The sequence below is a fragment of the Streptomyces sp. NK15101 genome, assembly GCF_020400725.1.
Taxonomy (GTDB): Bacteria; Actinomycetota; Actinomycetes; order Streptomycetales; family Streptomycetaceae; genus Streptomyces.
Genome location: NZ_JAINVG010000022.1, coordinates 1 through 57671, shown reverse-complemented (window position 1 = coordinate 57671; position 57671 = coordinate 1). Strand labels below are relative to the sequence as shown.

Sequence of the window (57671 nt, the reverse complement as noted above, 5' to 3'; positions counted from 1 at the left end):
CGGCGGCGAACCCGGCGGCGATCTCCCGCACCAGGTCCTCGGGAAGGCCGCCGTAGCGGTCGTCCCCGGGTGCCGGCACCGGGCCGAAGAGCTCCGCGAAGAAGAAGCCGTACCGGTCGCGGAAGCACGACCAGCGCTCCAGGTCCTTGCGGGCGGGCGCACCCTCCGGCCGGCCCGTGGCCACGGCGGCCAGGGCGAGGTCCTCGTGGCGGGCGAGCACGGAGGCGAGCTCCGGGTCGTACTCCCGCGCCCAGGCGAGCAGCTGCCCGTACAGCTCCCGGGGGGTGAGCGAGGCGATGAACTCGCGGCTCAGCGAGTGCAGCCTGGGCAGGTCGAGCAGCGGCCCCGAGGGGCGCATGCCGTCGAGCCGGACGTCGGCGGCGAGGGCCTCGGCGGTGGGCACGTCCATCAGCCGGACGTTGGCGAGACCCCGCAGATAGTGCTGGACCGCGGCGGGCGGATAGCCGGCGGACAGGTAGTAGTCCACCGACGCCTCGGGGTCCTTGCGCTTGCTGAGCTTGCGGCGCGAGGGCCCCTCCGCCTTCATGAGCGGGGCGAGGTGCGCGTACGAGGGCGGCTCGAAGCCGAGCGCCGTGTGCAGCTGCAGGTGGACCGGGGTCGAGGAGAGCCACTCCTCGCCGCGCACCACCAGCGTCACCCGCATCAGACGGTCGTCCACGACGTGTGCGAAGTGGTAGGTGGGAAGCGGTAGTTCCCCTTCGGAGGACTTCAGGAGGACGATGTCGTTGCCGTTGTCCTGCATGGTGACGGAGCCCCGGATGCGGTCCGAGAACCGGACCCGGCCGGGGAACTCGTACGGGCAGCGGAACCGCACCACGTACGGCTCGCCGGCCGCGAGCCGCCGCGCCGCCTCCTCCGGCGCCAGCGTCCGGCACGGCGCCCACCGCCCGTAATAGCCCAGCGGCGAGCGGCCCGCGCGCTGCTCCTCCGCGCTCCGGGCCAGCAGCTCCTTGCCGCAGAAGCAGGGGTAGGCGCGGTCGCGGCGCAGGAGCTCCCGCACATGGCTGAGGTAGACGTCCCGGCGCTCCGACTGGAGGTACGGCCCCCACGCCCCGTCCCCGGCGGCACCCCCCTCGTCCGGGGCGAGCCCGAAGGCGCCGAGCAGCCGGGAGAACTCCTCGGCGGCGCCCGCCACCTGCCGGGACCGGTCGGTGTCCTCGACGCGCAGCACGTGCACCCCGCCCGACTGGTGGGCGAGCGCCCGGGCCACGGCCGCCGTGTAGAGGCCGCCGATGTGCAGGTGTCCGGTGGGGCTCGGGGCGAAGCGCGTGACCTCGGCGCCGTCCGGCAGGGCGCGCGGCCCGAACCGCCGCTCCCAGTCGGCCGGTTCCGGGAGATCGGGCGGGAACATCGCGTTGATGACGGACAGGTCGAGCACGGTGGACTCCCTCCTGGAGAGCAGAGCCAGGGTTCCTGGAGAGATCCACCGTAGGCCGGTGACCGGCCGATCCGAGAGGAGCGGCGGCCGGAGGCTGCGGAACCCCGAACCCTCTTCGGCGCCGTGGGCTGCGGGAGGGACGCCCGGTCAGTAGCGTCCCGAGGACCGTTCCGTACGACGACCACAAGGGGGTGTGATGGGCGGCACGCGCGCGGTGGGCCTGCTCGCACTCGGCTCCTTCGCCATGGGGACCGACGCCTACGCGATGGCCGGACTGCTCCCGGACATGGGCGCCGACCTGGACGTCTCCGTCTCCCTGGCGGGCCAGTCCGTCACCGCCTTCACCCTCTGCTACGCACTGGCCGCGCCGCTCCTCTCGGCCGTCCTCGCCCGCTGGGGCACCCGCACGGTCCTCGTCCTCGCACTCGTCGTCTTCGTCCTCGCCAACACCGGGACGGCGCTCGCCGGTTCGTACGCCGCGCTCCTCGGCAGCCGTGCCCTCGCCGGAGCCGGAGCCGGCCTCTTCACCCCCGCGGCGGCCACCGCGGCCGTCGCGCTCGTCCCGCCCGAGCGGCGCGGGCGCGCCCTCGGCCTGGTCCTCGGCGGGATGAGCGCGGGCACCGTGCTCGGCGTGCCGCTCGGGCTGCTCGTCGCGGCCGGCTCCGGCTGGCGGGCCGCCCTGTGGCTGATCACCATCCTCGGCCTGGCCGCGCTGCTCGGCACCGCGACGGCGCTGCCGCCCGTGCGGGGAGCCGCCGCGCCCTCGCTGCGGGCCCGGATCGGCGCCCTCGCCCGGCCCCGGGTCGCCGTGGTCGTCGCCGTCACCTTCACCCAGACCGTGGCCAGCCTCGGGCTCTACACCTACCTCGAACCGGTGCTGCGCCGCGTCGCCGACGCGGACAGCGCGGTGCCGTACCTCTGGGTCTGGAGCCTCGGCGGGGTCTGCGGCAGCCTCCTCGCCGGAACCCTCGTCGACCGTGCGGGACGGCCCGCCCGCCTCGCCGTCGTGCTCCTCGGCGTCCTCGGCGCCGCCCTGGCGCTGCTGCCGTGGACCGGCGCCGTGCCCGGTCTCGTCCTGCTGCCCCTGCTCGTCTGGGGTGCGGTCGGCTGGGCCTTCGTCGTCCCGCAGCAGCACCGCCTGCTCGACGGGACGGCTTCCGGGGCCGCCGCCGTCGGCCTCAACAGCTCCGCCACCTACCTCGGCGGCGCCGTCGGCTCCGCGCTCGGCGGCCTCGCCCTCGCCCACGGACTCGACGCCGGCCGGCTTCCGTTCCTGGCCGCCGCGGCGGCGCTCGCGGGAGTCCTCTTCCACCTCGCGGTGGCCCGGCGCGTCACCGGCCCACTCCTCCAGGACCACGCCCACGGGACCGGACCGCACGTCCCGGACCACGCCCACGGGGCCGGAGCCGCGGACGCGACCGCGGACGGGGCCCCCGAAAGGAACGCCTCATGAAATTCGGCGTCAATCTGCCCAACTACGGCCCCGAAGCCACCCCCGACGCCCTCGCCGACTGGGCGCTGCGGGTCGAGGCGATGGGCTACCACTACGCCATGGTCTCCGACCACGTGGCGCTCACCCCGGACGTCCAGCACCTCTTCCCCGCCCCGTTCTACGACCCCTTCGCGACCCTCGCCTGGCTCGCCGGCGTCACCAGGACCGTGGGACTCGGCACGACGGTGACGATCCTCCCGTACCGGCATCCCGTGCACACCGCCCGCGTCGCCGCCAACATCGACCGGTTCAGCAACGGCCGGCTGGTGTTCGGCGCGGCGGCCGGCTGGGCCGCGCGGGAGTTCGCGGTCCTCGACGTCCCGTACCGCAGGCGCGGCGCCATCAGCGACGAGTACCTCGCCGCGATCAAGGCCTGCTGGGCCGACGAGGTCGCCTCCTTCGACGGCGCCCACGTCTCCTTCCGCGAGGTCCACACCGGGCCGCTGCCCGTGCAGCGACCCGGCCCGCCCGTCTGGGTCGGCGGCCACAGCTACGGAGCGCTGCGCCGGGCCGTCCGACTCGGCGACGCCTGGCACCCCACCTCCGTCTCCGGCGACTGGCTCCTCGGCGTGGGACTGCCCACGCTCCGCCAGGTCGCCGAGGAGCAGGAACTGCCGGTGCCCGGCCTCTGTCCCCGGATCAAGCTGCGGGTCACGTCCTGTCCGCTCGGCCCGGGCCGGCTGCTCGGCGAGGGCACCCGGGCGCAGATCGCCGACGACCTCGGACTCCTCCAGGACCTGGGCGCCCGGGCCGTCGTCCTCGACCCCACCTACCCGGGCGACCGGCGGGAACCGGGCCGCACGGCCCGGGACCTGGACGTCCTGGAGGCACTGGTCAAGGAGGTCATCGACGTGGACGCCGGCTGCGTACGATGACGAGACGCCGGCGGAGAGAGGGGGAGGGGTGCGGGACGTGGCCGATCTGGACCTGCGGAAGCTGCGCGTGCTCAGGGAGCTCAGCGAGCGCGGCACCGTCAGCGCCGCCGCCCAGGCCCTCCACCTCACCCCGCAGGCCGTCTCGCAGCAGATCAGCGCCCTGGGACGGGAGTTGGGCGTTCCGCTCACCGAACCGTCCGGGCGCCGGCTGCGCCTCACCGGCGCGGCGCGGATCGTGCTCCGGCACGCCGACGCCGTCTTCACCCAGGTCGAGCAGATGCGCGCGGAGCTCGCCGCGCACGGCAGCGGCGAGCGCGGCGAGGTCGCGGTGGCCGGTTTCTCCACCACCCTCTCGGCGCTGATCCTGCCCGCCGTGGCCCGGCTGCGGGAGAGCCGGCCGCTCCTGCGGACCTCGCTCGCCGAGGTCGACCCGCCGGAGAGCTTCTCCATGCTGCACCGCGGGGAGACGGACGTCGTCATCTCCGCGGACACCGCGCACCGCCCCGGAGCCGCGGGCGAGGACGGGCGCTTCGACGCGCGGTTCCACCGGGTCGCGCTCTGCGAGGACCCCTTCGACATCGCCCTGCCGGAGGGCCACCGGCTCCTCGGCAGCCCCCGGCTGCTCCTCGCCGACCTCGCCGAGGAGACCTGGATCTTCGCGACGACGGGCATGTGCCACGACATCGGCGTCGCCGCCTGCACCGCCGCCGGGTTCACCCCGCAGGCCTCCCACGCCATCGGCGACTGGGACGCCACGCTGGCGGCGGTGCGGCTCGGCCTCGGGGTCGCGCTCGTCCCGCGGATGGCCAAGCCGGCGCCGCGGCCCGAGGTGACGATCCGCGCGTTCAGCGAACAGGCCCCGTCCCGCACGGTCTTCGCGGCCGTACGTGAGGGCAGCCAGACCTCCCCGGAGATCGCCGCCGTCCTGGACGCGCTCCGCACGGTGGCCCGGGCCGCCGTCGCCGCCTGACCAGGCGGAACGCCATTCTCCACGGCTCGTGGAAGGTACCGTCCACGAGCCGTTGCTGGACCCGTCCGGCCGCCGCTGCGAGGCTCTTTCCCGTACCGCGGACCACTTCGCGCGCCCCTCCTCCGACTTCTCTCCTCCTGGATCGGGAACACCCATGTCCAAAGCCACGTACACGCGGCTGGCCGCGCTGAGCCTCATCTGGGGCTCCGTCTTCCTGTGGATCAAGATCGCCGGATACGGCTTCTCGCCCGTGCAGATGGTGCTGATCCGGCTCGCCCTCGGCGCCGTCGTCATCCTCGCCATCGGGTACGCGAAGGGGCTCCGGCTGCCCAAGGAGCCCGCCACCTGGGGGCACCTGACGGTCGCCGCGCTCCTCGGCAACGCCGTCCCCTGGACCCTCTACGCCGAGGGCGAGATCGCCGGCTCCAGCAGCGTCGCCGCCGTGGTCAACGGCAGCGCGCCGATCTGGACCCTTGCGGCCGCCCTGCTCCTCGGCCAGGAGAAGCGGGTCTCCGGGTTCAAGGCGGGCGGTGTGCTGCTCGGCCTCGGAGGCACCGCGCTCATCGCCTCGCCCTGGAACGCGGCCTCGGCGGGCACCGGTTGGAGCATCCTCTGCTTCGTCCTCGGCTCGGTCAGCTTCGGCGCCAGCTTCGCGTACATGGGCAAGTTCCTCGTGGGCAGGGGCATTCCGCCGCTGATGCTGGCGGGCGGGCAGCTCGGCGCGGCGACCGTGCTGCTCCTCGCCGCCTTCCCGTTCCTCGGCCTCCAGACCGTGACCTGGCGCGCCGACTCGGTGATCTCGGTCCTCGTCCTCGGCGTGGTCTGCACCGGCTTCGCCGCGCTGCTCAACTTCGAGCTGATCATCAAGGACGGGCCCACGGTGGCCTCCACCGTCACCTATCTGATGACCGCGGTGGCCGTGGTGCTCGGTGCCGTCGTGCTGCGCGAACCGCTCGGCTGGACCGTGTGGCTCGGCGCGGTGGCGGTGCTCGCCGCCACCGGCCTCCTGCGGCGCAAGCCGAAGCCGGCGGCCGAACCGGCTCCCGGGGCCGCACCCGTACCGGCGCCGGCGGCGGCCGACTAGCCGGGCACCGTCGAAATTCGGCACCGCAAGGCGATACCCGGCCGTTCTCGGCGGCCGGGTGGGCGTCATTCTCCCGGAACCCAGACCGGCCGGAATCCCAGGAAAGACCGGGCCGTCGTCCGCAACATTGTGTTCATTCAATGGGCGGGCGGTGGATGGTAGCGTCGCAAGTGGAAACATCCGGCCTTTATGGGGGAGTCGCACGTGGCTTTTGTGGTCGAACTCGTTTTCCGTGCCGATGAGACGGACCGGCTGAGTTTCGGAGAGGCTCACCGGGCCTACTGGAAAAGAATGGCCGAGCGCGGCATCCTGCTCGGCGGCGGTCCCTGGCGGGACGGCACCGGGGAGTTCCTGGTCTGCGAGGCCCCCGACCGCCGCACGCTCTTACGGGTGCTGTACGCCGACCCGTACGCGCAGGCGCAGGTCATCGGCGAGCTGCGGGTCCGGGAATGGAACGCCGTCATGGGCCACGTGGTGCTGGCCGGCCTCGAACGGTCCACCGGAGGCGCCGGGACCCACGAGCGAATACGCGGGGGCGTGCCGGCACCCGTCGCGCCGCTCGCCCCGCCGAGCGCCCGTGAGGAGCTGACCGCCCACGAGCGGCGCATCGCCACGATGATGCTCGACGGCCTGACCAACAAGCAGATCGCCGAGTCCTTCACGGTCTCCACCCGGGCCGTGGAGCTGCACATCACCCGGATCTACCGGAAGCTCGACATCCGCAGGCGCGCCCAACTGGCCGCTGCCATCGACCGGTTCGAAGCCGCGCTGGCCTGCTGATCCGTCCGTCCCACCAGCAGACGAAAGGGAGTCACCATGCCGCTGGTCGAGATAACCGTTCCCGAGGGCACCCTCACCGAGGCCGCCGCGGAGGTCCTGCAGCGGCAGGTCGCCGACTCCGTGCTGACGGCCATGGAGCTGCCCCGCACCGAATTCTTCGCCGCCGCCACCTGGGTGTACGTCCGCGAGGCCGCCAAGGGGCTGGCGACCACCGGCGCCGGCCGGCCGCCGGGCGTCCTGGTCGTCGTCACGCCCCTGGAGGGCTTCCTCACCCCCGAGCGGAACGAGGCGCTGTCCGTCGAGGTCACCCGGCACGTGCACGGGGCGACGGGACCCGACACCGTCGTCTGGCTCGTCGTGAACGAGATCCCGGAGGGGAACTGGGCCGTGAACGGCGGACTGACCCGCCGCGCGAAGATCGACGAACTCGTCGCCGAGGCGGCCCGGGCGAGCTGAATTCCGTATTCCTGTCGGCGGCGCCGCACCGTATTCACGGTGCGGCGCCGTTCGCATTTCCGGCGCCCGTGAAGGGGTGCGGATTCCCGTATCGATGTGCGGGCCGCCCCGCCCGTACGGTGATGTCAATGGCACCGGCGGATGGGAGAGACTCGTTCATGGCTCTGCAATCGGCGCCGCGGCTCGGTGTGGTGGTTCCGTCCGGAAACGCCGCCGCCGAACCCGAGATCGGCAGCCTCGTAAGCCCAGAATTCAATGTCCACACCTCGCGATTCCCGGTACTTCCCGGAAAGGACCTGCGCGGCCGGCTCGAGAAGTACAACGACGTGCTCCCCGAAGTCCTGCGGAATTTCGGCGGACTGCGTCTCGACGCGGCCGTCGTCTCCTGCACCGGCTCGCACTACCTCCTCACCCCGGAAGGCGACCGCGCCCTCTGCGCGGAACTCTCCGAGCGCGCCGGAGCACCCGTACGGTCCGCGGCCCTGGCCATCCTCGACACCGCGCGGGCCGTGGGCGCCGAGCGGCTCGTGCTCGTCTCGCCGTACGAGCCCTGGCTCACCGAACTCTCGCACGCCTACTGGGAGTCGGCCGGGCTCACGGTCGACCGGATCGTCAAGATCCGGGCCGGCGCGCGCTTCTCGCCGTACGACGTGACCACCGACGAACTCGTCGCCCAGGTCCGGGAGGCCGAACTCCCCGACGACGCGACCCTGTTGTTCACCGGCACCGGCATGTTCACCTTCGACGCGCTCGCCGAGCTCGGCCGGGACAGCGGGCGCACCCTGCTCACCTCCAACCTGGCGAGCGCCTGGTGGGCCCGCGACACCCTCGGCCTCCCGGCCGACGGTCCCGACGCCCACCCGCTGCTGCGCCGGCTGGCCGAGAAGACCGGCAGCCGTGCCGCTGCCCCCGGGACCGCCGCCGTGGCCGTGCCGTGAGCGGCCGCGGAGCGCCCCGGCGGCCCGTCGCCGTCGTCGGCGCCGGGCCGGTGGGACTGACCGCCGCGCTCGTCCTGGCCCGCGCCGGGATCCCGGTGACCGTCCTGGAGGCCGGCAGCGGACTGGCCACCGAGTCCCGCGCCTCCACCTTCCACCCCGCCACCCTCGACCTCCTCGACGAGCTCGGCGTCGCGGACGCCCTGCGCGTGCAGGGGCGCACCGTCGACCGCGTCCAGTGGCGCGACCTGGACGGCGGCGTGCACGCCGAGCTGGACTACGCCCTGCTCGCCGGCCACACCCGCCACCCCTACCGGCTCCACGTCGAACAGGCCCGGCTCACCCCCCTGCTGCTCGACGCGCTGACCGCCACCGGCCTCGCCGACGTACGGTTCGGTGCCACCGTCACCGGAGCCGGCGAGACCGGCGACGGGGTGCGGCTGCGCACCGAGGACGCGGCGGGGCGGGCCACCGACAGCCGCCACCCGTACGTCCTGGCGGCCGACGGCAGCCGGAGCCGGCTGCGCGAGCTCGTCGGGCTGCCCGGCACGGCCGTGGAGTACCCCGACTACGCGCTGCGCGTGGTCACCGCCTCCCCGCTCGACGAACTGGTCCCCGGGCTCGCCCCGCTGACCTACGTCCGTGACCCGCGGGCCTCGTTCAGCGCGCTCGGGATGCCCGACCACTGGCGGCTCATCTTCCGCGTCCGGCGCGGCACGCCCCGCGACGAGGTGCTCGCGCCGGAGGCCGTGCGGGCCCGGGTCGAGCGGGCCCTGCCGGGCGCCGCCGGACGGGCCGTACGGATCGACGAGGCGCACACCTACCGGCTCGCCCGGTTCCTGCTGCCGCGCTACCGGGCCGGCCGGGTGCTGTTCGCCGGGGACGCGGCCCACCTCACGTCCACCGCCGGCGGCCTGAACATGAACTGCGGGATCCACGACGCCGTGGACACCGGCCGGGCCCTGGCCGCGGTCCTGCACGAGGGCACCGGGGACGAGGCACCCCTCGACACGGCCCTCGGCCACCGACGCTCCGTCGTCGAGACGGCCGTCATCCCGCGCAGCGAGGCCCGCACGGCCGGCCTGGAGAGCCCGGCCGAACTCCGCGCCCGGATCGCCGACCTGAGGAACACCGCGGCGGATCCCCGCGCCGCCACCGACTACCTGCTCAAGGCATCACTTCTCGACGTCGCACCACGACCCCTGAAAGGTGACGCACATGCGGATCTGGTTTCACAAGCACACCGTTGAGGGACGCCTGCCGCTGCTCGACCAGTGGTACCGCGAGCACCTCGACGCGATCGCCGCGCCCGGCACCACCGTCGACATCAAGACCCTGCCGGCCGACACGTACCCCGACCGCACCCCCTTCGGCCTCGTCGGCCACCACTCCGCCCAGGTGCTCTTCAGCCGGCACTTCTCCGAGTCCGCGCTGGTCGCGGAGCGGGAGGGCTACGACGCCTGGGTGATCGCCGCCGGCCAGGACCCCGGCCTGCGCGACGCCCGCCACCTCGCCTCCATCCCGACCCTCGGCTACGGCGAGACGGCCTTCTTCCTCTCGGCGCTCACCGGCCAGCGCTTCGGCGTCCTCGGCTTCATGCCGCCGCTGGAGGAGCCCATCAGGGCCAACATCCGCCAGTACCGCCTGGAGTCCTCGCTCAGCTCGTACGAGGTCGTGCCCGGCGGCTGGGACTCCGTGCACCGCTCCCTGGAGGGCGACTTCGACGAGTTCGTCGAGGTGTACTCGGCGGCCGCCGAGCGCGCCGCCCGGGCCGGCGCCGAGGTCATCATCCCCGCCGAGGGCATCCCCAACGAGATCCTCTGGCACCTCGGCATCCACGAGCTCCACGGCCTGCCCGTGATCGATCCCGCGGGCCTCGCCGTGAAGCTCGCGGAGACCCTCGTCCAGCTGGGCGAGCTGAAGCTCTTCCAGCGCAGCGGCCACGGCTACTGGTTCAGCCGTCCCGACGAGCCCGTCAGCAAGCACCTGGAGCAGGTCTTCCTGGGCTCGGCGCTCTAGGAGATGCCGTGTCCTCGGGAGACGCCGTGCCCTGGAGAGACGCCGTGTCCGGCGCCCCGCGCGCCCCGCGCGCCGGGCACCCCGCCCCGCGCCCGTACCCCCACCGTCATGCACCGCACGCCACGCCTTCGAGGGAGTCACGCCCATGACGTACGACGCCTACGGCCGCAACACCGCGGCCACCGACCCCACCGCCCCCTACTACCGCCCGCGCCGTCTCCGCCGCACCCCCGCGCTGCGCCGCTTCGCCGCCGAGACCCGCGTCGGCCCCGCCAACCTCGTCCAGCCCCTCTTCCTCCGCGAGGGCCTCACCGAGCCGCGTGAGATCCCCTCCATGCCGGGCGTCTTCCAGCACACCCGCGACTCCCTCCGCAAGGCCGCCGCCGAGGCCGTCGCCAACGGGGTCGGCGGACTGATCCTCTTCGGCATCCCCGAGCACAAGGACCCCACCGGCACCGGCGCCGTCGACCCGGACGGCATCCTCCAGGTCGCCCTGCGCGACGTCGTCGCCGAGGTCGGCGACTCCACCGTCGTCATCGGCGACATCAACCTCGACGAGTACACCGACCACGGCCACACCGGCGTCCTCGACGCGAACGGCGACGTCGACAACGACGCCAGCATCGAGCTGTACGCGCGGGCCGCCGTCGTCCAGGCCGACGCCGGCGCCCAGATCGTCGCCCCCAGCGGCATGATGGACGGCCAGGTCCGCCGCATCCGCGAGGCCCTCGACCAGGCCGGACACCAGTCCGTCGCCATCCTCGGCTACTCCGCCAAGTACGCCTCGCACTTCTACGGCCCCTTCCGCGACGCCGTCGAGTCCACCCTGCGCGGCGACCGCAAGGGCTACCAGCAGTACCCCGGCAACATCCGCGAATCCCTCCTGGAGGTCTCGCTCGACGTCGCCGAGGGCGCCGACCTCGTGATGGTCAAGCCCGCCCTCGCCTACCTCGACATCGTCCGGCTCATCGCCGACCACGTGCAGGTGCCCGTCTCCGCCTACCAGGTCTCCGGCGAGTACTCCATGGTCGAGGCGGCCGCGGCCAAGGGCTGGATCGACCGCGACCAGGTCGTCCGGGAGAGCCTCGCCTCCATCCACCGCGCCGGCGCCACCCAGATCATCACCTACTGGGCCTCCGAGTTCGCCCAGAGCCTGGACCGGTGACCCGGTGACCTCGTCCTCCTCCATGCTGGTCCTCGGCATCAGCCACGCCAGCGCCCCGCTCGACCTCCTGGAGAGACTCGCCGGCACCGACCGGCCCGCCGAGGAACTCGTCTCCGACGTGACCTCCGTCGACGGCATCGACGCCGCCGTCGTCGTCTCCACCTGCAACCGCCTGGAGATCTACGCCGAGACCCGCGGCGGCACCCCCGACCCCGGCGAACTGGGCGACCTCGGCGAGCTGTTCGCCCAGCACACCGGCGTCGACCCCGCCGAGATCGCCCCGCACCTCTACAGCCACCACGCCGACGGAGCCGTACGCCACCTCTTCGCCGTGGCCTCCGGACTCGAATCGGTCGTGGTCGGCGAGGACCAGATCCTCGGCCAGGTGAAACTGGGCCTCGAACGGTCCCAGCGGCTCGACCGGACCGGCCGGGTCCTCGCCAAGGCCGTCCAGACAGCCCTGCGGGTCGGCAAGCGGGCCCGCAACGAGACCGGGCTCAACGAGGCCGGCCGCTCGCTCGCCACCGCCGGACTCGGCTTCTTCGAGCGCCGCGTCGGCTCCCTGCACGGCAAGACCGCCCTCGTCATCGGCGCCGGCGCCTTCGCCGGCGTCGTCGTCGCCGCACTGCGCCGCTCCGGCCTCGACCGGGTCCACGTCGCCAACCGCACCCCGGAGAAGGCCCAGCGGCTCGCCGAGACCACCGGGGGAGCGGGCTACGACCTGGCCGACGTGCCCCGGCTGCTCACCGAGGTGGACGTCGTCGTCGGCGCCACCGCCGCCACCGGCCACCTCGTCACCACCCGGCACGTCGAGGAGGCGCTCGCCGCCCGGGACGGCCGCGAGCTGTTCCTGCTCGACCTGTCGCTGCCGCACAACATCGCGCCCACGGCGGCCGGACTGCCCGGCGTCACCTTCGTCGACCTGCGCCGGATCGCGGAGGAGGGCCAGGAGGACGAGATCTCCGCCGCCAGCGTCCAGGCCGCGCACGAGCTGATCGACGCCGAGGTCGAGCAGTTCCGCACGGGCCTGCGGCTCGCCGGCGCCAAGCCCGTCCTCACCGCCCTGCGCACCGCCGCCACCGAGGCCGCCGAGGCCGAACTCGACCGGCTCGTCCGCCGCCTCGACGGGCTCGACGGCGCGGCCCGGCAGGAGATCGGCCGCAGCGTCCGCCGCATCGTCGACAAGGCCCTCCACCAGCCCACCGTCCTGGTGCGCGAGCTGGCGGCCGACCCGGACGGCGCCCGGCACATCGCCGCCTTCACCCGCCTCTTCGCCGCGGCGGAAACCACCGACGGCGACCCCGACACCACGAACGAGAAGAAGATCGAGGCCATCGCATGAGTGACATCTCGGCCCTCTGGGAAGCCGAATCCATCGCCGTCATCGGGGCCAGCGAGCGCCCCGGCGCCCTGGGCCGCAAGCCGCTCGACTACCTCCTCCGGTACGGCTACAAGGGCCGCATCCTGCCGGTCAACCCGCGCTCCCCGGAGATCCTCGGCGTCCCCGCGTACCCCAGCGTCAAGGACGCCCCGGGCCCCGTCGACCTGGCCCTGATCATGGTCTCCGCCGAGCGGGTCCCCGGCGCCGTCGACGACTGCGTCGCCGCCGGCGTCAAGCTCGCCGTCATCGCCTCCTCCGGCTTCGCCGAGACCGGCGAGGAGGGCGCCCGCCTCCAGGCGGAGGTCGTCGCCAGGGCCCGCGCCGGAGGCCTGCGGATCATCGGACCCAACTGCATCGGCGCCGTCGGATACGAGAACCGCGTCCTCGCCACCTTCAGCCCGCTCTTCGGCGCCGAGTCCGTGCCCTTCGAGCCCGGCACCCTCGCCTTCGTCAGCCAGAGCGGCGCCCTCGGCTTCGGCGCCGCCAGCCTCGCCCTGGAGCGGGGCCTGCGCCCCGGCTGGGTGGTCAGCACCGGCAACGACGCCGACGTCACCGCCCTCGAGGTCCTCCGCGAACTGGCCGCCGTCCCCGAGGTCACCGGCCTCCTCGGCTACCTGGAGGACACCCCGGACATCGGGACCCTGCGCGAACTGGCCGGCTCCGGCAAGCCCGTCGCCCTCCTCAAGTCCGGCCGCACCGAGGCCGGCGGCCGCGCCGCCGCCTCGCACACCGGCGCCCTCGCCACCGACGACCGGGTCCTGGACGCCGCCCTGCGCGGCCTCGGCATCGTCCGCGTCGAGGACATCGACGAACTCCTCGACGTGGCCCGGGTCTTCGAGTCCGAGCGGCGCCCCGCCGGAAACCGCGTCGCCGTCGTCACCACCTCCGGCGGCTCCGGCATCCTCGCCGCCGACGCCGTCGAGGCCCACGGCCTGGAGCTCAGCGCCCTGGAGCCGCGCAGCAAGGAGGCGCTCGCCGAGATCGTCCCCGCCTTCGGGGCCATCGACAACCCGGTCGACATCACGGCCACCGTCCTCAGCGACCCGTCGCTGTTCGACCGTTCCCTCGACGTCCTGATCGCCGACGACACCGTCGACATCATCGTCGCCGCCTTCTGCGTGATGGCCGGACCCGACGTCGAGAAGGCCGTCAACGCCCTCTCCCGCGCCGCCGCGAAGGGCGGCAAACCCATCCTCGTCGCCCGCACCGGCGCCGACTTCCTCGCCCCCGACGCCCCGCGCGACCTGCGCGAGGCCGGCCTGCCCGAGTACCCGACGCCGGCCCGCGCCCTGCGCGCCGCCGCCGCCCTCTGGGAGGTCAGCCGCCCCCGCACCCTCCCGGACGCACCCCGCCCCGGGGCCGTCCCCGGACCCGGCGCGGAGGCCACGGAGCCCGAGCTCAAGCGGCTCCTCGCCGAGGCGGGGATCTCCGTGCCGAAGGGCCGGATCGCGGTGGACGCCGAGGACGCGGCGCGGGCCGTGACCGAGGCCGGCGGCACGGCGGTGCTCAAGGCCGTGGTGCCGGGACTGCTCCACAAGACGGAGGCCGGAGGCGTCGAGATCGGCGTCACCGCCGAGACCGCGCCCGAGGCGTACGGGCGGCTCGCCGCGCTCGGCGGCCAGGTCCTCGTCGAGGAACTCGTGGACGAGGGAGTCGAGTTGATCGTGGGCGTCCACACCACCGACCTGGGCCCGGTGCTCACCGCCGGCCTCGGCGGAATCTTCACCGAGGTCCTCGACGACGTCGGCCACCGGCTCCTGCCGCTGGCACCGGGCGAGGGCGCAGAACTCCTCGCCGGGCTGCGCGGCGCGAAGGTACTCGCCGGCGCGCGGGGCCGGGCCGCCGTGGACGTCGAAGCCGCCGCCGAACTCCTCCACCGGGTCGGCGAACTGGTCCAGGACTGGCCGGCCGGCTTCGCCCTCGACCTCAACCCCGTACGGGTCCTCGCGAAGGGCGCGGTCGTCCTGGACGCGGCGCTCAGCTTCGACGCTCCCGAGGAGACGGCCCGATGAGCACGGGAGAGACGAACAGCAAGGCCCTCTTCGAGCGCGCCCGCAAGGTCACCCCCGGCGGCGTCAACTCGCCGGTCCGCGCCTTCGGTGCCGTCGGCGGCACCCCGCGCTTCATCGCCTCCGCCCAGGGCCCGTACCTCACCGACAGCGACGGCAACGAGTACGTCGACCTCATCTGCTCCTGGGGCCCGATGATCCTCGGCCACCGCCACCCGGCCGTCGTCGAGGCGGTCGCCCGGGCCCTGGAGCGGGGCACCTCCTTCGGGGCCCCGTCCACCGGAGAGGTCGAACTCGCCGAGGAGATCGTCGACCGGGTCGCGCCCGTGGAGCAGGTGCGCCTGGTCAGCTCCGGCACCGAGGCGACGATGTCGGCGATCCGCCTGGCGCGCGGCTTCACCGGCCGCAGCAAGATCGTGAAGTTCGCCGGCTGCTACCACGGCCACGTCGACGCGCTCCTCGCCTCCGCCGGCTCCGGCCTCGCGACCTTCGCGCTGCCCGACACCCCGGGCGTCACCGGCGCCCAGGCGAGCGACACGATCGTCCTGCCGTACAACGACCTGACGGCGGTCGAGAAGGTCTTCGCCGAGACCGGCGACGAGATCGCCGCCGTCATCACCGAGGCGGCCCCCGGCAACATGGGCGCCGTCCCGCCGCTGCCCGGCTTCAACGCCGGCCTCAAGGAGATCACCGCCCGCCACGGCGCGCTGTTCGTCTCCGACGAGGTCATGACGGGCTTCCGGGCCAGCCGCTCCGGCTGGTACGGCCGGGACGGCGTCGCCCCCGACCTGCTGACCTTCGGCAAGGTCATGGGCGGCGGCTTCCCCGCGGCGGCCTTCGGCGGACGCGCGGACGTCATGGCCCACCTCGCCCCGGCCGGCCCCGTCTACCAGGCGGGCACCCTCTCCGGGAACCCGGTCGCCACCGCCGCCGGCCTCGCCACCCTGCGGCACAGCACCCCCGAGGTGTACGAGCGGCTCGACCGGGTCTCGGCCACGATCGGAGCCGAGGTCTCCGCCGCCCTCACCAAGGAGGGCGTGGCGCACCGGCTGCAGTACTCCGGCACCATGTTCTCCGTCTTCTTCGGCGAGGACGAGGTGGTGGACTTCGACGGGGTCCGCGCCACCGAGGCGTACCGCTACACCCCGTTCTTCCACGAGCTGCTGCGGCGGGGCGTCTATCTGCCGCCCTCGCCGTTCGAGGCCTGGTTCGTCTCGGCCTCGCACGACGACCGGGCCGTGAGCCGGGTGGTCGAGGCGCTGCCGGCCGCCGCGGCGGCAGCGGCGGCGGCGAAACGCTGAGGACGGAGCCGTACGAAGGGAAGAGCCCCCGTGATCCACGGGGGCTCTTCCCTCACCGGCCGGGCGCCTCAGGCGGCGAGGTCGATCCTCACCTCGACGTTCCCCCGGACCGCCTTCGAGTACGGGCAGCGTCCGTGGGCGGCCTCGGCGAGCCGCCGCGCCTCGGCGGCGTCCAGCCCGGGCAGTTCGACGGTGAGGACCACCGACAGGTGGAAGCCGCCCTCCTCCTTGTGCAGCGCCACCTCGGCGGTGACCGTGTCGTCCGCCAGCGCGGTCCTGGACTCGCGCGCGGAGACCCGCAGCGCACTGTGGAAGCAGGCGGCGTAGCCGGCGGCGAAGAGCTGCTCGGGGTTGGTCGCGGTGCCGGAACCGCCGACGGCCTTGGGGCTCGACAACGGCAGGTCGAGGAGCCCGTCGGAGGAGCGCACGGCGCCGTTGCGCCCGTCTCCGGTGGAAGCGACCTCGGCGGTGTAGACGACGGCCATGCGTCATTCCTTTCGAAAGCGGAGAAGGGGAATTCCTCCCAGTTTCCGGCCCCGCCGAATTCCCGGCGCTACGGATCTCCGCAGTCCTTTCCGAAGCTCCGGCGAATAGCGTGAATCCATCACCGGCCCATGAATTCAAGGGAGTTGGCCATGGCAGGACCGCTGACCGGAGTCCGCGTACTGGAATTCGCGGGCTCGGCGCCCACCGCTTTCGTCGGCACCGTCCTGTCCGGTCTCGGCGCCGATGTCGTACGGGTCGACAGGGCGCCCGGGACCGTCGGGGACGTGCGCCCTCCGGAGAACCCGCTCTCCCGCGGCCGCCGTTCCGTCGCCCTCGACCTCAAGAGCCCCGAGGGGATCGAGCGGGCGCTCGCGCTCGCCGAGCACGCCGACATCCTCGTCGAGGGCTTCCGCCCCGGCGTCGCCGACCGCCTCGGCATCGGCCCCGAGGCCGTCCACGCCCGCAACCCGCGGCTGGTGTACGGGCGGCTCAGCGGCTGGGGCGGCGAGGGCGAGTGGGCCGGACGCGCCGCCCACGACCTCGCGGTGCTCGCCCTGACCGGCGCCCTGGACACCGACCCGGCGACCGGGGCGCCTGTCCCGCCCCCGACCGCGTACCTCTCCAGCTTCGCCGGCGGCGCCAACGCCCATGTGCACGGGCTGCTCGCCGCACTCCACGAGCGGGAGCGCTCCGGCCGGGGCCAGGTCGTCGACACGGCCCTCGCGGACGGCGCCGCCCTGATCGCCACCCTGATCCACCAGTGGCGCGCGGTCCCCGGCAACCACACCGTCACCGACGCCCCGCACTACTCCTTCTACGCGGCCGCCGACGGCCTGCACCTCGCCGTCGCCGCCATCGAACCCCGGCTCTACCAGAACCTCCTGGAGCAGCTGGGCCTCACCGAGGAGGCCGCCCTGCCCGACCGGGTCGACGCGGCCGCCTGGCCGGAGCTGCGCGCCCTGATCGCCGCCCGCTTCGCGACCAGGGACCGTGCGCACTGGGTGAAGCTCTTCGACGCCGTGGACGCGGGCGTGGCTCCCGTCCTGACCGCGGAGGAAGCCGCGCAGCACCACCAACTGGCCGCGCGCGGAGCGTTCGTGGAGGTCGGCGACACCGTCCAGCCCGCCCCCGCCTCCCGCTTCGACCGCACCCCGGCGGACGCCCCGGGCCGCGCCCCGCTCCCCGGCGAGCACACGGACGAGGTCCTCGCGGAGTGGTCTCAGGTCTCCAGGTGACGCAGGCCTCCAGGCGACACAGGCTCCAGGCGGCACAGGCCTTCAGGTAACTCAGGCCTTCAGGTGCCTCACGCCTCCAGATAGCGCAGCACGGCCAGGACCCGCCGGCTGTAGCCGTCGGTGCGGTGGAGCTCCAGCTTGTCGAAGACGGCGTTGAGGTACTTCTCGACCGCGCTCAGCGAGAGATGCAGCTGCCGGGCGATCGCCGCGTTCGTGTAGCCCTGGGCCAGCACCTCCAGGACCTCCCGCTCGCGCGGGGTGAGCCGGGCCAGCGGATCGGCGTGGGTGCTGCGGACGACCAGCTGGTGCACGACCTGCGGGTCGATCGCCGCCCCGCCCGCGTGGATCCGTTCCAGCGCGTCGAGGAACTCCTCGACCTGCGCCACCCGGTCCTTGAGGAGGTAGCCGACCCGTTCCGCGCCGGCGGCGAGCAGCCGGGCCGCGTAGCTGCGCTCGACGTACTGAGAGAGCACGAGCACCCCCGTCTCCGGCAGCCGCTCACGGATCTCCACGGCGGCCCGCAGACCCTCGTCGGTGTGGGTCGGCGGCATCCGGATGTCGGCGACCACGACGTCCGGGCGCCGCGCCTCGACCTCGGCGACGAGGGTCTCCGCGTCGCCGAACGCGGCGAGCACCTCGTGGCCCTCCTCGACGAGCAGCCGCACCAGGCCCTCCCGCAGCAGGGTCGAGTCCTCGGCCAGGATCACGCGCACGGCAGCTCCGCGACAAGAGTGGTGGGTCCCCCGAGGGGGCTGTCGACGCGCAGGGTCCCGTCGAGCGCGGCGACCCGGCTGCGCAGCCCGGTGAGCCCGCTGCCCGCCGGGTCCGCGCCGCCCCGGCCGTCGTCCTCGACCCGCACGGTGAGCAGCGAGCCGACACGCGTGACGCGCACGGAGACGGCGGAGGCGGCGGAATGCTTGGCGGCGTTGGTGACGGCCTCCGACACCACGAAGTACGCGGCGGTCTCCACCGGCCGGGGCAGCGGCGCGTCCCCCGCCTCGAACCGGACGCGCAGCGGGATCGCGCAGCGCTGGGCCACCCCGCCGAGCGCCTCTTCGAGCCCCAGGCTGTCCAGGCCGGCCGGATACACCCGCCAGGCCACGTCCCGCAGCTCGGCCAGGACGTCCTGGGCCTCCCGGTGCGCCTGCCGCAGCAGGGCGTCCGCCTGCTCCGGGTCGCGTCCCCGGCCCCGGCGCGCCCGGCCGATCAGCATGGCCAGGGCCACGAGCCGCTGCTGGACGCCGTCGTGGAGGTCGCGCTCGATCCGCCGGCGCTCGGTGTCCACGGCCTGGACCACGGCGGCCCGGCTGAGGGCGAGTTCGTCGATGCGCCGCCGCAGCAGTTCCTGCTCCGAGGGCCCGAAGCACGCGCGCGCGAGGCGGGCGTCGAGCGCGGTCAGCGCGTACAGGCCCTGGACGTCGAGGAAGAGCAGGACGCCGCCGAGCAGCAGCTGGCCGAGGAGCTCCGTCCCGTCGAGCGAGCCCCGGACCACGCCCCGGACGAGCAGGACGGCCAGGACCTCGCCGAAGACGAGGAGCCCGAGGACGATCCCGGTCACCAGGCCGGCCCCCACCCGGGCGGCGAGGTAGCGGAGCAGCCGGCGGTCGGGGACCTCGTACGCGCCGGGGAACCGGTCGCCGAAGAAGACCGAGCGGCGGCTCCGCTCCAGGCCGGCGAGCCGCCGGGCCCCGGCCATCAGCACGGGCCGCGCGCGGGGCCACAGCAGCAGGGGTCCGAGGAGGAGACCGGGGACCAGGAAGAGAAGGGGGGTGAGGCAGCCGAGCAGCACACCGACGAAACGCCGGCCCGCCGAAGCCTCCCCCTCGCCCCCTCGCATGATCCCCGAGCCTACTTCGTCCGGTACGGGTTCCCCCTGGCCGCTCACGAGGTGCGGCGGTGCCGGGCGGCGCGGCCGCGCCCCCGGAGCCGTACGGCGAGGAACGCGGCCAGGACCACCAGGACCAGCACCAGGACGGCCTTGGACAGCACACCCACGTACCCCTCGACGAGGTCCCAGCGGTCCCCGAGCCAGTAACCGGCCATCACGAGGACGCTGTTCCAGACGAGGCTGCCGAGCGTCGTGAGGGTGAGGAACAGGTGCATCGGCATCCGCTCGACCCCGGCGGGGACGGAGACGAGACTGCGGAAGACCGGCACCATCCGGCCCAGGAACACCGCCTTGGTGCCGTGCCGGGCGAACCACCGCTCGGTCCGCTCCAGATCGGAGACCTTCACCAGCGGCAGCCGGGCCCAGAGTGCGTGCATCCGCCGCTGACCGAACAGCGCCCCGATCCAGTAGAGGGCCACGGCCCCCACCACCGAACCCAGCGTCGTCCAGAACAGCGCCGATGCGAGGCTGAGCACCCCCTGCCCGGCGGCGAAGCCGGTCAGCGGCAGGATCACCTCGCTGGGCAGCGGCGGGAAGAGGTTCTCCAGGGCGATGGCGAGCCCGGCGCCGGGCCCGCCCATGGTGTCGACGAGCCCGGCGGCCCATCCGGCGAATCCGCCGGCGGGCTCCCCGGCCAGGGCCGGGGGAAGGGGCGGGTGAGGGGCGGGCGAGGTGATCGGCACGGCGGATCTCCAGGACGGCGAGCAGGTTCCCGAGGCCCTCCGCCCCGGCACCGTCCACGCTAGAAATCCCACCTCACCCCCGGTACGGGGCTTCCCACCCGGCCCCCCTGCGGAAAACCGCAGGGGCGGACCGGGCTCCGGCGTGGGACGGGGGCTCTCCCCGGACGGCCTACCCTTGGATCCATGACGAGCAGCAGCGACCGGAGCACCGCAGTGAGCGTTGACGGCACCAAGACCTACGAGATCCGCACCTACGGGTGCCAGATGAACGTCCACGACTCCGAGCGGCTCTCCGGTCTGCTGGAGGAGGCGGGTTACGTCCGGGCCCCGAAGGGCGCGGACGGCGACGCCGACGTCGTCGTCTTCAACACCTGCGCGGTCCGCGAGAACGCCGACAACAAGCTGTACGGCAACCTCGGCCGGCTCGCCCCGATGAAGACCGCGCGCCCCGGCATGCAGATCGCCGTCGGCGGCTGTCTCGCCCAGAAGGACCGCGACACCATCGTCAAGAAGGCCCCCTGGGTCGACGTGGTCTTCGGCACGCACAACATCGGCAAGCTGCCGGTCCTCCTGGAGCGCGCCCGCGTCCAGGAGGAGGCGCAGATCGAGATCGCCGAGTCGCTGGAGGCCTTCCCCTCCACGCTGCCGACCCGCCGCGAGTCCGCGTACGCCGCCTGGGTCTCGATCTCCGTCGGCTGCAACAACACCTGCACCTTCTGCATCGTCCCGGCCCTGCGCGGCAAGGAGGAGGACCGCCGGCCCGGCGACATCCTCGCCGAGATCGAGGCGCTGGTCGCCGAGGGCGTCTCCGAGATCACCCTGCTCGGCCAGAACGTCAACGCGTACGGCTCCGACCTGGGCGACCGCGAGGCCTTCAGCAAGCTGCTGCGCGCCTGCGGGCAGATCGAGGGCCTGGAGCGGGTCCGCTTCACCTCCCCCCACCCCCGCGACTTCACGGACGACGTCATCGCGGCCATGGCCGAGACCCCGAACGTCATGCCGCAGCTGCACATGCCGCTCCAGTCCGGCTCGGACACGATCCTCAGGGCGATGCGCCGCTCCTACCGGCAGGAGCGTTTCCTCGGCATCCTCGAGAAGGTCCGCGCGGCCATTCCGCACGCGGCCATCTCCACCGACATCATCGTGGGCTTCCCCGGCGAGACCGAGGAGGACTTCGAGCAGACCATGCACACCGTCCGCGAGGCCCGCTTCGCGAACGCCTTCACCTTCCAGTACTCCAAGCGCCCCGGCACCCCGGCGGCGACCATGGAGGGCCAGATCCCGAAGGAGGTCGTGCAGGCGCGCTACGAACGTCTGGTCGCCCTCCAGGAGGAGATCTCCTGGGAGGAGAACAAGAAGCAGGTCGGCCGCACCCTCGAGGTCATGGTCGCGGAGGGCGAGGGCCGCAAGGACGGCGAGACCCACCGCCTCTCCGGCCGCGCCCCCGACAACCGGCTCGTCCACTTCACCAAGCCGGCGGAGGAGGTCCGCCCCGGTGACGTGGTGACGGTCGAGGTCACCTACGCGGCCCCGCATCACCTGCTCGCCGAGGGCGAGGTCTCCTCGGTCCGCCGCACGCGCGCGGGCGACGCCTGGGAGAAGCGCACGGCGGCCGCGGCGGCGAAGCCGGCGGGGGTGCTGCTCGGTCTCCCGAAGATCGGCGCCCCTGCCCCCCTCCCGCCCCTGGACGCCCCGGCCTGCGGCAGCCACTGACACCCACGGGCCGCGCCCCCGCCCGCGCGGGCCGCGTTTCCGCCCGTGTGGGCAGTCGTCCCGCTGGGCGGGACGGGTGGGCACACGGGACGGCGCCCTTCAGCGGGGCCTCCGCGTTCCGCGCCTGAACCCGCACCACGAGTGCGCCGCACAGCCGGTGCGGGTCAGGGCGCGGGAGCCTGGGCCCGGCAAGGGGGGCCGTTCCGTTGTGCCCACCCTCCCCCAAGCTCTCGGCTCCGCTCGAGCAGGGGGGACCCCTTGCCCCGGCGGAACGACCGCCCACAACGGGGGTGGGCACCGTCCCGGTGGAGCGACTGCTCACAACGGGGGTGGGCACCGTCCCGGCGGAACGGCTGCCCGCAGCGGCGGGCGGGGTGGGCGTCGCCCCGGAGCAGTAGGCTGCGGATCATGCTTGTCGCCGCAGCCGTCTGCCCCAGCCCCCCACTCCTCGTCCCCGACGTAGCCACCGGCGCCGCCCCCGAGCTGGACGCCGCGCGCGCGGCGTGCGCGGACGCCGTCGGGCTCCTCGCCGCCGCCCGCCCCGACCGGCTGTACGTCGTCGGGCCCGCCGACGAGGGCGCGCACGGCGGCTACCCGGCCGGCGCGACGGGCTCCTTCGCCGGTTTCGGCGTCGACCTCTCCGTGCGGCTCGGCGCGGAGCCGGCCCGGCGGGAGGGCGAAGGCCGCCCCCTGCCCCCCTCCCTCTCCGTCGGTGCCTGGCTCCTGGCCCGCGCCGGCTGGGCCGACGCGCCGGTCGAGGGCCTGGGCGTGGCCGACTCGACGACGGCGGACGTCTGCGCCGGGACCGGCCGGGAGCTCGCCGCCTCCGCCGGGCGCGTCGCCCTCCTCGTCCTGGGGGACGGCAGCGCCTGCCGGACCGTGAAGGCCCCCGGCTACCTGGACGAGCGGGCCGCCGGTTTCGACGCGGAGGCCGCCCGGGCGCTGGGGACGGCCGACGCGGCGGCGCTGCTCGCGCTGGACGCCGGGCTCGCGTCCGAGCTGAAGGCGGCCGGCCGTGCCCCCTGGCAGGTCCTGGCGGGCGCCGCCGAGGGCGCCGGGCTCGACGGCCGGCTGCTCTTCGAGGACGCCCCGTACGGCGTGGGGTACTTCGTCGCGGCCTGGTCCTGAGGGCCGGCGGGGACAGCGGGAACGAGAACGGCGGACGGCCGCGGAGCGTGATGCTCCGCGGCCGTCCGCCGTGCGGAGGGACTGCCGGACGACGTGGTCGTCAGGCGGCCGGCGGCGGCGTCGCGTCACCGCTCCTGGGCGTGCCGTCGTCCTTGTGACCCATGCGGTCGATGGCGCCCTTCGCCTTGTCCGTGCCGGAGTGGATCTTGTCGCTGTACTTGCCCTTGGTCTTCTCGTCGACCAGCTTCGCGGCCTTGTCCAGGCCGTGGTCGATCTTCTCGCCGTGCTGCTGCGCGAGGTCGGCCACCTTGTCCTTGGCCGGGGCGAGCTTGGCCTTCAGCGAATTCATGAGACCCATGGGGCACCTTCCCTCCGCGGGCCTCGGGGGCCCGTGTTCCGTGTCGTGCGTTCCGTGTCCTGCTGCTTCTGACGAAAGAGTGCAAAACCGCCCATATCCACTCCATAGAGTACTCGGACGGAGGGGATGCCGTAGTGGCGGCGGCCGGGCCCGTCGCGCGACCCGTTCGGGGCCGGGTGGGAGGTTTGCGAGACTGGGACGGTGAGAAGCGCAGCTCCCGCCCCGCGGGTCATCGCCGTCGTCGGCCCCACAGCGGCCGGAAAGTCCGATCTGGGTGTATTCCTGGCCCAGCAGCTCGGCGGCGAGGTCGTCAACGCCGACTCGATGCAGCTCTACCGGGGGATGGACATCGGGACCGCCAAGCTGACGCCGGAGGAGCGCGGCGGCATCCCGCACCACCTCCTCGACATCTGGGACGTGACCGAGGCCGCCAGCGTCGCCGAGTACCAGCGCCTCGCGCGCGCCGAGATCGACCGGCTGCTCGCCGCCGGCCGGACCCCGGTCCTCGTCGGCGGTTCCGGGCTGTACGTACGGGGGGCCGTCGACGCCCTCGAGTTCCCCGGCACCGACCCGGCCGTCCGGGCCCGGCTGGAGGCCGAACTCGAGGAGCGGGGCTCCGGCGTCCTGCACGCCCGGCTCGCCGCGGCGGACCCCGAGGCGGCCCGCGCGATCCTGCCCAGCAACGGACGCCGCATCGTCCGGGCCCTGGAGGTGATCGAGATCACCGGCAAGCCCTTCACCGCCAACCTGCCGGGTCCCGACTCCGTCTACGACACCGTCCAGATCGGCGTCGACGTGGCCCGCCCCGAGCTCGACGAGCGCATCGCCACGCGCGTGGACCGCATGTGGGAGGCCGGTCTCGTCGACGAGGTGCGCGCCCTGGAGGCGCGGGGGCTGCGCGAGGGGCGCACGGCGGCCCGCGCCCTGGGCTACCAGCAGGTCCTCGCGGCGCTCGCGGGGGAGTGCACCGAGGAGGAGGCGCGCGCGGAGACCGTGCGGGCCACGAAGCGCTTCGCGCGCCGCCAGGACTCGTGGTTCCGCCGCGACCCGCGCGTGCACTGGCTCAGCGGAGCCGCCGAACACCGCGGGGAACTCCCGCGGGAGGCGCTGTCGTTGGTCGAACGAGCGGTTACAGCCTGATCACGTGATGGCATCGGGACGCACTGCCCGTCATTTCGGCGGTCATGAGCGTGCCATCATCGAGCATCGATCGACCAAGTGGAGTCCGAGTGGGAGGGCGCGTGGCGATGGAGGCCGGCCCTCGCGACAGAGAACAGCACGAGGCGGCCCTGGGTGACCCGACGGCGGATCCGTCGGTCGACACACCGGGCCATCCGACGGACGACGCCCCCGTCGGGACGCCGGGGCTGACCCCGGACGGACCCGACGACGCCATGGGCACCGCCGTCGAGGTCGACGCAGACGAGGTCGAGGTCGAGCTGCGCCCCCAGCGCCGGCTGCGGATCTGGCAGCTCGCCCCGATCGTGGGCCTGGCCGCCGTCGGCTCCCTGATGTTCGCCTTCCCGCTCGCCTTCGGTTCGGGCGACGGCGGCGCCGTCGTCGCCATGCTCGGACTGCTGATCAGCTCCTGCGCGGCGGGCTGGGGCATGATGGCCGCCCGCAAGGTCGGCCACACCTGGCCGGGACTTCCGCAGCGGGGCTCGGGCGAGCGCCCGGACTGGCGCGTCCTCGCCCTGTACGTGTCGACGATCGCGGCCCTGGTCGCCCTCGCCGTCTGGCGCGTGGCCCGTCTGCGCTGAGGTCCCCCCCGGAAGCGCGAGCCCGTGCGGAGCGGCTGTTCCGGTACGCGGTCCGGCCCGGGCCCGTACGGGACGGGGTCCGGGTCTGACGGGAGCCGGGCGCGCCCGCACCGGCGGGACCGCCCCGTGGACGGGCGCGCCGCCCGTCGGCCCCGCCCCGTACAGTTGATCGCGTGACCAGCACGCAGACCTCGCCGATCCCCTTCCTCAAGGGCCACGGCACCGAGAACGACTTCGTGATCGTCCCCGACGCGGAGAACGCCGTCGACCTGCCCCCCGCCGTCGTGGCGCGCCTCTGCGACCGGCGGGCCGGCATCGGGGGCGACGGGCTGCTGCACGTCGTGCGCAGCGCCGCCCACCCCGACGCGCGCCACCTGGCCGACGAGGCCGAGTGGTTCATGGACTACCGCAACGCCGACGGCTCCGTCGCCGAGATGTGCGGCAACGGCGTCCGGGTCTTCGCCCGCTACCTGGAGCACGCGGGACACGTCACCGCGGGCGAGGTCGCGGTCGCCACCCGGGGCGGCGTCAAGCACGTCCACCTGGACAAGGACGGCTCCGTCACCGTCGCCATGGGCCGCGCGGTGCTCCCCGAGGCCGGGGTCACCGTCACCGTCGACGGCCGCAGCTGGCCCGCGCGCAACGTGAACATGGGCAACCCGCACGCGGTCGCCTTCGTCGAGGACCTCGCCCACGCGGGGACCCTGTACGACGAGCCGCCGTACGAACCCGCCGCGGTCTACCCGGACGGGGTGAACATCGAGTTCGTCGTCGACCGCGGCCCCCGTCACGTCGCCATGCGGGTCCATGAGCGCGGCGCTTCCGAGACCCGCTCCTGCGGCACCGGCGCCTGCGCCGTCGCCGTCGCCACCGCCCGCCGGGACGGCGTCGACCCCGCCGACAGCGGCACCCCCGTCACGTACACCGTCGACGTGCTCGGCGGCACCCTCGTCATCACCGAGCACCCCGACGGCCGGATCGACATGACGGGCCCCGCGGTCATCGTCGCCGAGGGCACCGTCGACCCGGCGTGGCTGGTCTCGACGACGTGATCGCGCGCCACGGAATCGAAACCGTCAACGACTGATTTGTCGCTCGAATGGGTGATCCGTTTCACGCTGAGCGAGAGCGTGACTGCACCCCGTGGTGGGGTCGGTAGCATCAAGCACCGGCCCCCCGGGCACGCCTGGCCCGCCCACCGCCGGTCAATGTTGCCGGAGGTGCCCCATGAGCGCAGAGGCCACCAACCCCGAGGCCGCCCCCACCGACGTGGCCGTCCGCAGACGCGGACGGGCCCGGATCGACCTGCGCCGCCTCGGCCGCGCCGCCCTGCTGAACGCCACCGCGGGACCGGCGCCCCGTGACCGGCTGCCCGACGCCATCGGCCACGTGGCGGAGGCGCACCGGGCCCACCACCCCGAGGCCGACCTGACGGTGCTCGGCCGGGCGTACGTCCTCGCCGAGTCCTCGCACCGCGGCCAGTTCCGCAAGAGCGGCGAGCCGTACATCACCCACCCGCTCGCGGTCACCCTCATCCTCGCCGAACTCGGCGCGGAGACCACCACCCTGACCGCCTCGCTCCTCCACGACACCGTCGAGGACACCGAGGTGACGCTCGATCAGGTGCGCCGCGAGTTCGGCGACGAGGTCGCCTACCTCGTCGACGGCGTCACCAAGGTCGAGAAGATCGACTACGGCGCCGCCGCCGAGCCCGAGACCTTCCGCAAGATGCTCGTCGCCACCGGCAACGACGTCCGGGTCATGTCGATCAAGCTCGCCGACCGCCTCCACAACATGCGGACCCTCGGCGTGATGCGCCCCGAGAAACAGGCCAGGATCGCCAGGGTCACCCGGGACGTCCTCATCCCGCTCGCCGAGCGGCTCGGCGTCCAGGCCCTCAAGACCGAGCTGGAGGACCTGGTCTTCGCGATCCTCCACCCCGAGGAGTACGAGACCACCCGCGCGCTCGTCGCGGACCACCCCGGCGCCGGCGACGAGCTCGGCGCCGTCGCCGAACAGGTCACCGCCGTCCTGCGCGAGGCGGGCATCGGCGCCGAGGTCCTCGTCCGCCCCCGGCACTTCGTCTCCGTCCACCGGGTCCGCCTCAAGCGCGGCGAGCTGCGCGGCTGCGACTTCGGGCGGCTCCTCGTCCTCGTCGCCGAGGACGCCGACTGCTACGCGGTCCTCGGCGAGCTCCACACCTGTTTCACCCCGGTGATCTCCGAGTTCAAGGACTTCATCGCCGCCCCCAAGTTCAACCTGTACCAGTCGCTGCACACGGCGATCGCGGCCCCCGACGGCGCCGTCGCCGAGGTCCTCATCCGGACCCACCGGATGCACAAGGTCGCCGAGGCCGGAGTCGTCGCCCTCGGCAACCCCCACGGGGGCCAGGAACCGGACGGCACCGCCCCGGCCGCCGGCCTTCCGGGGACCGACGACGGCGAGCGCGTCGACCCCACCCGGCCCGGCTGGCTCTCCCGGCTCCTCGACTGGCAGCAGTCCGCCCCCGACCCCGACACCTTCTGGACCTCGCTCCGCGCCGACCTCGCCGAGGACGACGAGATCACCGTCTTCCTCGCCGACGGCAGCGCCCCCGGCACGATCAGCCTGCCCGCCGGCGCCAGCTGCGTCGACGCCGCGTACGCGCAGCACGGCGAAGCCGCCCACGCCTGCCTCGGCGCCCGCGTCAACGGCCGTCTCGCGCCGCTGAGCACCGTCCTCGGCGACGGGGACACCGTCCAGCTGCTGCTCGCCCAGGACACCGTCTCCGGGCCGTCCCCCGAGTGGCTGGACCACGCCCGTACCCCCGCCGCCCGGATCGCGATCACCGGCTGGCTCCAAGCCCCCCCCGAGAGCGCCGCGCCCCCCGCCCCCCCCGATCCCCGCCCGCAGGTCAGCGTCCCCGCCGACCGCCGCTCCGGCGCCGAACTCCACGCCGACCTCGACGGCGAGCCGCCCACGGCCGTGCGTCCGGCGGGCTGCTGCACCCCCGTGCCGCCCGACGAGATCACCGGATTCCGGGTACGCGGCGGATCGGTCACCGTCCACCGCGCCCGCTGCTCGGCCGTCGACACCATGCGCGACCTCGGCCGCGAGCCCGTCACCGTCCGCTGGGGCGACACCGCCCGGGGCAGGGTCACCCTCGTCGCCGAGTCCTTCGGACGGCCCGGGCTGCTCGCCGACCTCACCGAGGCCATCGCCACCTTCGGCGCCGCCGTCGTCTCGGCGAACGTCGAACCGCCCACCGAGCAGCGCGTCCGCCACACGTACACCCTCCAGCTCCCCGACGCGGCCGGCCTCACCGCCCTCATGAAAGCCATGCGGGACGTGCCCGGCGTCTACGACGTCAGCCGCGCCCGCCACCCGCGCGGCATGGACTGAGCACGCCGCTCGTGGGCCCGGTGAGGTTCTTTCGTGTGGTCCGGGCCGGCTGCGTTCCTCCGGGTGACCGCCACTCGCGGACCCGGCCGACGACCCCCTTCGGGTGGCCGGCGCGCGCGCCGCCCCGGTGCGCGGCGGCGGTCCTGGTAGCCGTAGGGCCATTCCTCCGGAAAGGCCCTGGCCCATGCCGCTCGTCCGAACGTCCCTGCCCCGCGCGCGGTGGCTCCGCTCCGCCGTCCTGGTCGCCGCCTCGGCCGGGCTCGTCGCCGCCGCACTGCCCGCCCCCGCGCCGCTCGGCATCGGGGACCCCCTCTTCCCGCACCTCGGCAACCCCGGCTACGACGTCCTCGCCTACACCCTCGACCTCACCTACCCGGGGGTGAACACCAAGCCCCTCGCCGCCGTCACCCGGATGGACGCGCGCGCCACCGAGGACCTGGAGCGGCTCAACCTCGACTTCACCCACGGCACGGTCTCCGCCGTCACCGTCGACGGCCTGCCCGCCGAGCACACCACCAGCGGCGAGGACCTGGTCGTCACCCCCGTCGTCCCGATCGACGCGGGCGAGGAGGTCGAGATCACCGTTACCCACACCAGCGACCCCACCGGCCCCGCCGCCACCGGCGGCTGGGTCCGCACCGGCGACGGCCTCGCCATGGCCAACCAGGCCGACGCCGCCCACCGGGTCTTCCCCTCCAACGACCACCCCTCGGACAAGGCCCGGTTCACCTTCCGGGTCACCGCCCCCAGCGAGCTCACCGTCGTCGCCAACGGCCTCCCCGAGGGCCGCGTCGACCACGGCGCCACCACCACCTGGACGTACCGCACCCACCACCCCATGGCCACGGAGCTCGCCCAGGTCTCCATCGGCCGCTCCACCGTCGTCCACCGCGAGGGCCCCCACGGGCTGCCCGTACGGGACGTGGTGGCCACCGCCGACCGGCAGCTCATGGAGCCCTGGCTGCGCCGCACCCCCGGCCACCTGGAGTGGATGGAACGGCAGGTCGGCCCGTACCCCTTCGAGACGTACGGCGTGCTCGTCGCCGACGCGGCCACCGGTTTCGAGCTGGAGACCCAGACCCTCTCGCTCTTCGAGCGCGGCATCTTCACCGAGCCCGCCTACCCGGAGTGGTACGTCGACTCCGTCATGGTCCACGAGCTCGCCCACCAGTGGTTCGGCGACAGCGTCTCGCCCCGCACCTGGTCCGACCTGTGGCTCAACGAGGGACATGCCAGCTGGTACGAGGCGCTGTACGCCGAGGAGACCGCCGGCAAGTCCCTGGAGCGGCGCATGAAGGCCGCCTACGCCGCCTCCGACGGCTGGCGCGCCGCGGGAGGCCCGCCGGCCGCCCCGGAGCCCCCCTCGGCCGACCACAAGATCAGCCTCTTCCGGCCCGTCGTCTACGACGGCAGCGCCCTCGTCCTCTACGCGCTCCGCCGGACGATCGGCACCGAGGCCTTCCGGACCCTGGAGCGCCGCTGGGTCGCCGAGCACCGGGACGGCACCGCCACCACCGCGGACTTCGTCGCGCTCGCCGGCGAGGTCGCGGGCCGGGACCTCACCGCCTTCTTCCGCGGCTGGCTGTACGAGGCGAAGACCCCGGCGATGCCCGGGCACCCGGACTGGCGCAGCCGGCCCGCCGGGGCCGCGAGGACCGCGCCGAAACCCGGGTGACGGGCCCGGCGGGGCCGTGACACCATCTTCAGGTCGGCGACGCGGCCGGATCCTCCGGCCGACGCGGCCGGGCCCGGGAATCTTCCGGCGCCCGCGGGCGTTGTGACCGGCACAGACACACATCTCCTCATCGACGTAAGGACCCAATGACCTCCTCTTCTTCCCCTTCCCAGGACAAGCAGAGCTTCGCGGAGACGAGCCGTACCGAGAGCCTTCGGGCCGATGCCCTGATGGAAGAGGACGTCGCCTGGAGCCACGAGATCGACGGAGAGCGGGACGGCGACCAGTTCGACCGCTCCGAGCGTGCGGCCCTGCGCCGTGTCGCGGGCCTCTCCACCGAGCTCGAGGACGTCACCGAGGTCGAGTACCGCCAGCTGCGCCTCGAGCGCGTCGTGCTGGTCGGTGTCTGGACCTCCGGGACGGTGCAGGACGCGGAGAACTCCCTCGCGGAGCTCGCCGCCCTCGCCGAGACGGCGGGCGCCCTCGTGCTCGACGGCGTGATCCAGCGCCGCGACAAGCCGGACCCGGCCACCTTCATCGGCTCGGGCAAGGCGCGCGAGCTGCGGGACATCGTGATCGAGACCGGCGCCGACACCGTCGTCTGCGACGGCGAGCTCAGCCCCGGCCAGCTCATCGCCCTCGAAGACGTCGTCAAGGTGAAGGTGGTCGACCGGACCGCCCTCATCCTCGACATCTTCGCCCAGCACGCCAAGTCCCGAGAGGGCAAGGCACAGGTCGCACTCGCGCAGATGCAGTACATGCTGCCGCGACTGCGCGGCTGGGGCCAGTCGCTCTCCCGTCAGATGGGTGGCGGCGGCGGTGGCGGCATGGCCACCCGCGGACCCGGTGAGACCAAGATCGAGACCGACCGGCGCCGGATCCGCGAGAAGATGGCGAAGATGCGCCGGGAGATCGCGGAGATGAAGACCGGCCGCGACATCAAGCGGCAGGAGCGCCGCCGCAACAAGGTGCCCTCGGTCGCCATCGCCGGATACACCAACGCCGGCAAGTCCTCCCTGCTCAACCGCCTCACCGGCGCGGGCGTCCTCGTGGAGAACGCCCTGTTCGCCACCCTCGACCCGACCGTCCGCCGGGCCGAGACGCCCACCGGCCGGGTCTACACCCTGGCCGACACCGTCGGCTTCGTCCGGCACCTGCCGCACCACCTGGTCGAGGCGTTCCGCTCCACCATGGAGGAGGTCGCCGAGTCCGACCTCATCCTGCACGTGGTGGACGGCTCGCACCCCGCCCCGGAGGAGCAGCTGGCCGCCGTGCGCGAGGTCTTCCGCGACGTCGGCGCGGTGAACGTGCCGGAGGTCGTCGTCGTCAACAAGGCCGACGCGGCGGACCCGCTGGTCCTCCAGCGCCTGCTGCGGATGGAGAAGCACTCCATCGCGGTCTCGGCCCGTTCGGGCCAGGGCATGGACGAGCTGCTCGCGCTCATCGACCGTGAGCTGCCGCGCCCGCAGGTCGAGCTGGAGGTCCTCGTGCCGTACACGCAGGGCGGTCTCGTCTCGCGGGTGCACGCCGAGGGCGAGGTGGAGTCCGAGGAGCACACCCCGGAGGGCACCCTGCTCAAGGCCCGGGTGCACGAGGAGCTGGCGGCGCTGCTCGCGCCGTACCTCCCCGCCGCGCACTGACGGAAAGCGAGAAGGCGCCGGCCCCCTCCTCAGGGAGGGGACCGGCGCCTTCTCGCTGTGCCCAGGAGCTCAGCCGGGGTGCCGGGGACTCAGCGGGCGAACTTCTTGCTGACCATCTCGTGGACGGCCTTGGCGCCGCGTCCCAGCTGCGGTCCGGCGAGCCAGCCGTTGCTGCCGGCCGGGCCGATCGAGGTGTTCGACACGAGCGCCGTCTTGCCGTTCGGCAGCACGCGGAACCAGCCGCCGCCCGAGGAGCCGGCGGTCATCGTGCAGCCGATCCGGTACATGGTCGGCGTGGCCGGGGCCGTGGTGAGGCGCGTCGGACGGTCGAGGCACTTGTGCATGATCATGCCGTTGTACGGCGGCGCCGCCGGGTAGCCCCAGGCGCCCATCGTGCCGGACTGCGCGGCCGTCGGCGCGGAGAAGTCGACCGGCAGGGCGTTGCCGACGGTCTCCTCCAGGGACTTCCCGCCGCGCTCGGGCTGCACGTGCAGCACGGCGTAGTCGTACGGCCAGGCCTGGCCGGTGCCGCCCGCGTTGATCCACTCGCCCGAGGTCACGGCCCAGTCGGCCCAGAACTGACCGTACGGGTACACCTCGTGCGGCTGCGCGTTCTCCAGGGCGGCGGGGGACTTGCCCAGGTCGTTGAAGGCCGGGACGAAGGCGATGTTGCGGTACCAGCCGCCCTGCTTGCCCGCGTGGACGCAGTGGCCGGCCGTCCAGACCAGGTTCGACTTCCCGGGGCGGCGCGGGTCCTTCACGATGGTGCCGGAGCAGACCATGTGGCCCTCGGGCGCGTCGAAGAAGATCTTGCCGACCGGGGCCGCGTAGTTGTGGTACGGCGTCTTCTCGCGCTGTGCCTTGACCGGCCGGGGCGTCGGGTCGGTGCCGTTGGTGCCGGCCTGCGCGGTGATCGTCTGGTCCGGGCTCTTCGCCGACTGCATGCGCGGCATGTCCCAGAGCCCGTCGATCACCGGGTTGACGAAGTCCTCGGCCTCACGGAGCCAGGTGTCCTTGTCCCAGTTCTTCCACTCGCCCTGCTTCCACTCGTCCAGGTCGACGCCGTGCTTCTTGAGCTTGTCGGCGAGGTCCTTGGTGAGGCCGGTGCCGGCGTCGGCGCCGTCGGCGGGTGCGGAGCTGCTCGCTCCGGCGGACGGCTTGCCGTCGGCCGGGGTCTCGGTGGGGCCGCAGGCCGTGGCGGTCAGCGTGAGCGCGGTGACCAGACCGAGGGCGGCGGGTAGGAGTCGTACGGAACGCATGAATGTATTCCCCGTTGGTATTGCCATGGACGTGTCATGAGCGGTGCACAGTATGCCGGTCGGACCGGACACGGGCGGAGGCGGGACCCCCGGGGCCCCGCCTCCGCGCCTACTGGCCGGCGTACTTCTTGCTGACCTCGTCGAAGATGGCCTTGGCCTCGGGACCGAGGCGCGGACCCGCGAGCCAACCGGCCGTCGACGGGCCGATCGAGGTGTTCGACACCAGCGCCGGCTTGCCGTCGCTGCCCTTGGCGACCCAACCGCCGCCGGACGAACCACCGGTCATCGTGCAGCCGATCCGGTACATCGTCGGCTGCTCCGCCGCCAGGGACAGCCGGCCCGGCTTGTCCTGGCACTGGAACATCTTCTGGCCGTCGAACGGCGGCGCCGCCGGGTAGCCGGTCGCCGTCATGCCCGCGATCTTCGGCACGGCGGGGGCGTTGAACTCCACCGGGAGCGCCGAACCGACCGTCTCCTCCAGCGACTTGCCCGAAGAGCCCTTCTCCGGCGTCACCTTGAGGACGGCGAAGTCGTAGGGAGCGCCGGCGCCGCCGGTGGCCGCCCCCTCGGAGATCCACTGGTCGGAGGTCTTGACCCAGTCCGCCCACCACACGCCGTACGGGGCGATCTGCTCCCGGGTCGCCTTCTCCAGCGCCGAGGTCTCCATCGCCGAGTCGTTGTACGAGGGCACGAAGGCGATGTTGCGGTACCAGCCGCCCTGCTTGCCCTTGTGCACGCAGTGGCCGGCCGTCCAGACCAGGTTGGACTTGCCCGGGTGCGCCGGGTCCTTCACCACCGTGGCCGAGCAGACCATCGAGCCCTCGGGGCCGTCGAAGAAGACCTTGCCGGACTCGGGGGCGTTGTCGTGGTACTTCGCCGCCACGGCCTTCGCCCGCACCGGGTCCGGAGTCGGGTCGGTGACACCCTCGTCGCCCGAGATGTCCTCCTCCTCGACCGGCTTGTCGGGACGCTCGGCCTCGCGCATCCGGTCCGGGTCCCAGAGGTCCTCGATGATCGGGTTGACGAAGTCCTTGGCCTCACGCAGCCACTTGTCGCGGTCCCAGTTCTTCCACTCGCCGTTGCGCCACTTGTCGAGGTCGATCCCGTGTTCCTTCAGGCGGTCCTTCAGGTCCTCCGGAATCTTGATCTTGGCCGGGTCCAGGCTCGCGGGTGCGACGGGCTTGTCTCCCGCGTTCTCCTCGCTCGGACCGCAGGCCGTGACGGTGAGCGTCAGCGCCGCGACGGCGGAAGCCGCCATCAGCAGCGGACGAATCGATCGCATCTGGTGATCCCCCTGGGACTACGTCAACGTGTGCAATGTGTGCATGGGTGAACAGCGGCCGGCCCTCGCGGGCACGACCGACGGCCCCCACTATGCCGGTGCCGGAGGGGACGGTACGCGCCCCGCCGGCGGTTCCGGGTTCCGTTCAGCCGTTGCCGTGCCGTGATCCGGGACACGCCGAGTTCCTTCCTTCCGGCCCGTGATCCCCGGCAGTTCCCGTCGTTGGTACGTACGGGGGACACAACGCGGGCGTTCGGGGCGGCCTTTGCGGCGGCTTCGCGACGTCCCGATGTGCAACGCAACTGTTACAGCGGGAGGACACCGAGCCGTGGCCGTGACCGAATCAGCTCCGGCCGTCCCACCGGCCGCGCGCACGCAGAGCCGGCCGACGGAGCAAGGGGGCGGGTACGAGGGCATCCTGCGCCGCCAGTCCCAGCGCGAGTCCGCCGCACGGACTTACGCCCGCTCCCTGCCGATCGTCCCCGTACGGGCCCGGGGACTGACCATCGAGGGCGCCGACGGCCGCCGTTACCTGGACTGTCTGTCCGGTGCCGGGACACTCGCCCTCGGCCACAACCACCCCGTGGTCCTGGAAGCCATCAGGAAGGTCCTCGACTCGGGCGCACCCCTCCACGTCCTCGACCTCGCCACCCCCCTCAAGGACGCCTTCACCTCCGAACTGTTCGCCACCCTCCCCGGTGCGCTCGCCGACGACGCCCGCATCCAGTTCTGCGGCCCCGCGGGCACGGACGCGGTCGAGGCGGCCCTCAAACTCGTCCGGACCGCCACCGGCCGGAGCGGGCTCCTCGCCTTCACCGGCGCCTATCACGGCATGACGTCCGGAGCCCTCGACGCCTCCGGCGGAGCGGCCGACGTCCGCGTGACCCGGCTGCCCTACCCGCAGCAGTACCGCTGCCCCTTCGGCGTCGGCGGCGAGCGCGGTGCCGAACTCGCCGCCCGCTGGACCGAGAACCTCCTCGACGATCCCAAGAGCGGCGTCACCACCCCCGCCGGAATGATCGTCGAAGCCGTCCAGGGCGAGGGCGGGGTCATCCCCGCCCCCGACGAGTGGATGCGCCGGATGCGCCGGATCACCGCCGACCGCTCCGTCCCCCTCGTCGTCGACGAGGTCCAGACCGGAGTCGGCCGCACCGGCGCCTTCTGGGCCGTCGAGCACAGCGGCGTCGTCCCCGACGTGATGGTCCTCTCCAAGGCCATCGGCGGCTCCCTCCCGCTCGCGGTCATCGTCTACAGGCCGGAACTCGACGTCTGGGAACCGGGCGCCCACGCCGGCACCTTCCGCGGCAACCAACTCGCCATGGCCGCCGGCACGGCCACCCTCGCGTACGTCCGCGAGAACAAGCTCGCCGAGCGGGCCGGCACCCTCGGCGCCCGGATCCTCGACCGGCTCCAGGGCCTCGCCTCCGCCCACCCCTGCGTCGGCGCCCGCCCCACGGGGCGGGCGGACGGCCGCCGACGGCCCTTCGCGGGCGGCTCCGTGACCGACTGCCGTCCCCCTCAGACGCGCGCGACCCTCTCGCCCGCCCCTCTCCGACACGGGCGACCGTCTCGCCCCGCGCTCCCGGAGCGCTCCGTCCTCCCGCGGCGGATGCCGCCCCGGTACGCGGGCCCGCTTCATGCCGCTCGCGGCGGTCGCGGACAGCGCGGCCGGGCCGGTCCGGCGGCGTCACGGGACCCGGCCTCCTCGGACGTCGACGGCAGCCCGTCCGACGACCACGCCGGCGAACCCGCGACGCGCGTACGCCTCCGCCGGTCCGCCGACGGTACGCGACGCCGTGCCGCGCTGCCTCGTCGACGGCCGGAAGCTCACCCCGAAGCAGCCGGAGAGCGGCTCCTGCGGGACCCTGCGGAAGGGCACGATCACCACGACCGGCCCGGGTGGGTCGTACACCGCCGACGGCACGTCCAAGGCCGCCCGCGGCAACGCGAGGACCGCCAAGCCGACGTCTGCACCGTCGACACCGTCCTCATGCCCGAACAGGTGAGGCCACCGTGGCCCGGACACTTCGCGGGCCCGCGTCCTTCCCGCCCCCGTCCGGAGAGGCGAGGAGCCGCCCCCGCACCACGCGTGCACGCCACGACGCCGGTACGGCCCCGGAGAACCGGGGACGCACCCCTCAGACCGCGCCCGCGCGGAGGTCGGCCAGGACCGTACGGGCCGCCCGCGCCCCCGACGCCAGCGCGCCCTGGACGGATCCGGTCGCCCGGTGGTCACCGCACACGTACCGCCCCGGAGCCCACCGCACGGCCCGGGACAGCGGCATCGGACCCGGCATCGCCGGCAGGGCGTCGGTGACCGTGACGCGGTGGACGAGCTCCCAGTCGGCCGTCTCCGCGCCGTACACCTCGCCCAGGGCCCGCAGGACGGCGTCCGTGTCCGTCGGGCCGGGGGAGCCGAGCACCGAGGTGGACACCAGCGCTCGGCCGTCGGTGGAGAACCCGGGTTGGACGGCGGTGAGGACACAGGTGTTGAGGAACCTGCGCCGCGAGTCGACGACCAGCACGGGCTCTTCCAGAGGCGGCCGGGAGGCCGCGTGGTACAGCGTCGTGACGGTCCGGCCGTCCGGAACGCGAAGCCCCGGGAGCAACCGCGCCGCGACCCGCTGCCCGGTGGCGACGACGACCGTGCCCGACCGCACCTCGCGTCCGTCCGCGAGGGCCACCCCCTCGGGCGTCACCACGGTGACCGCGGCCCCGGTCCGCAGCACGTCCTGCGGCAGCCGCCCGGCGAGCTGGACGGGCACCGCGCCGATCCCCCCGGCCGGCAGACACAGGGTGCCGCGCACCATGCTCCGCCACACCAGGTGGAAGAAGCGTGCCGACGTCTCCAGCCGGTCCTCCAGGAAGACGCCGGACAGGAACGGCCGGAAGAACGTCTCCACCAGCCGCGGCGACACGTGCGCCGCCGACAGGGCGTCGAGCGTGGTCCCGTCGGCACCGCCCCGCAGCACGGAAGCCGGTGCCAGGGCGTCCCGGGCCGACAGCACGGAGAGGGCGAGCAGGTCGCGGCCGGACGCGAGCCGCCCCGACAGCAGATCCCGGCTCTCCTTCGGGCGCCGGCTCGGGTCGGTGAAGCGCAGCAGCCCGCTCTCGGTGTGCACGAGCACCCCGGGCGTGAACGGCCGCAGCCGCAGCGCCTTCAGATCCAAGCGCCGCTTCACCTGCGGGTACGACGTGTTGAAGACCTGGAAGCCCCGGTCCACGGTGAAGCCCGCCACGCGGTCGGTGCGCATCCGCCCCCCGACCGCGTCGTCCGACTCCAGGAGCAGCACCCGCAGGCCCGCCGCGCAGAGGTCACCGGCGCAGGCGAGGCCCGCGGCCCCCGCCCCGACGACCACCGCGTCGTACCGTGTGCCGCCCGTGCTCTTCTCCATGCCGTCCTCTTTCCGGAGGGTTTCGGTGGCGCTGAGGCCCGCTCGTCCCACGTCGGCGGATCGGGCGACGCAACGGGTCCGGAACCCGGGGCCGCGGCGCCGTCCGGACGCCGCGTCGGCCGTACCGAACGAGGGCGCGGTCGCGTCGCCCGACGGACCGTGGTGCCTAGTCCCCGTGGCCGACACCGCCGCTGCCGAAGCCTCCGCTGGAGATGTTGCCCCATTTGCGCCGTTCCTCGCTGGGCGGTTCCGGGGACGTCTCGGTGCCGCTTCCCTTGAGCTGGTGCGGAGTCAGCCGGTGCGCGCCGTCGGTGCCGGGCACTTCCGCGGGTCGCCGGTACTCCGACATCTCGCCGGGCGGGCGATCCGTCTCGGGACGGCGCGGATGGGAGGGGGGATCGGGCGGAGGCGCCTCCTTGTCCTTCAGCCGCATGCCGAGCGCGAAGGCTCCGATGAGGACGCCCACGAGGACGAGTCCTCCGAGGACCTGGGCCAGCCCCGTCTGCCAGACACCGGCGGCGTGCGTGACGGGACCTGCGTCGAACACGAACGTATCCACTGCTCACCCCTGCTCTGAAGGCGCGGAGGGAAACCGGGGAGTCCTGCCTGCCGGTCACCCGCGGCCCCTGTCGGCTTCGGCTCTGTGAAGTGCCGCTCGACGGGTGTTTCTCCCGCGCGCCGCCGAACGGATGCGGCGGGCGGCCTGTTCGCTGCGGATGCCCCGCCGTCTGCCTGAGAACGCCTGCTCCGACCCGTACCCGCAGGCCGAGACCGCCTCCTCGCCCCTCGTCGGCGCCGGCGGGGCGGCCGTGCGGAGGCCGGGTGCCGGGCCGAGCCCGAAGACGCCGCCGATGGGGCGCTCGTCCCGCACCGCGGTCAGGGCGGGGCCGGCCCGTCGGCCCCGCCGCGGTGTCGTGGTCGCCCGGAGGCGGCGGGCCACGCCGGGCGTCCAGGCCGACAGGTGATCCAGCGCGGCGCACAGGTCGCCGCGGCAGCAGGGCGGCTGCTCGTACCCCGCCGTCTGTCCGAGCGGAACACCGACAGGCGGACCCACCGCGGCCGTTCCCGTGGTGGGCACAGCCCGTGTGCCGATGAGCCGGGACGCCGAACGCCTCTCTCGACAGCTCAGGAGCCTCGCGCGTGGCGGGAAACCCGCACGTCCCCGATCAGCGGCCGCTCCGGGAACGCTCAGTCGGGCGGCTCCGGCGCGCCCGGCCGGGGTGGCCCGGGCCTCGGGGGCTCGGGCGGGTCGGGCGACGGCTCGGTCGGAGGGACGGGCCTGCCCGGCGGTGCCGGGGGATCCGGCGGCACGGGCGGCGGCTCGACGGGCTCGGGCGGCCCGGGCGGACGCGGCGGTTCGGGGGGCGGCACCGGTGTGGTGTCGGGCTCGGGCGGCACGGGAACGGTGCCCATGTCCACCAGCTCCTCTCGGTCGAGAACGCGATCGGATGTTCTTCGGGTGTGCTCGTACCGCCGTCGGCGCTTCGGACCCGGACCGCGGGGCACGGCGGCCTCCTCCGAGAGCCGCGGCGGCCCATGGCTCAGCCGCCGGCCGGGTGCCGGACGTCCGAGCGCCTACCCGCCCCGCGTCCTCCCATGCGGAGAGGTCTCAGGCGGGGTGGCCGGGGTCGAGATCCCGCAGTGCCCGGTAACGGAGCAGCGGGGGAGGAGGGCCCGCCGTCGGCGGAGCCACCGCCACGGGCGTCAGCAGGAAGCCCACGTGGTCGCCGCCGTCGATCCGTCCGTCGATCCGGCCGGTGAACCACGTGGGGAGCTCCTCCAGGACGGGGCTGCCCGCTTCTCCCGGATGCCAGCCGACCTCGGCGAACTTGTCCACCCGGTCACCCGTCTCCCCTCCGAACAGCTCGGCCGACGCCCGGTCCCCCTCGTGGAGCAGGTGCACGGTGAGGTACTCGGCTTCGCGCGCGAGGCGGTAGGTGCGGTTGGCGACCGACAGCCACACGACGAACCTGGGCGGGTCGATCGAGCATTGCGACGCGAAACCCACCAGGCAGCCGGCCCGCTCGCCTCCGGACGCGGCCGTGACCACGTACATCGGACCGTCGACCACCTCGGTGAAAGCGGCGAACTCCGTCACAGTGCCTCCTTTCTGTCGAATCCCCCGCCGGGGAGGGCCGCCTTCACGACGAGCCCCGCCCGGCGGTTCGCCGCGTCGTCCGTCCTTACGAGCCCTGCCCGGTACGCACGCCCACCTACCCTCTGCCTACTCGACGAAAGCCGCCACCGCGGTGATCACGCTCGGTGGCCGACCGGTCATGAGGTCGCGGGGAGCGGTCGACGGGCTGTGTGATCCGGCCCGGGGACCCTCAGCCCCGCCCATCCGCCCATCCGCCCATCCGCGCACCCCGTCCGTGTCGATCTCGACGACCGCTGCCGCGCACCGGGGAACGACTGTCGACGGCCGGCGGGCCCGGCACACCCGGGCCCCGGGGGCTGATCCGGCCGCCGATCCACGGCGAGGGCGATCCACGGCGAGGGCTCAGCCGCCGGCAGTCCTCGTCGACGGCGGGGCATACGCGGTGACGGGCGGCTTCGACAGGGCCGAACAGCCCATGCCGGATGGGGCCGGACGGCGGCAGCGCGGCGGTGCCACACTGACGCGCCGTGCGTTCCGCGGCCGCCGGAGGCGGGGCGGACGCACGCCGTGCGCGAGGAATTCGTTGAAGGGGTGTCGATGACGGCTGCTGGGGACCGCAGGGCGACATGGGGGACACGGCAGGGAGGGGTCCCCGACGTGAGCGCCGCCGGGGACGGCGCGTACGACGAGTACCACGCGCTCCTCGCCCGCCAGGACGCGAGGCGACTGCGCCGGCGACTGCTCTCCCCGCCCGGCCCGTCGGACCCGGTGCGCGCCGCCGCGGGATCCGCCGGACCGGGTGGAGCGGGACGCCCGTACGACGGGTGCGCCGACCGGCGGACGATCCACCGGTACCTGCCGCTCGTCACGCCGTTCAGCGACCTCATCACGCACCTCTACGAGGCCATGTTCGAGCAGCACCCCTATCTCCGGGGCCTTTTCCCCGACTCCATGGACTTCCAGCGGGCCCATCTGGAGCGCGCCTTCTGGTACTTGATCGAGCACCTCGACCAGCCGCACGAGGTGACCGCCTTCTGTGCCCGGCTGGGCCGCGACCACCGCAAGCTGGGGGTGCGGCCCGTGCACTTCGAGGTGTTCGAGACGGCACTCGCCGAGGCCCTGCGACGCAGCGCGGGCGGACGGCGGGTCGAGGAGATGGAGCGGGCCTGGCTGCGGATGGTCAGGTACGCCGTCACCGCCATGGTCGACGGTGCGGAGGCACGGCTCGCCGAACCGGCCTACTGGAACGCCACGGTGACGGGACACCACCTGCGTGCCCCGGACCTCGCCGTCCTTCGTGTCCGGACCTCGGAACCGTTCCCCTATCGCGCCGGGCAGTACACGAGCATCCAGTCCCCGCGGCTGCCGCACGCGTGGCGGCCGTATTCCATGGCCCGTGCGCCCCACCGGGACGGGGAGCTGGAGTTCCACGTCCGCCGCGCCGGCCCCGGCGGGGTGAGCGAGGCGCTGGTCAAGCACACCCGCGTCGGGGACCGGCTGCGTCTGGGCCCCGCACAGGGAACGACGACCCTGGACGACGTCCTGACGCGCGACGTGCTGATCGTGGCGGGCGGCACCGGATGGGCCACGGCCAAGGCGCTCCTGGAAGAGCTGGCCACGCGCCGACCGCCCGGTCGTGGCGCGCACCTGTTCCTCGGTGCCCGCACGGCGGACGACCTCTACGACACGGCCGCCCTCGCCGAACTGGAGGAGCGCTGCCCCTGGCTCCGTGTCGTCCCGGTGATCGGCGAGGACCCGGGGCCCGCCGGGGGCCTCGCCGTGGCCGACGCGGTGACCCGGCACGGCGACTGGTCCGCGTGCCTCGCGTACGTGAGCGGTCCACCCGACGTGGTCACCCCCGCCGTGCGGGCGCTGGCAGCGATGAACCTGCCCGCGGACCGGATCCGCCACGACCCGGTCGGCGGCATGGTGCCGCGGCCCCTCCAGCCTGCCCTGCACGGCCTGTGAGGGACCTCCCGCCCCTCCGGGGCCCCGCCAAGGATCTTCCCACCAGTTCGCGCACGAGAGGCATGCACATGGGTCGTCGGACCGCACCGGAACCGGGACACGTCGTCGTGGTCGGAGGGGGTGTGTCGGGTCTCGCGGCCGCCCACCGGCTCGTCGGGGTCGGCGCCCGCGTGACGCTTCTGGAGGCGTCCGGACGGCTCGGGGGCAAACTGCTGGCCGGCGAGATCGCGGGCGTCCCCGTCGATCTGGGAGCGGACGCCCTGCCCGCCCGGCGCCCCGAGGCGGTCGACCTGGTCCGGGCCGTGGGGCTCGGGGAACGCCTGGAGCCGGCCGCGACGAACTCGGCCGCCGTGTGGAGCCGCGACGCCCTCCACCTCGTCCCCGGTGGCCATGTCAGGGGTGTCCCGGGTGACACGGCGGCGCTGCGAGGCCTGCTCTCCCCGGAGGGAATCGCCCGGGTGGAGCAGGACCGGGTCCTGCTCCACCCGGCCGTCGAGGACGACGTGGCGATCGGCGCGTACGTGGCCGAGCGGTACGGCAGGGAGGCCGTGGACCGGCTCCTGGAGCCCCTGCTCGGCGGGGTGTACGCGGGCGACGCCTACCGCATCTCGATGCGTGCGGCGGCTCCGGCCCTCTTCGCGGCGGCGCGGGAACACCGCTCGCTCCTCGACGCCGTCGCCTCCCTGCGGCGGACGTCCTCGGGCACCACCCCGGCCGAGCCGGCCCTCATGGGCCTTCCGGGCGGCGTCGGCCGGCTGCCGGGGGCGGTCGCCGATGCCGTACGGGCCCGGGGCGGGGAGATCCTCCTCGACTCCGCGGCACTGGAGCTGACCCGTGCCGAGGACGGCTGGCTGCTCCGTACCACCGACCGTTTCCTCGCGGCGGACGGCGTGGTCCTCGCCGCGCCCGCGTGGTCCGCCGCGGGCCTCTTGGGGGCCGAGACCCCCGCCGCGGCAGCCGAGCTGTCCCGCATCGAGTACTCCTCGCCCGCGATCGTCACCCTGGCCTTCCGCCGCGCGGACCTGCCCGTCCTGCCAGGAGGCAGCGGGTTCCTCGTACCGTCGGCGGAGGGGCTCACGATCAAGGGGGCCACCCTGCTGACCCACAAGTGGCGGTGGCTGAGGGAGACGGCCACCGGACTCTTCGTCCTGCGGGCCTCGATCGGCCGTCACGGGGACGAAAACGCGCTGTACATGGACGATGCCGATCTCGTCGGAGCCGCTCGCCGTGACCTGGGCGAGGTCCTCGGCCTCACCGCCGCGCCCGTCGCGACGAAGGTGAGCCGTTGGCACGACGGGCTGCCCCAGTACCTCGTCGGACACACGGCACGCATCGAACGCGTCCGGGAGGCCGTCGCGAAGCTGCCGGGCATACGACTGTGCGGAGCGGCGTACGACGGCGTCGGCATCGCGGCTTGCGTGGCGAGCGGCCGGCGCGCGGCCGACGAACTACTGGGGCACGCGTGAGGCGCCCGCCACCGGACTCCCGACCGGCCGTGGGCGAAGGGAGCGCCTCCGCCCGTCGAGGCGTCGGACATCCGGTGACGGACGGAGCACGGGCCGGGGTCAACGGGCCGGGACGAGGCGGATGCCCGTGATCAGGTCCGGTCTGATGCGGACGACGTGGTCCGTGGGCCGGTCGGTCCAGGGGCGGAGCACGGCGCGGTAGCGGGCCGCCTCCTGAGGGTCGGTCACCAGGCGGCAGTAGCCGGTGACCATGACGCTCCAGCCGAGGCGGGTGACGGTGTCGATGTCGTCGGCCTCGTACGCGACGACGACGCCCCGGACACCGGCGTCCCGGGCGCGCCGCGTGAGAGCGGCACCGTCGTGCGTACGGATGACCACGTCCCCGGCGTCGACGATGTGGTTCACGGGGCGGATCTCCGGGAGTGCGTGCCGGGTGAAGACGATCCGGCCGAGCGGCACCCGGGAGAGCAGCCGAAGGGCCTCCTCGGGGCCCAGCTCGACCGTGCGCCGCCCCGCCCCCGTCCCTGTCCCCGAACAGGAGCCGGAACCGGAACCGGAACAGGTCTGACGGGTCGGAGCGACGCGGTCGGCTGCTTCGTCGTACACGAGGGGATGCCTTCCTGAGAGCCCGGCGGAGAGGCGCCGGGGCGAGCGACGGGGCTTCCGGCCCCTGTCGCCTCAGTAGAAGGGCACGCGGGTACGCGCGGGAAGGGCCGAAAAGGGCACACGGACACGCGCCGGAAGGGTCGATCGGCCCCTGTCGGCCCGCCTGGCGGGGCGGTTCACTGTGCCGCGGACCGAACAGGTCCCGTGCGCGCCGACGCCCACGACACGCCCCCGAGGGGCGGGGAACCGGGGGAATGATGATCACGACACGACCCGGGGCGCCGGACCGGGGTCCGGGGGACGGCCGGAGCGTGCCGAGGCCGGCGCCCCGGGGCGCGGAGCTGAGCCGATCATGCCGCGGCCCTGGTCGGACAGGGCCGTTCGACCCCCTCCGACCAGGGCCGTTCGGCCCCGAGGTGCCGGTGCCATACTGTCGCTCGCTTCCCACCCGACAGCGGGGCGCCCCGGCCGGCGGGCCACCGCTGCCGATGCGCCTGCCGCCCCTTTCCCAGGAGTCCACTGTGCATCCCCGTCCCTCCCGTCGTGCGACACCCGTGCGGGTCTTCCTGCTCGACGACCACGAGGTCGTCCGCCGGGGTGTACGCGATCTGCTCGAAGCCGAGCCGGACATCGTGGTGGTGGGCGAAGCCGCGAACGCCCGCGAAGCGCTCGCCCGAGTGCCCGCCGCACGGCCGGACGTCGCCGTCCTCGACGTACGCCTCGGCGGCGGGACCGGCGGGGACCACGAGGGAGTGGAGGTGTGCCGCGAACTGCGCGCGGAACTCCCCGGCCTCGCCTGCCTGATGCTGACGTCGTTCGACGACGACGAGGCCCTGTTCGACGCCATCATGGCCGGTGCGGCCGGCTACGTGCTCAAGCAGATCGGCGGCTCCGACCTGGTGGCCGCCGTCCGCACGGTGGCGACGGGCAAGTCCATGCTCGATCCGAGGATGACGGACCGGGTGATGGCCCGGATACGGGGCTCCGCACCCGCACCCGAGCCCAAGGCCGCCGCCTCCGGAGAACTCGACCGGCTCTCGCCCCGTGAACTGGAGATCCTGGACCTGATCGGTCTGGGGCTCACGAACCGGCAGATCGCCGAACGGCTCTTCCTCGCCGAGAAGACGGTGAAGAACCGGGTGTCCTCCATCCTGGGCAAGCTGGGGGTGGGACGCCGCATCCAGGCGGCGATGATCGCCGAGCGGCTCCGGGAGCCGCAGGGCGACCTGCCGTGAGACGAGGGCGCGCGGGCGCCCGGGGCCACGGCGCCCGGGCACCGGACGCCCCCGCACGGCAGCACGCGAGCACCCGTGTACGGCGGTCAGCCGACCGGCAGCGGGGCGGTCCAGGTGATCCTGGTCCCTCCTCCGGTGGGCGCGTCGAGGCGGAACGCGCCCCCGCACTGCTCCGCCCGTGACCTCATGTTCAGCAGGCCACCGGTCGGCGCCGCGGAGCCGAGCCCCGCACCGTCGTCCATGACGGTGAGGACGAGACGGTCGGCCGGGTCGTGCACGGACAGCGTGACCTCGGCCCGCTCCGCACGGGCGTGCCGCGCGGTGTTGCTGAGGGCTTCCGCCGTCACCGCCAGGACGTGTTCGGCCAGTGCCTCGGGGACGCCCGTGTCGACCGGCCCCACGATCCGCAGCGCGGGCGTGAACCCCAGGTGCTGCGCGGCCAGTTGGATCGTCTCGGCCATGCGGCGGCGAAGGGCGGGCCCGCGCGGGTCGTCGGCGGAGGTCCGCAGCTGGAGGATCGTCGAGCGGATGATCTGGATCGTGGCGTCGAGATCGTCCACGGCACGGGCGACCCGCTCGGCGGCCTCGGGGGCCTCGATGGACCGGGTCGCGCTCTGCAGGGTCATGCCGGTGGCGAACAGCCGCTGGATCGCCAGGTCGTGCAGGTCGCGGGCGATGCGATCGCGGTCGTGGAGCACGGCCAGCTCCTCCGACTCGGCCCGTCTGCGGGCGAGTTCGAGGGCGATCGCCGCCTGGTCGGCGAACCCGCTGATCAGCTCCGTCTCCGTCGAGTCGAAGCCGGGCCGCCCCGCCCTCCGGCTCAGCCGCAGGGCACCGCAGACGGCGTCGTCGACGGGCAGCGGAACGGCCACCACCGGCCCGTGCTCGTCGCCGGCGGCCCCGTCCAGCCGCAGGGCCCGCGGATCGGTGCGCACATCCGTCGTGACGACCGGCCCACGGGTGTGTGCCGCGAGGCCCGCGAGCGAGCCCGACGCCGGCAACCGGGCTCCCCGGACGAGTTCGGCGGCATCTCCGTGCGCGACGCGCACGGTCAGGTCGCCGACGGGACCGGAGGGGAGGAGGACGGCGGCGAGGTCGGCGTCGGCCACCTCCATGGCCCGACGGGCGATCAGCCGCAGCACCTCGTCGGCGTCGGTGCCCGCGAGCAGGGTGCGGGTGATCTCGCCCAGCGCCTCCAGGCGGTGTTCCCTGCGCCGGCTGTCGTGGTAGAGACGGGCGTTGTCCACCGCGACGCCCGCGGCCATCGACAGCGTCGTGAGGACCGCCTCGTCGTCCGCGTCGAAGGCTCCGCCGCCCCGCTTCTCGGTCAGGTAGATGTTGCCGAACACCTCGTCCCGTACCCGGATCGGTGCTCCGAGGAAGGTGCGCATCGGAGGGTGGTGGGGCGGGAAGCCGTAGCTGCTGGGGTGCCGGCCGAGGTCGTCGAGCCGCAGCGGCGAGGGGTTGCGGATGAGCTCACCGAGGATGCCGTGACCGCACGGCGCCGGGCCGATCCGTGCGACCAGGTCGTCGGTCATGCCCACGGGCAGGAACTGGGAGAGCTTCTGACGGTCGTCGATCACGCCGAGCGCACCGTACTCGGCGTCGGTGAGGCTGACGGCGGCCTCCACGATGCTCCGCAGCACCTGGGGGAGTTCGATGTCGCGGCCGAGGTCCATGACCGCGGTGAGCAGGCCGTGCATCCGGTCGGGGACGTCGAGCCGCGGCCATGCCGTCCCCGCCCCTGGTGTCGTCTCGGGCATGTCGACCGCCTGTTCTGGTCCCGTGCCCCGGTGCGGTTCCCGCGGCTCCTCCGGCCGCAGCGTACGCGACGCGCACGCACGCGAAGGGCCGGGGCCGTTCGGCCCCGGCCCAGGGGCGCGGTGGGGACTCTTCGGCCCTGTCGGCCTCCGCGAGCCGCCGGCGACCATGTGGCGGTGGCTGGGAGGCGCCGCGGAAATCCCCCGTACGCGAGTGCCTCCCGGCCGTCGCGACAACGACGAAGTGGAGGTCGCCGTCCGGTGGACGAGGCACGTGGTGTTCAGGTGAGGACCGGGGAGCGGCGACTCCCGCGAGAGGCGGAAGAAGGCGCCGTACGGCCCGCCCGGCTTTCCTGGGTGGGGTGGTTGACGACCACCGACCACAAGCGGATCGGCACGCTGTATCTGGTCTCCGCGCTCCTCTTCTTCGTCATCGGCGGCGTCATGGCCCTGATGATGCGCGCGGAGCTGGCCCGGCCCGGCACGCAGGTCATGTCGAACGAGCAGTTCAACCAGGCGTTCACGATGCACGGCTCGATCATGCTGCTGCTCTTCGCCATGCCGCTCTTCACCGGCTTCGCGAACTGGATCATGCCGCTGCAGATCGGCGCGCCGGACGTCGCCTTCCCCCGGCTGAACATGCTGGCGTACTGGCTGTACCTGTTCGGCTCGCTGATCGCCGCCGGCGGCTTCCTCACCCCCGGAGGAGCGGCCGACTTCGGCTGGTTCCTCTACGCGCCCCTCTCCGACGCGGTCCACTCGCCCGGCCTCGGCGCCGACATGTGGATCATGGGCGTCGCCCTCTCGGGCTTCGGATCGATCGCGGGCGCGGTCAACTTCATCACCACGATCATCTGCATGCGCGCTCCGGGCATGACGATGTTCCGCATGCCGATCTTCACCTGGAACGTGCTGCTCACGTCCCTGCTGGTCCTGATGGTCTTCCCGGTGCTGGCCGCCGCGCTCTTCGCCCTCGAATGCGACCGCAAGTTCGGCTCGCACGTCTTCGACGCGGCCAACGGCGGAGCGCTGCTCTGGCAGCACCTCTTCTGGTTCTTCGGACACCCCGAGGTGTACATCCTGGCCCTGCCGTTCTTCGGCATCATCTCCGAGGTCGTCCCGGTCTTCAGCCGCAAGCCGATGTTCGGCTACATCGGCCTGATCGCCGCGACCATCGCGATCGCGGGTCTCTCCGTGACCGTGTGGGCGCACCACATGTACGTCACCGGTGGCGTGCTCCTCCCGTTCTTCTCCTTCATGACGTTCCTCATCGCCGTTCCGACCGGCGTGAAGTTCTTCAACTGGATCGGAACGATGTGGAAGGGCTCGCTGTCCTTCGAGACCCCGATGCTCTGGGCGACGGGTTTCCTCATGACCTTCACCTTCGGTGGTCTGACCGGCGTCATCCTGGCCTCGCCCCCGATGGACTTCCACGTCTCCGACTCGTACTTCGTCGTCGCCCATTTCCACTACACGCTGTTCGGCACCGTCGTGTACGCGATGTTCGCCGGCTTCCACTTCTGGTGGCCGAAGTTCACCGGCAAGATGCTCGACGAGCGCCTCGGCAAGATCACGTTCTGGACCCTCACGGCCGGCTTCCACACCACCTTCCTCGTCCAGCACTGGCTGGGCGCCGAGGGCATGCCCCGCCGCTACGCCGACTACCTGGACGCCGACGGCTTCACCGCACTCAACACCGTCTCCACCATCGGCTCGTTCCTGCTCGGTCTGTCCTTCCTGCCGTTCTTCTACAACGTCTGGAAGACCGCCAAGTACGGCAAGAAGATCGAGGTCGACGACCCGTGGGGCTACGGCCGTTCGCTCGAGTGGGCGACGTCCTGCCCGCCGCCGCGGCACAACTTCCTCACCCTGCCGCGGATCCGTTCGGAATCCCCGGCGTTCGACCTGCACCACCCTGAGATCGCCGCTCTCGACCGGCTCGAGAACAGGCCCGACGAGGCGGCGATCCCCCGGTGACCACCGCCGTGCTGGCCCTCGGCCTCGGGGCCGTGACCGCGTCCGGCTGCGTCTGGTACGTCCCGGCCCTCGCCGACCTGCGCGCCGGAACCGACCGGCCCGAGTCCCGCCGCCTCGCCGCCGCGGCCTGTGTCACCGGTTGGTCGACGGCCGCGGTGACCGCCCTGCTGCTCCTCCTCGGATCGACGGGGCCCGTCCTCCTCGGCCCGGTGGCCGCCGGAGCCGCGACGAGCACCGCCCTGCGCGTGCGCGCCGTCCTCCGTCGCGGGGCGGAGGAACGCGAGGACGCCGCGTGCTGGACGGTTCTGACCCCGGCCCCGCCGCCGTCGGTGCGCCGCGCCCGCCCCCCTCAGAGGGTCTTCGCCCTGTACGTCGGAGGGGGCGTCCTCCTGGCCGCGGTGTCGGCGGTGCTGCTGACCCGGGGCAGAGCGCACGGAGCGGGAGGGGCCGTGGTGGTGGCGGTCCCCACCGTCCTGGCCGGGCTTTCCCTGGTCGCGGCGGCCGTGCGGTGCTCGCGTCGTCCGGAGGAGTGAGGCCCTCGCCCGGGGCCCCTGGCCCGCCGACGCGCGGGGCGTCAGGCTGCAGACGGCCCCGGAGGCCCCGGTCTGTGCCCCCAGGCGGTGAGCATCCCGGCCGACAGCGCCGCGCACGCGTCCGACTCCAGGTAGCGGACCGCCGCATCGATCCCGGCGTCGTCGATCAGCCCGGTGGCCACCATCGACGCCCGGCTGCGCTCCCACGTGTCGGCCCAGAAGCGGCTGATGGGGCTGCCTCGCAGCAGCGGCGGAACGTACACCTCCGCGCCGACCGACCCCAGACCGGCCCCGCGCAGCAGCCGCGGATACGACGGCACCCAGGAGACGTCCGTGCCGATGGAGCCGCGCAGCCCCTGCCACATCGCGCGCATCGCGGCGGCGTACGGCGTGTCGGCCGTCGCCCCGCCGTCCGGGGCCGGCTCCGGGGCACCCGTACGGTCGCCGGTCAGGTCGACCGCGTCGCCGAGCACCAGCACCCCGCCCGGCGCGACCAGCCCGGCCAGCGCCGACACCATCCGCTCGGGCCGCGGCAGGTGCATCAGGACGAACCGCGCGTGCACCAGATCGAACAGGCCCGGCGCGAAATCCGGGGCGGTGACGTCGGCCTGGAGGACGTCGAGCCCGGGCACCGGCCGTTCGGCGAGGAAGCGCACGTCACGGTCGACGGCCAGCACACCCGCCACCTCCGCCTCGCGCAAAAGACGCCGTGAGACCGTGCCCGTACCGGCACCGACGTCCAGACAGCGCCACCCCGGCCCGACACCGAGGGCGCGCAGCCGGGTCAGGGTGAGGTCGTCGTACGCGAGCGCCCCGAGATCGATCCGCTCGGCCTCGCCGGGCTGCTCGGGCGGGAACACGTCCCGGCCGTAGCGCCCCCCGTCCGCCGCGCCGCCTTCGCCGCGGGCGCTCAACCCGCCACCCGGGCCGACACGCGGGGCAGATGGGCGAGGTCGTCGAACGCCATCCACGACGTCATGGCCGGACCCTTTCCTCGGAGGTGCTCGGGGCGGCGACGGCACGAGGCGAACACGGTGCGACGAGACCGCCCTGGACCCTCACGAGCCGCGCCGGCGTCCGTGCCCGCGACGCCGGGCCCGTCGGTGCGCAGCGGTCGTCTCCCGACTGCCGGGAAACACGCCTCCGCGCCTCCCCAGTCTCTGCCACGGGCGCGGCCCTGTCCTGCTGACGGGAGCGGGCCCGGGACACTCACGCCGGGTGAGGACCGACAGCCGACCGACGACGGCCTCGGAACGCCAGGACGCGGACCTCGGATCGAGTGCTCCTGGTCGAGTGCTCCCGGGCCACGGGCGCCGACCGCGGTCGTCGTTCCGCTACGCGGCTGCACGGGTTCGGCTCGAACAGCAGGACCTGGCCGTCCTCGCTGCGACGATCAACGCCCCCGTACATGGCGCGGCCCCAGGTCAGGACGGGTATGACGCCTTCGGGCCACTCAGGATGCCCAGCCCCCACGGACGCCTCACGCCGCGTCAGGCACTCGTCGACGGCGCTGGAGCCCGGACCGGGCAGTGGCAGCAGTCGGGCCCGAAGCCGCCGCCGTCGACAACCCGGAACCGGAGGCGCGGGACCGCACCAGCGCACCCGGACGACCGACCGCGTCACGCACTCCCGCCCCCTGCTGCGGGTGCTGAAGGTGCGGGGCGCGGCTAGTGTCGAGGAGCGCGCTGGGCGGCCGAGGAGGTGCTTCCCACCCGACGGCGTGGCCATGGGTCGCCGGTCCCGACAGAAGGAGCGTGGTCGCTGTGTCCCGGAACCGCCGGTTGATCCTGAGCTCGCCGTCCAGAGTCTGGGGCCTGCTGTCCGACGGCCATCGCTACGGCGAATGGGTCTCGGGAACGCAACGAGTCACCGCCGTGGACCCGCACTGGCCGGAGGAGGGCGCCCGCCTGCGAGTCCGGGTCGGCGTCGGCCCCCTGGCCCTCGACGACACCTGTGTCGTACGCATCTGTGAGCCGCGACGCCGTCTGGAGCTGGAAGCGAAGGCGGGCCCCTTCGGCGCGGCCCGCATCGCCATGAAGCTGATCCCCTGGGGCGAGAGCACTCTCCTCGTCCTCGACTGGCATCCCCTGCGGGGACCCGGCACGCGGATGCACGGCCTCCCCGTGGACTACATGGTCTCGATCCGCAACGGCATGATGCTCACGAAACTGGCCCGGATCGCGGTGCGCGAGCACCGCGACAGCGTCGGTGACGCTCTGCGGAGCACACGGAGCGGGTGACGAGACGCGCGACGGCGGCCACGTCCCGGCCGTCGCCGGCGCGACCTCCTCCCTGCCCGCCTTCGGTGGCGAGGAAGACGACCAGAACGACGCCGCCACCCACTGGCACCGACGGCACCGAGCGGAAGAGGACGGACCGGCCCGAACGGCCGGTGCTCCTCGCGGCGCGCACGTCCGCGGAACACCACGTACTTCTTCGGAACTTCGAGACACCGGTTCATCTCCCCGATGAGCAGGTATGGCGAGCGGAACCCCGCCCCCTCCCGGAGCGGGCTTCGCGCAGGCCCGTGTCCGCCGGGGCCGACGAGCGCCATGGCCGGCGCGATGGACGGCCGCAGGCGCTGTGGCACGACCGGCCGGCGCCTCGACCGGGCCGTCCGCGCCGGGATCCCCTGCCCGGTTTGAGGACAGGGCGGCCGGTAACACGGGAGAGGGCTACGACACCGAACCGCCCACGACATCACCGGGTCCGGTGCGTGCCCCCGAAGGCGCCTGAGCGGAGTCCCGCGGCCCCACCCCCCGAGGCTTTCCGCCAGGTCCCGTGAGCGGGAGCGGAGGAGACGCGCGCCGGACGGGAGGAGAAGCAATGACCACGTACGTCTACGGCATAGCGGCCGCCGACCGGAAGCTGCCGGACGACATCCGGGGCGTAGGCGACCCGCCCCGGCCCGTACGCGCCGTACGCAGTGGTGACCTGGTGGCCCTGTGCAGCGACGCTCCGACCGAACTGCGGCCGAGGCGCAGCGACTTGCTCGCGCATCAGCACGTCGTGATCGAGGCCGCCAAGGACGGCGTGGTCCTCCCGTTGAGGTTCGGCGGGATCTCCCCCGACGACGAGACCGTCGCCGCGATCCTGGACGAGCGCCACGACCGCTACGTGGAAGGGCTGGAGAAGCTCGCCGGCAGGGACGAGTTCAACGTGAAGGTGTACCACGACGAAGAGGCCGCGCGGCAGGCGGTGCTGGCCGACGAACCCGACCTGATGACCCGGTACGCCGCCGAACGCGCGGCGGGCGGCGACAGCCACGACAGTGCCGCCTTCGGCGAACTGGTCGCCCGGGCCGTCTCCGAGCGGGGAAAGTCCGACGCGGCACTCGTCGAGGACGTGCTCGCCCCGCATGCGGCGGCGGTGGCCCGCGGACCGGAAGCCGCCGGCCGACTGGCCGACCTGTCGTTCCTCGTGGAGCGCGAACGGCGCCACGAGTTCGAGGAAGCCCTGCGCGGACTGCACCGGGAACACGCGCACCTCCGGGCCCAGGCGACGGGACCGCTGCCACCGTACAGCTTCGTCGAGACGGATTGACCGCATGCCCGCTCGACGGTCTCTCCACCGAAGGCGAGACGGGCTTCGCGGCCGGTGGCTTCCGGAACACCGCGGCACCGCGCACCCACTCGGCACGTTTCGTGCAGGAGTTGGCGGCCAGACGAATGAGAGGAGCCGTACGGCCGACCGGAGCGAAGGAGAGACCTGACATGTCGAAGGTATCGCATCTGCCCGGACGGGCGGAGCACCAGTGGGCCTGGCAGAGGGCGGCCGCGTGCCGCGGCCTGGGGACCGAGGTGTTCTTCCACCCCGAGGGCGAACGCGGCCAGGACCGTGTGGCGCGGGAGGAGGCCGCGAAGGCGGTGTGCGACCGGTGCCCCGTACAGGCCCAGTGCCTGCAGCACGCCGTCAGCGTGGCCGAGCCGTACGGGGTCTGGGGCGGTCTTACGGTGAGCGAGCGTCAGCCGTCCGGGGGAACCGACGCGGCAGCGGCGTAGCCGGGATCCGGCGGCGGCCGACGCGAGGCCCAGGAACCTCGCCCGCCCGCCGCCCGGTGCCGACTGCCGGGTTTGACAGCCGGAGAAGCGGCGAGGCGAACCCACAGGAGTCCGGCGAACAGTGACGAGCAGCCAGTCAGGAGCCATCACCATCCAGGAAGGCAGTCATGTCGACCCAGAGCGCAGTCCTCTTCCTCGCGGCGGCGGTCGCCGTCCTCTTGGCGGCCGGTTTCCTGGTCCGGGCCCTCACGGGCAAGGACAGGGGCGCGAGCTCCCTGAAGCGTCGCTTCGGCCCCGAGTACGACCGCACGCTCGAACGGCACCGCGGTGACAGCGAGGCCGCGCACCGCGACCTGCGCGAGCGGCTCGACGGGTACGGCGGCATCCGCCCCCTGCCGCTGGAGCCGACGGTCCGCGAGCACTACACCGCTCAGTGGACCACGCTCCAGGAGCGCTTCGTCGACGCGCCGCGGCAGTCGGTCGTCGACGCGGACGAGCTCCTCACCCGGGCCGCGGAGACCGGAGGCTTCCCGGCTGCGGACCGGCGCGAGGAGCAGCTCGCCGCCCTGTCGGTGCACCATCCGCGCCATGTGGAGGGCATGCGCGCGATACGCCGTGCGGGGCGCTCGGCGTCGGCCTCGACGGAGGAGCTGAGGGAGGCGCTGGTTCACGCACGTGCGCTGTTCGAGGACCTGATGGAGGCCGGGAGGCCGACCGGTGCCGGCACCGTCCGTCCCCGCTCGGGACGACACCGTCGGCGCCTGCTCAACCCGAAGGGAAGTGGAGCGTGATGGCACGCGAGAACAGGAACGAGGAGACGACGGGCGGGAGTGACGGAGCCGAACGGTATCGTTCCGCGCCCCCGACGGCCCCGGGCGCACCGGGCGCCGCCGACGGCCGGGCGTCCGTCGGTGACGGTGGTGCGACCGCGTCCGTGCCCGCCCAACGAGCCGGCGGTCCCACGGCGCCGCCCCCCGCCCCGCCGTTCGGCGCGGCCCCGCACCTCCCGCCACCGCCCGCCCCGCCTCGGGTGACGCCGCCGCAGACGCCGCCCGCTGTCCCGTCCGAAGACCCCAGCGCCACGGGCCGGAGCGGTGGGAGCCGCGCGAAGGCTCCCGCCGTACCCCCCGCCGCGCCGCGCGGACGGGACACGACGGACCGGCCGGACGACGGCCGAAGCCCGGGGCAGGGAGACGACCGTGAGCGCGAAGCCCGTGCCACCGGAGGGGGCGCGGCCGGACCGGCCGGACAGTTGCTGGACGATGCCGAGCGGGACCGTCTCGGGCAGCGCCTGCACCACGCGCTCGCGGCGTTCGTCGACACGCCGCGTGACTCGGTCGCCGAGGCGGCCGAGGTCCTCGCCGAGGCGGAGCAGCAGCTCCTCGCCTCCCTGCGGGACCGCCGGGCCGCGCTGCGGGCGGGCTGGCAGGAGAACGGCGATCCGGAGGGGCCGGGCCCCGACACGGAACAGCTCCGACTCACCCTGCGGACCTACCGCGAGGTGACGGAACGGCTGCTCAGGGCCTGATCCGGTGCCACGCACCGCAGCGAACGGAAGCCCCCTGGACCCCAGGGGGCTTCCCCCTTGCCCGGCCGCCCGGTCGCGCCGCACGGACTGCGGGCGCCCGTCGAGGGGCATAGTAGGGGAGTGATCACCAAAAGTGACGAGGGTGGCGACAGCGACGGCGGCCGGGGCGGATCCGACGGCGTGGGCGAGGAGGAGGCTCAGGTCATCGTGGTGGGGGCGGGGCCGGCGGGCTCCGCCGCCGCTGTGCACCTGGCGCGGGCGGGCGTGGACGTACTGCTCCTGGAGAAGAGCGGCTTCCCCCGGGAGAAGGTGTGCGGTGACGGGCTGACCCCGGGCGCCGTGCACCGGCTGGTGCGGCTGGGCATCGACATCGACGCGCCGGGCTGGATGCGGAACAAGGGGATGCGCTGGGTCTGCGGCGGACACCGGGCGGAGCTGGACTGGCCGCGTCTGGGCGCCTTCCCGGACTTCGGGCTCACCCGGAGCCGGCGCGACTTCGACGACCTGCTCGCCAGGCACGCGAGCGCCACCGGTGCGCGTCTGCGCACCAACGTCAAGGTGACGGGCCCGCTGACCGACCGGGCAGGGCGGGTCATCGGCGTTTCCGCCTCCCACGGGCCGGGGGCGGAACCGGTCCGGTACCTGGCCCCGTTGGTGGTCGCGGCCGACGGTGCCTCGGCGCGCACGGCTCTCGGCCTGGGGTTCGAACGGGACGCGAAGCGACCCGTCGCGGCGGCTGCCCGCCGGTACTACCGCAGCGAGGCCCGCACCCACGACCCCTACCTGGAGCTGTGGGCCGACCTGCGCTGCCCCCGCACCGGACTCGACCTGCCCGGTTACGGATGGGTGTTTCCCATGGGGGACGGCCGCGTCAACGTGGGCCTCGGCGCGCTGCCGCAGCAGCGCCGGCGGCGGCCCGTGGACCTGCGGGCGGTGCTGGAGCACTGGCTGCCCCGCCTGCCCGAGGAGTGGGGCCTGCACGAGGGGAGCGCCGACTCCCCACTGCGCAGCGCGCCGCTGCCGATGGGCCTGAACCGGCGTCCGCAGTACGGTCGGGGCCTGCTGCTCGTGGGCGACAGCGCCGGCATGGTCAGCCCGTGGAGCGGCGAGGGCATCGCCCAGGCGATGGAGGCCGCCGAGGTGGCGGCGGAGATCATCGCCCTGGCGCTGACCCGTCCGGCCGGCCCGCGCCGGGAAGACGCGCTGCACCATTACCCGGCCGAGATCCGGCGCCGGTGGGCGCGCTACTACCGGCTGGGGAACCTCGCGGGCGACCTGTTCTTCTCCCGGTTCGGCTACCGTCCCGTCCTCCACCCCCGGGTGATGGCCTCGCCGCAACTGCTGAGGGTCCTGGCCCGCCTTCTGACCCAGGTGGGCGGCGAGCCCGCGCAGGACACGATCGATGCCGTCCTCCACACGCTCCTGCGCCTCGTCCCCGCCCCGCGCCGCTAGCCGTCCGGCCGTCCAACCGAGCTGGACGATGCCCAGGCCGGGCGGGTGCGGACCGCGCTGGAGCAGGGCGCCCGGGCGCAGGGCTTCGAGGCCGGGGCCCGAACGGCGGGCCCTGGAGCGGGACGAGTCCGAGATCGCCCGCCGGAACGCGTCCGGCCACGTGGATCTCGCCGGGTTCGTCCACCTCGGCGCGGTGGAGACGGCCCTGTGCCGCGGAGCGAAACCACGGCTGGCCACAGCGGCCCGTGTCTTCTGCTGGCTACCGAGGTGCCGTTCCGCGGGGTTTCTCACCGGTCGGGCGGTGCGCCGGCAGGTGGGCGATCAGGAGGGCGATGTCGTCGTCGGCGGAGGCGGGCACGAGGCGGGTGAGGAGACTGTCGCACAGGGCGTCGAGGGAGGGGCAGGGCTCGGTGAGGGCGTGGATGAGTTCGGCGAGGCGTTCGTCGATGTCGCTCCCACGGGATTCGATGAGGCCGTCGGTGTAGAGCACGAGCGTGCTGCCGGCCGGAAGGGTGTGCTCGGTGGTGATGTAGCGGGTGCCGCCGATGCCGAGCGGGGTGCCGGGCGGCACGTTCAGAAGGCGGACGCCGCCGTCGGGAGTGAGGAGGGCGGGTGGGGGATGGCCGGCCCGGGTGATGCGGCAGCGGCCGGTCGAGGGGTCGATGATGGCGTAGAGAAGGGTGGCGAGCATCGGCTCGGCGAGGTCGTCGAGGGCCGCTTCCAGCTGGTCCAGGAGTTCCTGCGGGTGGAGGTCGAGGCGGGCGAGCGCGCGGACGCTGGCGGACAGGCGGCCCATGACGGCCGCGGCGGCGATGCCGTGGCCCATGACGTCACCGATCAGCAGGGCGGCTTTGCCACCGGGAAGGCGCAGGACGTCGTACCAGTCGCCGCCGACCTCGTTGGCGTCGCTGGCGGGCAGGTAGCGGTGGGCCACCTCGATACCGGGGGGCGGCGTGATGTGCTGGGGGAGCATGCTGCGCTGCAGGGTGACGGCGGTGTCGTGCTCGCGGTAGTAGAGGCGGGCGTTGTCGATGCTGATCGCGGCACGGGCGGCGAGATCTGCGGCGAGGGTGACGTCATCCCCGTCGAAGGGGCCGACGGGGCGGGTGCGGTAGAAGGTCGCGACGCCGAGCACGAGGTCGTGGGCGACGAGCGGGACCATCATGAACGAGTGCACACCCAGGGTCAGCAGATGGGCGGGCCGGGAGGTGTGGCGGGCGGCCGGCGCGAAGGCCTCGGCGTCCAGATGGGGCAGCAGGAAAGGCCGGCGGCCGGCGGCGGCTTGGGGGGAGGGGGGG

At 73.8% G+C, this 57671-nt stretch carries 48 protein-coding genes and 1 pseudogene (1 of these 49 running past the window's edge); 34 read left to right on the top strand and 15 right to left on the bottom strand.

What is annotated here, in order from left to right; genetic code table 11:
* A protein-coding gene (locus K7G60_RS14755) for a glutamate--tRNA ligase (protein WP_225801348.1) crosses the window boundary here: on the bottom strand, window positions 1–1399 show its 5' portion. It extends 236 nt beyond the left edge of the window; the window shows 1399 of its 1635 coding nt (coding positions 1–1399); the start codon lies at window positions 1397–1399; its stop codon lies off the left edge, out of view.
* Window positions 1400–1595: 196 nt separating this feature from the next.
* Between K7G60_RS14755 and K7G60_RS14750 the strand changes: the two genes are divergently transcribed.
* From K7G60_RS14750 to hemL, 13 genes are all read left to right on the top strand, one after another.
* On the top strand, window positions 1596–2852 hold the full coding sequence (locus tag K7G60_RS14750; RefSeq protein ID WP_225801347.1) for an MFS transporter: 1257 nt from the start codon (window positions 1596–1598) through the stop codon (window positions 2850–2852).
* Window positions 2849–3766: a TIGR03619 family F420-dependent LLM class oxidoreductase gene (locus K7G60_RS14745; RefSeq protein ID WP_225801346.1), complete on the top strand. Its 918-nt coding sequence runs from the start codon at window positions 2849–2851 to the stop codon at window positions 3764–3766. The genes K7G60_RS14750 and K7G60_RS14745 overlap by 4 nt, the downstream gene beginning before the upstream one ends.
* A gap of 37 nt (window positions 3767–3803) precedes the next feature.
* Window positions 3804–4736, top strand: coding sequence for a LysR family transcriptional regulator (locus K7G60_RS14740; protein WP_225801345.1), 933 nt, complete (start codon window positions 3804–3806; stop codon window positions 4734–4736).
* Window positions 4737–4890: 154 nt separating this feature from the next.
* A complete protein-coding gene (locus tag K7G60_RS14735) occupies window positions 4891–5820 on the top strand; it encodes a DMT family transporter (RefSeq protein WP_225801344.1) in 930 nt (309 codons plus the stop codon).
* 189 nt (window positions 5821–6009) lie between these two features.
* Window positions 6010–6600, top strand: a complete 591-nt coding sequence (locus tag K7G60_RS14730; protein WP_225801343.1) for a LuxR C-terminal-related transcriptional regulator — start codon at window positions 6010–6012, stop codon at window positions 6598–6600.
* A 36-nt stretch (window positions 6601–6636) separates the two neighbouring features.
* Window positions 6637–7056, top strand: a complete 420-nt coding sequence (locus K7G60_RS14725) for a hypothetical protein (RefSeq protein ID WP_225801342.1) — start codon at window positions 6637–6639, stop codon at window positions 7054–7056.
* A 326-nt stretch (window positions 7057–7382) separates the two neighbouring features.
* Window positions 7383–7994 (top strand): arylmalonate decarboxylase, encoded by a 612-nt coding sequence (locus tag K7G60_RS14720; RefSeq protein ID WP_308081102.1) that lies wholly within the window; start codon window positions 7383–7385, stop codon window positions 7992–7994.
* Window positions 7991–9241: an FAD-dependent oxidoreductase gene (locus tag K7G60_RS14715; RefSeq protein ID WP_225801340.1), complete on the top strand. Its 1251-nt coding sequence runs from the start codon at window positions 7991–7993 to the stop codon at window positions 9239–9241. Before K7G60_RS14720 ends, K7G60_RS14715 begins: the two co-directional genes overlap by 4 nt.
* Entirely contained in the window at window positions 9210–10010 is an 801-nt protein-coding gene (locus tag K7G60_RS14710; protein WP_116158486.1) for an aspartate/glutamate racemase family protein, read from the top strand. The genes K7G60_RS14715 and K7G60_RS14710 overlap by 32 nt, the downstream gene beginning before the upstream one ends.
* Before the next feature lie 145 nt (window positions 10011–10155).
* The gene (gene hemB / locus K7G60_RS14705; RefSeq protein ID WP_225801339.1) at window positions 10156–11175 is read left to right on the top strand and encodes a porphobilinogen synthase; all 1020 of its coding nucleotides are present in this window, start codon (window positions 10156–10158) and stop codon (window positions 11173–11175) included.
* A 4-nt stretch (window positions 11176–11179) separates the two neighbouring features.
* On the top strand, window positions 11180–12517 hold the full coding sequence (hemA, locus tag K7G60_RS14700; protein WP_225801338.1) for a glutamyl-tRNA reductase: 1338 nt from the start codon (window positions 11180–11182) through the stop codon (window positions 12515–12517).
* Window positions 12514–14568 carry an acetate--CoA ligase family protein gene (locus K7G60_RS14695; RefSeq protein WP_225801337.1) on the top strand — a complete coding sequence of 685 codons (2055 nt, stop codon included), beginning with the start codon at window positions 12514–12516 and terminating at the stop codon, window positions 14566–14568. The genes hemA and K7G60_RS14695 overlap by 4 nt, the downstream gene beginning before the upstream one ends.
* Window positions 14565–15866 (top strand): glutamate-1-semialdehyde 2,1-aminomutase, encoded by a 1302-nt coding sequence (gene hemL, locus K7G60_RS14690; RefSeq protein ID WP_225801336.1) that lies wholly within the window; start codon window positions 14565–14567, stop codon window positions 15864–15866. Before K7G60_RS14695 ends, hemL begins: the two co-directional genes overlap by 4 nt.
* A 68-nt stretch (window positions 15867–15934) precedes the next feature.
* Here the strand turns inward: hemL and K7G60_RS14685 are convergent, their stop codons facing one another.
* A complete protein-coding gene (locus tag K7G60_RS14685) occupies window positions 15935–16351 on the bottom strand; it encodes an organic hydroperoxide resistance protein (RefSeq protein ID WP_225801335.1) in 417 nt (138 codons plus the stop codon).
* A gap of 150 nt (window positions 16352–16501) precedes the next feature.
* Here K7G60_RS14685 and K7G60_RS14680 point away from each other — a divergent pair, with 150 nt between their 5' ends.
* Complete coding sequence (locus K7G60_RS14680; RefSeq protein ID WP_225801334.1) at window positions 16502–17587, top strand: CaiB/BaiF CoA-transferase family protein; 1086 nt, start codon at window positions 16502–16504, stop codon at window positions 17585–17587.
* A 68-nt stretch (window positions 17588–17655) separates the two neighbouring features.
* Here K7G60_RS14680 and K7G60_RS14675 read toward each other — a convergent pair whose 3' ends face one another.
* Genes K7G60_RS14675 through K7G60_RS14665 form a run of 3 tightly spaced genes read right to left on the bottom strand, consistent with a single transcriptional unit; the run spans window position 17656 to window position 20158 of the window.
* Window positions 17656–18300, bottom strand: a complete 645-nt coding sequence (locus K7G60_RS14675; RefSeq protein ID WP_225801333.1) for a response regulator transcription factor — start codon at window positions 18298–18300, stop codon at window positions 17656–17658.
* Window positions 18291–19424, bottom strand: coding sequence for a sensor histidine kinase (locus K7G60_RS14670; RefSeq protein ID WP_225801332.1), 1134 nt, complete (start codon window positions 19422–19424; stop codon window positions 18291–18293). Before K7G60_RS14670 ends, K7G60_RS14675 begins: the two co-directional genes overlap by 10 nt.
* A 44-nt stretch (window positions 19425–19468) precedes the next feature.
* Window positions 19469–20158 (bottom strand): DedA family protein, encoded by a 690-nt coding sequence (locus K7G60_RS14665; protein ID WP_225801331.1) that lies wholly within the window; start codon window positions 20156–20158, stop codon window positions 19469–19471.
* Between the two features lie 183 nt (window positions 20159–20341).
* Here K7G60_RS14665 and miaB point away from each other — a divergent pair, with 183 nt between their 5' ends.
* The gene (miaB, locus tag K7G60_RS14660) at window positions 20342–21871 is read left to right on the top strand and encodes a tRNA (N6-isopentenyl adenosine(37)-C2)-methylthiotransferase MiaB (protein WP_225801330.1); all 1530 of its coding nucleotides are present in this window, start codon (window positions 20342–20344) and stop codon (window positions 21869–21871) included.
* Window positions 21872–22279: 408 nt separating this feature from the next.
* On the top strand, window positions 22280–22999 hold the full coding sequence (locus K7G60_RS14655) for a class III extradiol dioxygenase subunit B-like domain-containing protein (RefSeq protein WP_225801329.1): 720 nt from the start codon (window positions 22280–22282) through the stop codon (window positions 22997–22999).
* A 100-nt stretch (window positions 23000–23099) separates the two neighbouring features.
* On the opposite strand, the gene K7G60_RS14650 is transcribed toward K7G60_RS14655, so the two are convergent.
* The gene (locus K7G60_RS14650; protein ID WP_225801328.1) at window positions 23100–23357 is read right to left on the bottom strand and encodes an antitoxin; all 258 of its coding nucleotides are present in this window, start codon (window positions 23355–23357) and stop codon (window positions 23100–23102) included.
* Between the two features lie 201 nt (window positions 23358–23558).
* Here K7G60_RS14650 and miaA point away from each other — a divergent pair, with 201 nt between their 5' ends.
* The 6 genes from miaA to hflX all read left to right on the top strand — a co-directional run bounded on the left by miaA (window position 23559) and on the right by hflX (window position 31813).
* Complete coding sequence (gene miaA, locus K7G60_RS14645; protein ID WP_225801327.1) at window positions 23559–24497, top strand: tRNA (adenosine(37)-N6)-dimethylallyltransferase MiaA; 939 nt, start codon at window positions 23559–23561, stop codon at window positions 24495–24497.
* 107 nt (window positions 24498–24604) lie between these two features.
* The gene (locus K7G60_RS14640) at window positions 24605–25117 is read left to right on the top strand and encodes a hypothetical protein (RefSeq protein ID WP_225801381.1); all 513 of its coding nucleotides are present in this window, start codon (window positions 24605–24607) and stop codon (window positions 25115–25117) included.
* A 173-nt stretch (window positions 25118–25290) separates the two neighbouring features.
* Complete coding sequence (gene dapF / locus K7G60_RS14635) at window positions 25291–26169, top strand: diaminopimelate epimerase (RefSeq protein ID WP_225801326.1); 879 nt, start codon at window positions 25291–25293, stop codon at window positions 26167–26169.
* 175 nt (window positions 26170–26344) lie between these two features.
* Window positions 26345–28498: a bifunctional (p)ppGpp synthetase/guanosine-3',5'-bis(diphosphate) 3'-pyrophosphohydrolase gene (locus tag K7G60_RS14630; RefSeq protein ID WP_225801325.1), complete on the top strand. Its 2154-nt coding sequence runs from the start codon at window positions 26345–26347 to the stop codon at window positions 28496–28498.
* A 184-nt stretch (window positions 28499–28682) separates the two neighbouring features.
* Window positions 28683–30173, top strand: coding sequence for a M1 family metallopeptidase (locus K7G60_RS14625; RefSeq protein WP_225801324.1), 1491 nt, complete (start codon window positions 28683–28685; stop codon window positions 30171–30173).
* Between the two features lie 146 nt (window positions 30174–30319).
* Window positions 30320–31813 (top strand): GTPase HflX, encoded by a 1494-nt coding sequence (gene hflX / locus K7G60_RS14620; protein WP_225801323.1) that lies wholly within the window; start codon window positions 30320–30322, stop codon window positions 31811–31813.
* Window positions 31814–31902: 89 nt separating this feature from the next.
* Here the strand turns inward: hflX and K7G60_RS14615 are convergent, their stop codons facing one another.
* Both K7G60_RS14615 and K7G60_RS14610 read right to left on the bottom strand, forming a co-directional pair.
* Complete coding sequence (locus K7G60_RS14615) at window positions 31903–33072, bottom strand: serine protease (protein ID WP_225801322.1); 1170 nt, start codon at window positions 33070–33072, stop codon at window positions 31903–31905.
* 109 nt (window positions 33073–33181) lie between these two features.
* Window positions 33182–34354 (bottom strand): serine protease, encoded by a 1173-nt coding sequence (locus K7G60_RS14610; RefSeq protein WP_225801321.1) that lies wholly within the window; start codon window positions 34352–34354, stop codon window positions 33182–33184.
* 328 nt (window positions 34355–34682) lie between these two features.
* Here K7G60_RS14610 and K7G60_RS14605 point away from each other — a divergent pair.
* A pseudogene (locus K7G60_RS14605) lies at window positions 34683–35798 on the top strand (diaminobutyrate--2-oxoglutarate transaminase family protein); the annotation flags it as partial.
* Window positions 35799–36492: 694 nt separating this feature from the next.
* On the opposite strand, the gene K7G60_RS14600 reads toward K7G60_RS14605, so the two are convergent.
* From K7G60_RS14600 to K7G60_RS14590, 3 genes are all read right to left on the bottom strand, one after another.
* The gene (locus tag K7G60_RS14600; protein WP_225801320.1) at window positions 36493–37749 is read right to left on the bottom strand and encodes an NAD(P)/FAD-dependent oxidoreductase; all 1257 of its coding nucleotides are present in this window, start codon (window positions 37747–37749) and stop codon (window positions 36493–36495) included.
* A 166-nt stretch (window positions 37750–37915) separates the two neighbouring features.
* On the bottom strand, window positions 37916–38296 hold the full coding sequence (locus K7G60_RS14595) for a DUF6479 family protein (RefSeq protein WP_225801319.1): 381 nt from the start codon (window positions 38294–38296) through the stop codon (window positions 37916–37918).
* 1062 nt (window positions 38297–39358) lie between these two features.
* Window positions 39359–39847 (bottom strand): flavin reductase family protein, encoded by a 489-nt coding sequence (locus tag K7G60_RS14590; RefSeq protein WP_225801318.1) that lies wholly within the window; start codon window positions 39845–39847, stop codon window positions 39359–39361.
* Between the two features lie 657 nt (window positions 39848–40504).
* On the opposite strand from K7G60_RS14590, the gene K7G60_RS14585 reads away from it, so the two are divergent.
* Complete coding sequence (locus tag K7G60_RS14585; RefSeq protein WP_225801317.1) at window positions 40505–41815, top strand: globin domain-containing protein; 1311 nt, start codon at window positions 40505–40507, stop codon at window positions 41813–41815.
* Window positions 41812–43281 (top strand): protoporphyrinogen oxidase, encoded by a 1470-nt coding sequence (gene hemG / locus K7G60_RS14580; RefSeq protein ID WP_225801316.1) that lies wholly within the window; start codon window positions 41812–41814, stop codon window positions 43279–43281. The genes K7G60_RS14585 and hemG overlap by 4 nt, the downstream gene beginning before the upstream one ends.
* 99 nt (window positions 43282–43380) lie before the next feature.
* Here hemG and K7G60_RS14575 read toward each other — a convergent pair whose 3' ends face one another.
* The gene (locus K7G60_RS14575; RefSeq protein WP_225801380.1) at window positions 43381–43776 is read right to left on the bottom strand and encodes a pyridoxamine 5'-phosphate oxidase family protein; all 396 of its coding nucleotides are present in this window, start codon (window positions 43774–43776) and stop codon (window positions 43381–43383) included.
* Between the two features lie 632 nt (window positions 43777–44408).
* Here K7G60_RS14575 and K7G60_RS14570 point away from each other — a divergent pair.
* Window positions 44409–45122 (top strand): response regulator transcription factor, encoded by a 714-nt coding sequence (locus tag K7G60_RS14570; RefSeq protein ID WP_225801315.1) that lies wholly within the window; start codon window positions 44409–44411, stop codon window positions 45120–45122.
* Window positions 45123–45208: 86 nt separating this feature from the next.
* Here the strand turns inward: K7G60_RS14570 and K7G60_RS14565 are convergent, their stop codons facing one another.
* Window positions 45209–46825, bottom strand: coding sequence for a GAF domain-containing protein (locus tag K7G60_RS14565; RefSeq protein ID WP_225801379.1), 1617 nt, complete (start codon window positions 46823–46825; stop codon window positions 45209–45211).
* Window positions 46826–47239: 414 nt separating this feature from the next.
* On the opposite strand from K7G60_RS14565, the gene ctaD reads away from it, so the two are divergent.
* Window positions 47240–48859 (top strand): cytochrome c oxidase subunit I, encoded by a 1620-nt coding sequence (gene ctaD / locus K7G60_RS14560; protein ID WP_308081089.1) that lies wholly within the window; start codon window positions 47240–47242, stop codon window positions 48857–48859.
* Window positions 48856–49392, top strand: a complete 537-nt coding sequence (locus K7G60_RS14555) for a hypothetical protein (RefSeq protein WP_225801314.1) — start codon at window positions 48856–48858, stop codon at window positions 49390–49392. The genes ctaD and K7G60_RS14555 overlap by 4 nt, the downstream gene beginning before the upstream one ends.
* A 41-nt stretch (window positions 49393–49433) precedes the next feature.
* Here the strand turns inward: K7G60_RS14555 and K7G60_RS14550 are convergent, their stop codons facing one another.
* Entirely contained in the window at window positions 49434–50306 is an 873-nt protein-coding gene (locus K7G60_RS14550; RefSeq protein ID WP_225801313.1) for a class I SAM-dependent methyltransferase, read from the bottom strand.
* Window positions 50307–51155: 849 nt separating this feature from the next.
* Here K7G60_RS14550 and K7G60_RS14540 point away from each other — a divergent pair.
* From K7G60_RS14540 to K7G60_RS14515, 6 genes are all read left to right on the top strand, one after another.
* Complete coding sequence (locus tag K7G60_RS14540; RefSeq protein WP_225801312.1) at window positions 51156–51632, top strand: SRPBCC family protein; 477 nt, start codon at window positions 51156–51158, stop codon at window positions 51630–51632.
* Window positions 51633–52218: 586 nt separating this feature from the next.
* Window positions 52219–52935 carry a GvpL/GvpF family gas vesicle protein gene (locus K7G60_RS14535; RefSeq protein ID WP_225801311.1) on the top strand — a complete coding sequence of 239 codons (717 nt, stop codon included), beginning with the start codon at window positions 52219–52221 and terminating at the stop codon, window positions 52933–52935.
* A 170-nt stretch (window positions 52936–53105) separates the two neighbouring features.
* Window positions 53106–53393 carry a WhiB family transcriptional regulator gene (locus K7G60_RS14530; protein ID WP_030689955.1) on the top strand — a complete coding sequence of 96 codons (288 nt, stop codon included), beginning with the start codon at window positions 53106–53108 and terminating at the stop codon, window positions 53391–53393.
* Window positions 53394–53560: 167 nt separating this feature from the next.
* Window positions 53561–54184 (top strand): hypothetical protein, encoded by a 624-nt coding sequence (locus K7G60_RS14525; RefSeq protein ID WP_225801310.1) that lies wholly within the window; start codon window positions 53561–53563, stop codon window positions 54182–54184.
* A gap of 461 nt (window positions 54185–54645) precedes the next feature.
* Complete coding sequence (locus K7G60_RS14520; RefSeq protein ID WP_225801309.1) at window positions 54646–54921, top strand: hypothetical protein; 276 nt, start codon at window positions 54646–54648, stop codon at window positions 54919–54921.
* Window positions 54922–55101: 180 nt separating this feature from the next.
* On the top strand, window positions 55102–56373 hold the full coding sequence (locus K7G60_RS14515; RefSeq protein ID WP_225801377.1) for a geranylgeranyl reductase family protein: 1272 nt from the start codon (window positions 55102–55104) through the stop codon (window positions 56371–56373).
* Window positions 56374–56632: 259 nt separating this feature from the next.
* Here K7G60_RS14515 and K7G60_RS14510 read toward each other — a convergent pair.
* The coding region (locus tag K7G60_RS14510) for a PP2C family protein-serine/threonine phosphatase (protein WP_225801308.1) at window positions 56633–57671 on the bottom strand (1039 nt) is incomplete at its 5' end.

Coding starts and splice junctions, on each gene's coding strand:
- K7G60_RS14630 (WP_225801325.1), top strand. CDS start 26,345: ATGAGCGCAGAGGCCACCAACCCCGAGGCCGCCCCCACCGACGTGGCC.
- K7G60_RS14600 (WP_225801320.1), bottom strand. CDS start 37,749: ATGGAGAAGAGCACGGGCGGCACACGGTACGACGCGGTGGTCGTCGGG.
- K7G60_RS14735 (WP_225801344.1), top strand. CDS start 4,891: ATGTCCAAAGCCACGTACACGCGGCTGGCCGCGCTGAGCCTCATCTGG.
- K7G60_RS14530 (WP_030689955.1), top strand. CDS start 53,106: ATGTCGAAGGTATCGCATCTGCCCGGACGGGCGGAGCACCAGTGGGCC.
- K7G60_RS14535 (WP_225801311.1), top strand. CDS start 52,219: ATGACCACGTACGTCTACGGCATAGCGGCCGCCGACCGGAAGCTGCCG.
- K7G60_RS14615 (WP_225801322.1), bottom strand. CDS start 33,072: ATGCGTTCCGTACGACTCCTACCCGCCGCCCTCGGTCTGGTCACCGCG.
- K7G60_RS14525 (WP_225801310.1), top strand. CDS start 53,561: ATGTCGACCCAGAGCGCAGTCCTCTTCCTCGCGGCGGCGGTCGCCGTC.
- K7G60_RS14725 (WP_225801342.1), top strand. CDS start 6,637: ATGCCGCTGGTCGAGATAACCGTTCCCGAGGGCACCCTCACCGAGGCC.
- K7G60_RS14750 (WP_225801347.1), top strand. CDS start 1,596: ATGGGCGGCACGCGCGCGGTGGGCCTGCTCGCACTCGGCTCCTTCGCC.
- miaB (WP_225801330.1), top strand. CDS start 20,342: ATGACGAGCAGCAGCGACCGGAGCACCGCAGTGAGCGTTGACGGCACC.
- hemL (WP_225801336.1), top strand. CDS start 14,565: ATGAGCACGGGAGAGACGAACAGCAAGGCCCTCTTCGAGCGCGCCCGC.
- K7G60_RS14685 (WP_225801335.1), bottom strand. CDS start 16,351: ATGGCCGTCGTCTACACCGCCGAGGTCGCTTCCACCGGAGACGGGCGC.
- hflX (WP_225801323.1), top strand. CDS start 30,320: ATGACCTCCTCTTCTTCCCCTTCCCAGGACAAGCAGAGCTTCGCGGAG.
- K7G60_RS14710 (WP_116158486.1), top strand. CDS start 9,210: ATGCGGATCTGGTTTCACAAGCACACCGTTGAGGGACGCCTGCCGCTG.
- K7G60_RS14695 (WP_225801337.1), top strand. CDS start 12,514: ATGAGTGACATCTCGGCCCTCTGGGAAGCCGAATCCATCGCCGTCATC.
- K7G60_RS14565 (WP_225801379.1), bottom strand. CDS start 46,825: ATGCACGGCCTGCTCACCGCGGTCATGGACCTCGGCCGCGACATCGAA.
- K7G60_RS14625 (WP_225801324.1), top strand. CDS start 28,683: ATGCCGCTCGTCCGAACGTCCCTGCCCCGCGCGCGGTGGCTCCGCTCC.
- K7G60_RS14745 (WP_225801346.1), top strand. CDS start 2,849: ATGAAATTCGGCGTCAATCTGCCCAACTACGGCCCCGAAGCCACCCCC.
- K7G60_RS14640 (WP_225801381.1), top strand. CDS start 24,605: ATGGAGGCCGGCCCTCGCGACAGAGAACAGCACGAGGCGGCCCTGGGT.
- K7G60_RS14655 (WP_225801329.1), top strand. CDS start 22,280: ATGCTTGTCGCCGCAGCCGTCTGCCCCAGCCCCCCACTCCTCGTCCCC.
- K7G60_RS14670 (WP_225801332.1), bottom strand. CDS start 19,424: ATGCGAGGGGGCGAGGGGGAGGCTTCGGCGGGCCGGCGTTTCGTCGGT.
- K7G60_RS14650 (WP_225801328.1), bottom strand. CDS start 23,357: ATGGGTCTCATGAATTCGCTGAAGGCCAAGCTCGCCCCGGCCAAGGAC.
- K7G60_RS14680 (WP_225801334.1), top strand. CDS start 16,502: ATGGCAGGACCGCTGACCGGAGTCCGCGTACTGGAATTCGCGGGCTCG.
- K7G60_RS14730 (WP_225801343.1), top strand. CDS start 6,010: ATGGGGGAGTCGCACGTGGCTTTTGTGGTCGAACTCGTTTTCCGTGCC.
- K7G60_RS14610 (WP_225801321.1), bottom strand. CDS start 34,354: ATGCGATCGATTCGTCCGCTGCTGATGGCGGCTTCCGCCGTCGCGGCG.
- hemB (WP_225801339.1), top strand. CDS start 10,156: ATGACGTACGACGCCTACGGCCGCAACACCGCGGCCACCGACCCCACC.